The sequence below is a fragment of the Adhaeribacter arboris genome, from assembly GCF_003023845.1.
GTDB classification, from domain to species: Bacteria; Bacteroidota; Bacteroidia; order Cytophagales; family Hymenobacteraceae; genus Adhaeribacter; species Adhaeribacter arboris.
Map to the genome: position 1 here is coordinate 57,672 of NZ_PYFT01000001.1, position 57,671 is coordinate 115,342.

At 39.5% G+C, this 57,671-nt stretch carries 49 protein-coding genes (2 of these 49 cut by a window edge); 38 read left to right on the top strand and 11 right to left on the bottom strand.

Annotated features, from left to right (window positions below; genetic code table 11):
* The 20 genes from AHMF7605_RS00210 to AHMF7605_RS00305 all read left to right on the top strand — a co-directional run.
* On the top strand, window positions 1-599 hold the 3' portion of the coding sequence (locus tag AHMF7605_RS00210) for an ABC transporter permease (protein WP_106925297.1). 259 nt of this gene lie to the left of the window's left edge; the window shows 599 of its 858 coding nt (coding positions 260-858); the start codon falls outside the window, past its left edge; the stop codon is at window positions 597-599.
* 3 nt (window positions 600-602) lie between these two features.
* Window positions 603-1,916 carry an ABC transporter ATP-binding protein gene (locus AHMF7605_RS00215; protein ID WP_106925299.1) on the top strand — a complete coding sequence of 438 codons (1,314 nt, stop codon included), beginning with the start codon at window positions 603-605 and terminating at the stop codon, window positions 1,914-1,916.
* The gene (locus tag AHMF7605_RS00220; RefSeq protein ID WP_106925301.1) at window positions 1,909-2,952 is read left to right on the top strand and encodes a class I SAM-dependent methyltransferase; all 1,044 of its coding nucleotides are present in this window, start codon (window positions 1,909-1,911) and stop codon (window positions 2,950-2,952) included. The genes AHMF7605_RS00215 and AHMF7605_RS00220 overlap by 8 nt, the downstream gene beginning before the upstream one ends.
* A gap of 102 nt (window positions 2,953-3,054) precedes the next feature.
* The gene (locus AHMF7605_RS00225) at window positions 3,055-3,903 is read left to right on the top strand and encodes a class I SAM-dependent methyltransferase (RefSeq protein WP_106925303.1); all 849 of its coding nucleotides are present in this window, start codon (window positions 3,055-3,057) and stop codon (window positions 3,901-3,903) included.
* A gap of 13 nt (window positions 3,904-3,916) precedes the next feature.
* A complete protein-coding gene (locus tag AHMF7605_RS00230; protein ID WP_199200168.1) occupies window positions 3,917-4,930 on the top strand; it encodes a KpsF/GutQ family sugar-phosphate isomerase in 1,014 nt (337 codons plus the stop codon).
* Window positions 4,931-4,966: 36 nt separating this feature from the next.
* On the top strand, window positions 4,967-6,490 hold the full coding sequence (locus tag AHMF7605_RS00235; RefSeq protein WP_106925305.1) for a glycosyltransferase family protein: 1,524 nt from the start codon (window positions 4,967-4,969) through the stop codon (window positions 6,488-6,490).
* A 17-nt stretch (window positions 6,491-6,507) separates the two neighbouring features.
* Window positions 6,508-7,488, top strand: a complete 981-nt coding sequence (locus AHMF7605_RS00240) for a glycosyltransferase family 2 protein (RefSeq protein ID WP_106925307.1) — start codon at window positions 6,508-6,510, stop codon at window positions 7,486-7,488.
* Window positions 7,489-7,498: 10 nt separating this feature from the next.
* Window positions 7,499-8,431 carry a glycosyltransferase family 2 protein gene (locus AHMF7605_RS00245; protein WP_106925309.1) on the top strand — a complete coding sequence of 311 codons (933 nt, stop codon included), beginning with the start codon at window positions 7,499-7,501 and terminating at the stop codon, window positions 8,429-8,431.
* 7 nt (window positions 8,432-8,438) lie between these two features.
* Window positions 8,439-9,407 carry a glycosyltransferase family 2 protein gene (locus AHMF7605_RS00250; RefSeq protein WP_106925311.1) on the top strand — a complete coding sequence of 323 codons (969 nt, stop codon included), beginning with the start codon at window positions 8,439-8,441 and terminating at the stop codon, window positions 9,405-9,407.
* A 5-nt stretch (window positions 9,408-9,412) separates the two neighbouring features.
* A complete protein-coding gene (locus AHMF7605_RS00255) occupies window positions 9,413-10,405 on the top strand; it encodes a hypothetical protein (RefSeq protein WP_106925313.1) in 993 nt (330 codons plus the stop codon).
* A 269-nt stretch (window positions 10,406-10,674) separates the two neighbouring features.
* The gene (locus AHMF7605_RS00260; RefSeq protein WP_146153475.1) at window positions 10,675-11,298 is read left to right on the top strand and encodes a hypothetical protein; all 624 of its coding nucleotides are present in this window, start codon (window positions 10,675-10,677) and stop codon (window positions 11,296-11,298) included.
* 40 nt (window positions 11,299-11,338) lie between these two features.
* Complete coding sequence (locus tag AHMF7605_RS00265) at window positions 11,339-12,277, top strand: glycosyltransferase (RefSeq protein WP_106925317.1); 939 nt, start codon at window positions 11,339-11,341, stop codon at window positions 12,275-12,277.
* Between the two features lie 2 nt (window positions 12,278-12,279).
* Window positions 12,280-12,918, top strand: a complete 639-nt coding sequence (locus AHMF7605_RS00270; RefSeq protein WP_106925319.1) for a CatB-related O-acetyltransferase — start codon at window positions 12,280-12,282, stop codon at window positions 12,916-12,918.
* Between the two features lie 13 nt (window positions 12,919-12,931).
* On the top strand, window positions 12,932-13,915 hold the full coding sequence (locus AHMF7605_RS00275) for a glycosyltransferase family 2 protein (RefSeq protein WP_106925321.1): 984 nt from the start codon (window positions 12,932-12,934) through the stop codon (window positions 13,913-13,915).
* Between the two features lie 132 nt (window positions 13,916-14,047).
* Window positions 14,048-15,166 (top strand): glycosyltransferase family 4 protein, encoded by a 1,119-nt coding sequence (locus AHMF7605_RS00280; protein WP_233218749.1) that lies wholly within the window; start codon window positions 14,048-14,050, stop codon window positions 15,164-15,166.
* Window positions 15,156-16,043, top strand: coding sequence for a glycosyltransferase family 2 protein (locus tag AHMF7605_RS00285; RefSeq protein WP_106925323.1), 888 nt, complete (start codon window positions 15,156-15,158; stop codon window positions 16,041-16,043). Before AHMF7605_RS00280 ends, AHMF7605_RS00285 begins: the two co-directional genes overlap by 11 nt.
* A 13-nt stretch (window positions 16,044-16,056) precedes the next feature.
* Window positions 16,057-16,992, top strand: a complete 936-nt coding sequence (locus tag AHMF7605_RS00290; protein ID WP_106925325.1) for a GDP-mannose 4,6-dehydratase — start codon at window positions 16,057-16,059, stop codon at window positions 16,990-16,992.
* A gap of 178 nt (window positions 16,993-17,170) precedes the next feature.
* Window positions 17,171-19,027 (top strand): asparagine synthase (glutamine-hydrolyzing), encoded by a 1,857-nt coding sequence (gene asnB / locus AHMF7605_RS00295; protein WP_106925327.1) that lies wholly within the window; start codon window positions 17,171-17,173, stop codon window positions 19,025-19,027.
* Between the two features lie 38 nt (window positions 19,028-19,065).
* The gene (locus AHMF7605_RS00300; RefSeq protein WP_106925329.1) at window positions 19,066-20,322 is read left to right on the top strand and encodes a glycosyltransferase; all 1,257 of its coding nucleotides are present in this window, start codon (window positions 19,066-19,068) and stop codon (window positions 20,320-20,322) included.
* Between the two features lie 11 nt (window positions 20,323-20,333).
* Window positions 20,334-21,398 carry a glycosyltransferase gene (locus tag AHMF7605_RS00305; protein WP_106925331.1) on the top strand — a complete coding sequence of 355 codons (1,065 nt, stop codon included), beginning with the start codon at window positions 20,334-20,336 and terminating at the stop codon, window positions 21,396-21,398.
* On the opposite strand, the gene AHMF7605_RS00310 is transcribed toward AHMF7605_RS00305, so the two are convergent.
* Complete coding sequence (locus AHMF7605_RS00310; RefSeq protein ID WP_106925333.1) at window positions 21,350-22,690, bottom strand: hypothetical protein; 1,341 nt, start codon at window positions 22,688-22,690, stop codon at window positions 21,350-21,352. The genes AHMF7605_RS00305 and AHMF7605_RS00310 overlap by 49 nt on opposite strands.
* Before the next feature lie 113 nt (window positions 22,691-22,803).
* Window positions 22,804-24,084, bottom strand: a complete 1,281-nt coding sequence (locus tag AHMF7605_RS00315; RefSeq protein ID WP_106925335.1) for a tetratricopeptide repeat protein — start codon at window positions 24,082-24,084, stop codon at window positions 22,804-22,806.
* A 589-nt stretch (window positions 24,085-24,673) separates the two neighbouring features.
* Here AHMF7605_RS00315 and AHMF7605_RS00320 point away from each other — a divergent pair.
* The 9 genes from AHMF7605_RS00320 to AHMF7605_RS00360 all read left to right on the top strand — a co-directional run bounded on the left by AHMF7605_RS00320 (window position 24,674) and on the right by AHMF7605_RS00360 (window position 35,479).
* On the top strand, window positions 24,674-25,588 hold the full coding sequence (locus AHMF7605_RS00320) for a M20/M25/M40 family metallo-hydrolase (protein ID WP_106925337.1): 915 nt from the start codon (window positions 24,674-24,676) through the stop codon (window positions 25,586-25,588).
* 132 nt (window positions 25,589-25,720) lie between these two features.
* On the top strand, window positions 25,721-27,934 hold the full coding sequence (locus tag AHMF7605_RS00325) for a sodium-translocating pyrophosphatase (RefSeq protein WP_106925339.1): 2,214 nt from the start codon (window positions 25,721-25,723) through the stop codon (window positions 27,932-27,934).
* Between the two features lie 299 nt (window positions 27,935-28,233).
* Complete coding sequence (gene hpt / locus AHMF7605_RS00330) at window positions 28,234-28,776, top strand: hypoxanthine phosphoribosyltransferase (protein ID WP_106925341.1); 543 nt, start codon at window positions 28,234-28,236, stop codon at window positions 28,774-28,776.
* Window positions 28,777-29,319: 543 nt separating this feature from the next.
* The gene (locus tag AHMF7605_RS00335; protein WP_106925343.1) at window positions 29,320-29,910 is read left to right on the top strand and encodes an adenylate kinase; all 591 of its coding nucleotides are present in this window, start codon (window positions 29,320-29,322) and stop codon (window positions 29,908-29,910) included.
* Window positions 29,911-30,187: 277 nt separating this feature from the next.
* Complete coding sequence (obgE, locus tag AHMF7605_RS00340) at window positions 30,188-31,183, top strand: GTPase ObgE (RefSeq protein WP_106925345.1); 996 nt, start codon at window positions 30,188-30,190, stop codon at window positions 31,181-31,183.
* A 147-nt stretch (window positions 31,184-31,330) separates the two neighbouring features.
* A complete protein-coding gene (locus AHMF7605_RS00345) occupies window positions 31,331-31,909 on the top strand; it encodes a nucleotide exchange factor GrpE (protein WP_106925346.1) in 579 nt (192 codons plus the stop codon).
* A gap of 3 nt (window positions 31,910-31,912) precedes the next feature.
* Complete coding sequence (dnaJ, locus tag AHMF7605_RS00350) at window positions 31,913-33,052, top strand: molecular chaperone DnaJ (RefSeq protein WP_106925348.1); 1,140 nt, start codon at window positions 31,913-31,915, stop codon at window positions 33,050-33,052.
* Window positions 33,053-33,279: 227 nt separating this feature from the next.
* Window positions 33,280-34,191: an ABC transporter ATP-binding protein gene (locus AHMF7605_RS00355; RefSeq protein ID WP_106933297.1), complete on the top strand. Its 912-nt coding sequence runs from the start codon at window positions 33,280-33,282 to the stop codon at window positions 34,189-34,191.
* Window positions 34,184-35,479 carry an ABC transporter permease gene (locus AHMF7605_RS00360; RefSeq protein ID WP_106925350.1) on the top strand — a complete coding sequence of 432 codons (1,296 nt, stop codon included), beginning with the start codon at window positions 34,184-34,186 and terminating at the stop codon, window positions 35,477-35,479. The genes AHMF7605_RS00355 and AHMF7605_RS00360 overlap by 8 nt, the downstream gene beginning before the upstream one ends.
* A 346-nt stretch (window positions 35,480-35,825) precedes the next feature.
* On the opposite strand, the gene AHMF7605_RS00365 is transcribed toward AHMF7605_RS00360, so the two are convergent.
* Window positions 35,826-36,179, bottom strand: coding sequence for a HesB/IscA family protein (locus AHMF7605_RS00365; protein WP_106925352.1), 354 nt, complete (start codon window positions 36,177-36,179; stop codon window positions 35,826-35,828).
* Between the two features lie 148 nt (window positions 36,180-36,327).
* Here AHMF7605_RS00365 and AHMF7605_RS00370 point away from each other — a divergent pair, with 148 nt between their 5' ends.
* Window positions 36,328-36,852, top strand: a complete 525-nt coding sequence (locus AHMF7605_RS00370) for a DUF7935 family protein (RefSeq protein ID WP_106925354.1) — start codon at window positions 36,328-36,330, stop codon at window positions 36,850-36,852.
* 205 nt (window positions 36,853-37,057) lie between these two features.
* Here the strand turns inward: AHMF7605_RS00370 and AHMF7605_RS00375 are convergent, their stop codons facing one another.
* The 5 genes from AHMF7605_RS00375 to AHMF7605_RS00395 all read right to left on the bottom strand — a co-directional run bounded on the left by AHMF7605_RS00375 (window position 37,058) and on the right by AHMF7605_RS00395 (window position 45,748).
* Entirely contained in the window at window positions 37,058-38,146 is a 1,089-nt protein-coding gene (locus tag AHMF7605_RS00375; RefSeq protein ID WP_106925356.1) for an aminotransferase class V-fold PLP-dependent enzyme, read from the bottom strand.
* A gap of 113 nt (window positions 38,147-38,259) precedes the next feature.
* On the bottom strand, window positions 38,260-40,152 hold the full coding sequence (gene serA, locus AHMF7605_RS00380) for a phosphoglycerate dehydrogenase (RefSeq protein ID WP_106925358.1): 1,893 nt from the start codon (window positions 40,150-40,152) through the stop codon (window positions 38,260-38,262).
* A gap of 254 nt (window positions 40,153-40,406) precedes the next feature.
* Window positions 40,407-40,928, bottom strand: a complete 522-nt coding sequence (locus AHMF7605_RS00385; protein ID WP_106925360.1) for a hypothetical protein — start codon at window positions 40,926-40,928, stop codon at window positions 40,407-40,409.
* 294 nt (window positions 40,929-41,222) lie between these two features.
* Entirely contained in the window at window positions 41,223-42,371 is a 1,149-nt protein-coding gene (bshA, locus tag AHMF7605_RS00390; RefSeq protein ID WP_106925362.1) for an N-acetyl-alpha-D-glucosaminyl L-malate synthase BshA, read from the bottom strand.
* 419 nt (window positions 42,372-42,790) lie between these two features.
* Window positions 42,791-45,748 (bottom strand): glycoside hydrolase family 3 N-terminal domain-containing protein, encoded by a 2,958-nt coding sequence (locus AHMF7605_RS00395; RefSeq protein WP_106925364.1) that lies wholly within the window; start codon window positions 45,746-45,748, stop codon window positions 42,791-42,793.
* Window positions 45,749-46,230: 482 nt separating this feature from the next.
* On the opposite strand from AHMF7605_RS00395, the gene mutL reads away from it, so the two are divergent.
* Genes mutL through AHMF7605_RS00410 form a run of 3 tightly spaced genes read left to right on the top strand, consistent with a single transcriptional unit; the run spans window position 46,231 to window position 49,800 of the window.
* Window positions 46,231-48,096: a DNA mismatch repair endonuclease MutL gene (gene mutL, locus AHMF7605_RS00400; RefSeq protein WP_106925366.1), complete on the top strand. Its 1,866-nt coding sequence runs from the start codon at window positions 46,231-46,233 to the stop codon at window positions 48,094-48,096.
* A gap of 12 nt (window positions 48,097-48,108) precedes the next feature.
* Entirely contained in the window at window positions 48,109-48,891 is a 783-nt protein-coding gene (locus AHMF7605_RS00405; RefSeq protein ID WP_106925368.1) for a rhomboid family intramembrane serine protease, read from the top strand.
* Between the two features lie 9 nt (window positions 48,892-48,900).
* Window positions 48,901-49,800, top strand: a complete 900-nt coding sequence (locus AHMF7605_RS00410; protein ID WP_106925370.1) for a rhomboid family protein — start codon at window positions 48,901-48,903, stop codon at window positions 49,798-49,800.
* 383 nt (window positions 49,801-50,183) lie between these two features.
* On the opposite strand, the gene cysN is transcribed toward AHMF7605_RS00410, so the two are convergent.
* From cysN to cysC, 3 genes are all read right to left on the bottom strand, one after another.
* Window positions 50,184-51,452, bottom strand: a complete 1,269-nt coding sequence (cysN, locus tag AHMF7605_RS00415) for a sulfate adenylyltransferase subunit CysN (RefSeq protein ID WP_199200169.1) — start codon at window positions 51,450-51,452, stop codon at window positions 50,184-50,186.
* Between the two features lie 203 nt (window positions 51,453-51,655).
* Complete coding sequence (cysD, locus tag AHMF7605_RS00420; RefSeq protein WP_106925372.1) at window positions 51,656-52,561, bottom strand: sulfate adenylyltransferase subunit CysD; 906 nt, start codon at window positions 52,559-52,561, stop codon at window positions 51,656-51,658.
* A 194-nt stretch (window positions 52,562-52,755) separates the two neighbouring features.
* Window positions 52,756-53,364 (bottom strand): adenylyl-sulfate kinase, encoded by a 609-nt coding sequence (gene cysC / locus AHMF7605_RS00425; RefSeq protein ID WP_106925374.1) that lies wholly within the window; start codon window positions 53,362-53,364, stop codon window positions 52,756-52,758.
* Window positions 53,365-53,608: 244 nt separating this feature from the next.
* Here cysC and cysQ point away from each other — a divergent pair, with 244 nt between their 5' ends.
* The 5 genes from cysQ to moeB form a co-directional block, all read left to right on the top strand.
* Window positions 53,609-54,388 carry a 3'(2'),5'-bisphosphate nucleotidase CysQ gene (cysQ, locus tag AHMF7605_RS00430; protein WP_106925376.1) on the top strand — a complete coding sequence of 260 codons (780 nt, stop codon included), beginning with the start codon at window positions 53,609-53,611 and terminating at the stop codon, window positions 54,386-54,388.
* 464 nt (window positions 54,389-54,852) lie between these two features.
* On the top strand, window positions 54,853-55,785 hold the full coding sequence (locus tag AHMF7605_RS00435) for a PLP-dependent cysteine synthase family protein (protein ID WP_106925378.1): 933 nt from the start codon (window positions 54,853-54,855) through the stop codon (window positions 55,783-55,785).
* A gap of 78 nt (window positions 55,786-55,863) precedes the next feature.
* Window positions 55,864-56,301 carry a Mov34/MPN/PAD-1 family protein gene (locus tag AHMF7605_RS00440; protein ID WP_106925380.1) on the top strand — a complete coding sequence of 146 codons (438 nt, stop codon included), beginning with the start codon at window positions 55,864-55,866 and terminating at the stop codon, window positions 56,299-56,301.
* Window positions 56,302-56,304: 3 nt separating this feature from the next.
* Window positions 56,305-56,580, top strand: coding sequence for a MoaD/ThiS family protein (locus AHMF7605_RS00445; protein WP_106925382.1), 276 nt, complete (start codon window positions 56,305-56,307; stop codon window positions 56,578-56,580).
* 99 nt (window positions 56,581-56,679) lie between these two features.
* Window positions 56,680-57,671: the 5' portion of a molybdopterin-synthase adenylyltransferase MoeB gene (gene moeB, locus AHMF7605_RS00450; protein ID WP_106925384.1), read on the top strand. The gene runs 151 nt beyond the window's last position; only the first 992 of its 1,143 coding nucleotides appear in the window; the start codon lies at window positions 56,680-56,682; the stop codon falls past the right edge of the window.

Below are 57,671 nucleotides of genomic sequence, written 5' to 3' on the forward strand. Positions count from 1 at the left end.
TTCCTTATCCTGCTTACATTATTTTTAGTACTGCTTTATGGCAAACTTTTACGGAGGCTGTACTTGGTCCTATAAATGGAGTAACTGCAGCAAAAGATATTCTCTCTAAAATTAAGTTTCCTCGAGAGGCTTTAATTTTAGCAAAACTGGGGGAAGTTATTTTCAATTTTGGAATTAAACTGATCTTAATAATTGGAGTATTTATTTGGTATGGTTTACCCGTAAACGTTTTAACAATTCTGGCACCTTTTGCTGTTTTAAATCTTATATTGTTTGGTTTTGGAATAGGAATGCTGTTAGCTCCCTTAAATGTACTTTACTCAGACATTAGTAAAGGCATAACTATTTTACTGGGTTTTGGACTTTTTCTTACCCCAGTAGTTTTTCCTATGCCTGAAGGTAATGGTGTTTTTGCACAAATAGTACGCATGAATCCTATTACTTATTTACTATTAGGTATACGTGAACTAACACTTAACGGAAATCTAGTGAACAGTTTTGTATATACAGGAATTACAGTATTTAATATTTTTTTGCTTTTGCTTTCCTGGCTTTTTTACCGTTTGTCTATGCCTTTTATTGTAGAAAGGGCTTCTTAATCAATGATCAAAGATATTATTACAACTACTTCTGCTGAAAGACTACCTAATCTTGAACAGGACAATATTATTTTATCGGTTGAAGCAGTTTCAAAAAAGTTTTGCCGAGATTTGAAACGTTCTCTTTATTACGGGCTTAAAGATATTGTAAAAGAAATTACTGGGGTAAATAGGGCAGCCTATTTAAGGAAAGAAGAATTTTGGGCCCTTAATGATATTAATTTCTCCCTGAAGAAAAAAGAAGCGGTTGCTCTTATTGGCGCTAATGGCGCTGGTAAAACCACTCTGCTTAAAATTATTAGTGGACTCATTAAACCTGATAAAGGACGGGTAACTATAAAAGGACGGCTTGCCCCTTTAATTGGACTCGGGGCGGGTTTTAATAATATCTTAACCGGAAGAGAAAATGTTTATGTAAATATGGCTATTCTGGGCTTAACACAAGAGCAAATAACTGAAAGATTTGAAGAGGTGGTTGCATTTTCAGAAATAGGCGATGCTATTGATGCTCCCGTTAAAACATACAGTTCCGGTATGGCGGCACGTTTAGGGTTTGCGTGTGCCATTCATACTGACCCAGACATTTTATTAATTGACGAGGTACTGGCAGTAGGAGATATAAAATTCAGATTAAAATGTTATAAACGCTTAGCACAACTTCGGGAGAAAGGGACTTCGTTTATTTTGGTTTCGCATAGTACGCAATCTATACTTTCCACTTGTAACACGGGAGTCTTTTTAAAAAAGGGGATGGTGATAACAAGTGGTAACGTTGCAGAGGTAATAAATCAATATGAAGATGAGCTTCTTTCGAGTCCGATTGAACGAGTACCAGGTAGATTGAAACAACCCGTAAAGTCAAAACAGGACAGTTTTGGACTAGATATAGAAGAAGTCTACTTCGAAAATGAGCAAGGTGAATTACTGGAAGAATTAATAAGTGGTACGTTTACGAATCTTTGTATTATTTGTAAAGCTTGGCAAAATATTGAAAGTTTTTCTGTACGAATCATTATCCGAGAACTTGCGCAGGAAAATAATTACACGCTGGTAATCAACTCAGAAGACGACGGAAAAATATTTAAAATGAAAGAGGGGAAAGCTATTATTAAAATCAGTCTTCCGGCAGTTGGTTTACGAAGAGGGCAATACTATGCTAAAATTAGTTTGACTTCCAGTTTAATTTACTTTTTTGATGTGGTGGAGTCATTTCCTTTCACCGTTCGATCTGTGAGTAAGGATATGATAGAATCTTCTTTTTTCCAAGTAAGAGAATGGCATAAAGTAAATTTAGAAAATCAATATTCTCATGAATAAACACATCATCTCACCTAGATTTCGGAGAGAAGGCTTTACCTTTTACTCGGATTCCATCTTACAAATGGAGCATATTACGAGTGTAAAGCAAAAGTTGGAAAATGGGGTTTATCATCTTAAGGCAAATACTTGTATTTGTGGTGAATCTAAAGGGGTAGTAATTGCAGAAGTAGAGCGTTACGGCTTACCTTTAAACTCTGAACTATGCCTTAATTGTGGAACTGTGCGAATTAACCCTTATCCTGATGAGGAAAGTATAACTGACTTTTATGCACACGAGTATCAGTATATGTATAATCGCTCCTCGGATAATGCTGTTTATTTTGAACGTCAGAAGCAATATGGCGTTAAATTTTTATCTCTTGCAGAACCCTTTTTGCAACAAAAAAATTGGGTTTTGGAAGTTGGGTGCGGTGCAGGTGGGGCTTTGGTTCCCTTTCTTAATTTTGGTTGTAAAGTAGCAGGCTGTGATTATGATGCCCGTTTATTGGAGTATGGAAAAAAAAACGGAATTTCTGATCTTTATTTTGGTTCTTTAAATAACTTGAATAAGCATTTGCCTTTAATAAAGGCTGAGCTTATTTTTATGAACCATGTATTTGAACATGTGGAAAACCCTCTCGAACTTCTTAAAAGTTGTAAGCAAAAACTAAGTTCTTCCGGAAAGATTATTATATCTGTGCCTGATCTAACAAGAGTGGACCAGTTTGACTTTTTTAAGGGTAATTTGCTCCCTATGTTTCATATTGCCCATAAATATAACTTTACAGTTGAGGGACTTACTATATTAGCGGGTAAAGCTGGGTTAAAACTTAAGATTTTACAGCCTGATTCTAATATTGTAACCCATACTTCCATTATGCCCGAAATATGGGTTGAATTTAAACCAGCTAACGAAGTGAAGTTTGATTTACAACCAAATATTGGTAATAAGGTCATCAATAAACTTCAGCAACTAGAGAAAATTTATCAGAAAAGGAGCGTTAAAAGAAATTTTAGATCAATTATTCAAAGAATGATATATCGCAATCGCTAAAAAAAGTTTTAACGTTATTCCTTTATAAGTAGAATTTAAAGGAATAATGAAATCCTAATGTTTCTTCTTAATTGCTCCCATACATAAAAATTCTATTATTTAATGAAGAAGTTTTTCCAAAAGCTATTCTCAGCAGAAAGAAATCCAGTTATGCAAGTAGCTGATCATTCAATAAAACCTCAATTACCTTTAAAAGGATTTGTGGAAGGTAAAACTATAATACCATTGCTGGATCATTTAACAGATGAAGAATTATCTGAACTAAATAGCTTATTGAATTGGAATAGTTTTATTGTTGATTCTCAAGGAAGAAGATTCGGAAACATTGCTTGGTCTGGAAAGCGTGAAACACCACAGCACATTCCTGATCCCCGTCATGCGTTGCTTTCGAAAAGAATAGATCTCAGTACCAAACATATTCTGGAGATAGGATGCTTTGAAGGTATCCATACTGTTAGCCTTTGTCAACTGGCTGCTAAAGTTACCGCTATTGATTCCAGAGTGGAGAATGTTGTTAAAACTATTGTACGTACTGCCTTCTTTAATTATCACCCGACTGTTTTTAAGTGTAATGTTGAGGCTTGGGAAAATCAATTCTCCTTGCTGAAAGCCGATGTGTGCCATCATATAGGGGTACTTTACCACTTAAAGAATCCAGTAAAGCATTTGCTAGATTTAGGAAAGCTAATAAATAAAGCTATTTTGCTAGACACCCATATTGCGCATTCGGAAGAAGCTTTAGAGCAGGATGAAGTAGATGGAAAGAAATACTTATACAAAAAATACATGGAGGGTAAAGATGTTTTCTCTGGTATGTATGAACATGCTAAATGGTTGCCGCTAGATACTATTCTGGAAGTTCTTAAAGATCAAGGATTTGTGCACAGTGAAATTTTGGAAAAGCGAAATGAGCGAAATGGACCTAGAGTATTAGTGTACCTAACTAAGTAATAAATCCATAATTATGGTTCAAACCAATTTTAAGGAAGATACAACAAGCGCAACTACCGGGTATATCGAATCTTTTCAGACTATGCTATTGCTAGAGGCAAAAGCAATTGAACGATGTGCCGGCCTGCTTAGTGGTAAGAAGATCGATAAAGCCATAGAATTAATACTTACCTCCAAAGGCAAGGTTGTTGTTATCGGTGTTGGAAAATCTGGAATTATAGCTAACAAAATAGCTGCCACGTTTACAAGCACGGGTACAACTGCAATCTATATGCATGCTTCTGATGCTATGCACGGAGATTTAGGCATTATTGGCTCCAAAGATGTATTAATAATGCTAAGCAATAGCGGAGAAACTTCTGAAATTCTTGCCCTTTTGCCTCACATTAAACAGAGAAATGTTCCCATTATTGCCATAGTGGGTAATGTACGGTCTACTTTGGCTAATCATGCCGATGTGGCTTTTGATGCTTCCATTACAAGAGAGGCTTGTCCCTTGAATTTGGCACCTACCTGTAGTACTACCGTAGCTCTAGCGATTGGAGATGCTTTAGCTATGACTCTCATGGAAGTAAAAGGTATAACTTCCGAAAATTTTGCCATAAATCATCCCGCCGGAGGTTTAGGTAAAAGATTATCTTTAAAAGTAAAGGATTTGATGCGTACAGATACCAGAAATTTTGTTGTCGCACCAGAGACTAGTTGGAATGATATTCTAAGTAAAATTAACGAGGGCAAAATAGGTGCGGTTAACATCGTGGATGGTAATAGCGCATTGCTAGGGATTATAACGGATGGAGATATAAGAAGAATAGTGCAAAATAAAACTACTGTTGAAATTGCTTCACTTACTGCTATCTCCGTAATGACTAAAAATCCGGTAGTGGTCAAGCCGGAAATGTTGGCTTATGATGCTTTACAATTAATGGAAAAAAGACCTTCCCAAATATCGGTTTTGCCCGTAATTAATGAAAATAATTATTGTATGGGATTAATTCGGTTACACGATATTGTTGGGAAAATATAATTTTTTACCAATTGAGGTAAATGTAAATATTCATCTATGCAGAATTTTTTTGAGTGGTTTGCGGAGAATAAAGAACATTATCACAAACCATGGCTTATCTTAGGGAAGGGTCCTTCTTATGCTTACATAAATCAATATAACTTAAAAGACTTTTTCACTGTTTCCTTAAACCATGTTATAAAAAAGATAAAAGTAACTGTGGCGCATGCCATTGATTTTGATGTGGTGGAAAGTTGCGCTCAGGAAATTGATGCTAATGCCCAATATTTAGTACTTCCTTGGCATCCTCATTTTGCTCATCGTCCTACTGATAAATGTCTTGTTGATATTGTAAAAGAAAACGAGTTTGTTCGCAAACTGGATAAAGAGGGTAGATTACTTTGGTATTATAAATCTACAAGATCAATCGAGGTTAATGATGTTCCCTATAGTCCTAAACCAAACTTTAAAAACTACCCGGAAGTACCAGTTCTATATTTCAGTGCGGAAGCAGTAGTTAATTTATTAGGTTTAGCGGGTGCCAAAAAAATTCGCTCATTAGGGGTTGATGGTGGCACTTCGTATAGCAAAGATTTTAAGGACTTAGCCGAAAAAACCTTATTGGCAAATGGTCAATCAAGTTTTGACCTTCAATTTAAATCCATATCAAAAACAATCATGAAATTAGATATAGACTATGCCCCACTTAATATAGAAAGTCCCATCAGAATCTTCGTTGGTAGTGCCGAACCACAGTTAATACCAGTAAAGGTGCTTGAGTATTCAATAAGAAAACATACTACCATGAGTGTTGAGGTTTTTCCTTTGTATCAGGCAAATATTCCTATTCCCTTACCGAAAGATCCAAAAAATAAGCCAAGAACCCCCTTTTCTTTTCAACGGTTTTTAATTCCTACACTAAAAGGTTTTAAAGGAAGGGCTATTTATCTTGATTCGGATATGCAAGTGTTTAGTAATATTGTTGACTTATGGAGTAAACCATTTGAAGGAGGAGATGTACTTTCGGCTTATGATATATCTGGATCGACCAGAAAACCCCAATTTGCTGTTATGCTCATGAATTGTGAAAAATTAAACTGGAATATACAATCTATAATTGCTAAACTGGATAGTGGAGAATTAAACTATGAACAACTGATGTATGAGTTCAAAATAGCTAAAAATATTAAACCCGTTATTGAAGGTGAATGGAATTCGTTAGAGCATTACGAAGAAGGTAAAACTCATTTACTACATTATACAGATATGACTCGCCAACCATGGATAACCAAAACAAATCCTCTGGGGCATTTATGGGTAAAAGAGTTGGTTGAATCCATTGACAATAAATTTATTTCATTAGACGAAGTAAAAGATCATATCAAAAAGGGGTACTTACGTCCTTCCCTTTTGTACCAGATAAGTAGCCGTAAATATGATGTTACGAAATTACCGCCAAAAGCTAGAGCATTAGATAAGTTTTTTACTCCTCCTCACGAATTAACTCAAAGTACTTCTCGTAATAAGATTTTTCTAAATAATATAGTTAGCAAATTCGTGACTTCTTATATTAAAGGTTAAATATAGTATTCAAGAGAATGGTAGACCTTGTAACAGTTTGTATTCCTGTCTATAATGGTGAAAAGTATTTAAGAGAGTGCCTGCTTACTGTTCTAAACCAAACTTATAAAGCAATTGAAATTGTTGTTGTAGATGATGGTTCGACTGATAATTCTGTGAATATCATAAATGAATTTCAAGAAATTGATACAAGAATAAAATTATTTATTAATGAACAAAATTTAGGTTTAGTAAAAAATTGGCAAAAATGCATTGAATTGGCTAAAGGGGAATGGATAAAGTTTATATTTCAAGATGACTTTTTAAGCTCTGATTGTATAGAAAAAATGCTTCATGCTTGTATAATCAATGAAGTACCTATTTGCATTTGTAGTAGAGATTTCATAATAGAAGACTCAGCAAGTGTTTTCTTGAAAGACTTTTTTGTCAGTAATGTTATAAAGCTAGAAACATATTATCCTACACCAAGAAAATTAATTCCATCTGATATATGTATAATAGCAAAACATAATTTGTTGGTTAATTTTATTGGTGAGCCAATAGTTCTTCTTTTTAAAAAATGCTGCATCGAACAATTTGGAAATTATAATTTGGATTTAGTTCAATTAGTAGATTATGAATTTGCTCTACGTATATGTTTGAATTCTGAGTCATTTTTTTTGCCTGAACATCTTGTTCATTTTCGTGTCCATTCTAATTCTGCTTCAGATAATCAATTTAGTAATAATCTAAAATTAGTAAAAAACCAGTTTGTAGAGCCATTGTTAATGTTGCATGAATATAATTTTAATAGATATTTTAGAATATTAAAGCGAAACTATGGTGCTTTAAATTTATTTAAAAGAATATTCTTTTTCTATTATAATAATAAGTCATCGTATAAACTGCCAAAAGAATTAGAAAATTATTTATTTGAAAGATATAAAGGACTTCAACTTATTAAATTTAGTATTCCTGCTTACAAAGTGTTTAATAGATTAAAAAGCAAATTGTTATAAAGTAGAAATAATGCAAGTTTCGGTAATCATACCAAATTATAATCATGCCACGTTTCTAGATAAACGAATAAATTCAATTTTGAATCAAACTTATCAGAATTTTGAGATTATAATTCTGGATGATTGTTCGACAGATAGTAGTAGCAAAATAATTGAACAATATAGAGAAAACCCTAAGATTTCTCATATTATTATTAATTCAAAGAATTCCGGTTCTACATACATTCAATGGAAGCGAGGTATTGAACTAGCAAGTGGTGATTGGGTTTGGATTGCGGAAAGTGACGATTGGTGTGAACCTACTTTTCTTGAAGAGATGTACTTCTTGGTAGTTAATTTTCCAAGTACAACTTTAGCTTATTGCCAATCTCTCATAGTGTCTGATGATAAAATATTAAGGTTAACAAGTAATCCAATGCTCTATTCTTTTGTTAATGGAAAGGAATGGATTGTACAAAATATGTTAGGTAAATGCGATTTAGAAAATGCTAGTATGGCCATCTTCAAAAGAAAAGCATTTTATCAGTTAAGTGAAGAGTTTATTATGTTCCGACAATGTGGGGATTGGCTTTTTTGGTGTGAGATTGCTCAACAAGGAAGTGTTGCAGTATCAGGTAAGTATTTAAATTATTTCCGAAAACATTCTTCTAATGTTACTTCTACTGGTTGGACGAGTGGTAGATATTATTTAGAAGGTAGTATAATATTTAAAAAGTTAATTGTAGACCTAAAGTTAACAGAAGAAGAAGTTAGCTATGGTTTAAAAAAGCTTTTGAACCAGCTATATAAAGATAAATCTATATTTAATCCAAAATTTTATAAAGAATTGCTTAATAGTGTTATTAGCATTTATCCATCGATTGCGCAAGGTATGATTAAACAATTTAGCAAACAGCAAAGAAGAGAACTTTTTAAGTATTATATAAAAAAGTTTCTTCCTTAGTATCATAATGGAAAGTTATAAAGCTACGATAGTACCGGTTAGTTCTGATAATCGGCCTTTTTGGTCTGTTATGATTCCTACTCATAATTGTTCTAATTATTTAAGAAAAACATTAGAGCAGGTGCTCCAGCAAGACCCCGGACCCGATCTGATGCAGATTGAAGTAATTGATGATTTTTCAAGCGATAATCCGGAAAAGGTGGTGAAAGAAGTGGGCAAGGGAAGAGTAGGTTTTTTTCGCCAACCAAAAAATGTAGGTCATACAAAAAATTTTGAAACCTGTTTGCAACGATCCAGAGGATTGTGGGTGCATCAATTGCACGGCGACGATTATGTGTTACCCGGATTTTACAATGAACTATATAATGTAATTCAGAATAATCCAACTATTGGGGCAGCCTTTTGTCAGAATTTTTCCGTTAACGAACAGGATCAGTTTATTGGTTTAAGTAGTCTAATTCAAACGCAAGCGGGTATTATTCCGGATTTCTTACGATCAATTGCCTATCGTCAACGAATATTTACCCCCAGTATTGTAGTTAAAAGAGCTGTTTACGAAGATTTAGGCGGCTTTGATGAGCGGTTGAAGTGGTGCGAGGATTGGGAAATGTGGGTGAGAATAAGCAAACATTATAACTTTGGCTACTTGCCCAAAGCTCTAGCTTGCTACCGGGTTCATAATACCTCCAATACTGCCAAATATGCTAAAAACGCCATTAAAATGCTTGATTTTGTAGAAGGCGTAAGAGTGGTAAACAATTATTTGCCCGAAAATGAAAAAGCAAGCCATTTAAAAGAGGTATTAAATTACTACGGCGAAACCTGGGTAATGTACGAAATTGAAAGTGCTCTGCGGGCGGGTGATAAGAAAACAGCGTGGTTTAATTGGAAGTTAGCGAATAAAATTACTTCCGCTATGTCCGTTAAAATAAGGTTGGCTAAATTGGCGTATCGTTTAGCAAAAGCAAAAAGCTAGTATTAATGATAAGTTTGGCTACTCAGTCTTTCGGAAAAGAAAGTGAGTATAAAAGAGCAATATTAACTATTTTAAGTTTTTATGCGCATTTGCCTAATGACTCAGCTACATCACAGGTAGTTCTTTTTACAGATTATCCCACTTATTTTGAGTTTTATTTGCAGGGAGTGCCGGTTAAATACGTTACGCTTACCACTGAGAAAATTAAGGTAATGCGCGGAACAATAGACTTTTTGCACCGGATGAAAATTGCTTTAATCGAAGAAGCTTTTCACTTAGTTCAAAGTAATTTAATATATGTCGACTCTGACACCTTTTTTATTGCGGATCCTACTCCACTGTTAGAGAAATTAAGCCCGGTAAATAGCTTTATGCACCTTAAGGAGTATGAATTTGAGAAGTTATGGAATCAACCATTGCCATTTGGGCAAGCGTCGCGGGCTTTTATACAATTGATTGAATCTAAACAATTCTTGTTAGCTGGCGGAAGTAAAATTAGTGTTACCCCAAAGCATTATTCCTGGAATGCGGGTGTCATGTTTTTCCATGCGACGCACGCCCGATTTATCCCGGATGTATACTCCTTAACGGATCAGTTTTATCTATCTACCCAAAGTCACGCTAGCGAACAGTACGCCTTTTCTGTGGTTCTGCAGGAAAATACAAAGCTGGAACCATGCAATTCGGTGATTTATCATTATTGGTACCGGGTAAAAAAACAAATAATTGACTTGTTTTTAGCGGAACAAATCAATATTAGTTTGGGTGAAAAAGCATTAGGTCAAAAACTGGAACAAGTAAGAGCGTGGTGTACGATGCTTCCCGGCTATTTTGAAGAAAATATTTTAATGGTGAAAGATAACGCCATACAATCATTTAACGAAAGAAAATATTGGCAAGGATATAAGTATGCTCTTAAAGTTTTTAGCAAAAAACCTTTCGATTTTGAGTTCTTTAAAGATGTTTTTTATCATACTAAAAAATGGCTAAAGCATTAAATAAGATCAAGGTTGGGTTTTGCGTAGCCTACGATTGGGAGCTGCTACGTTATTCTATTCCCCCGGTTTATGCAGATGCAGATATTATTTGTTTGTCAATGGATAGTAACCGTAAAAGCTGGTCCGGTGGATTATACGCCTGGGATGAGGAGCGTTTTAGGAAAATGGTGGCAGAATTGGACCCCTTAGGGAAAATTAAAATATACGAGGATCAGTTTTATATACCAACTTTACAACCCATAGAAAACGATACCCGCCAAAGAAACCGAATGGCGGAGTTTTTAGGTAAAGAAGACGGTTGGCACATTCAAATAGATTCTGACGAATACTTTATCGATTTTGAGAGCTTTGTTTCTTTTTTAAGAAAGTTTAAATCCGATAAAAAAGTAAATATCCGTTGTCCGTTAATCAATTTATATAAATTTTTACCCAACGGTATTTTATGGATAAAACCTAAAACCTTTAAAGAAATTGAATTTGCTAATATTGCCACCAATTATCCAAATTATGAGAGTGCCCGTATTAATGGGTATTTTAATGTACAAGCAAATTTTCCAATTTTACATCAATCCTGGGCAAGAAGCGAGCAGGAAATTTGGGGTAAATTAAATAGCTGGGGTCATTCTAATGAGTTTGAAGTTGCTAAATATTTCAAGCTTTGGCGGGATGCTAATAGCCAGAATTATAAAACTTATAAAAACATTCATTATTTAAGAGCAGAAGCCTGGCCCGCTTTAGAGATACAAGTAAAGGCAACCACCATTCAGGAAGCCTTGCATCTGAAAACATCTGATTTTCCGTTGCCAATTACAAGTTGGGACTTGAAAAAATCTAATTCTATTTGGCTGTCTAGGTTTAAAAAAGCCCTTAGCCTAATTACGGCAACAAAGTAACAGTTTTATCTTACAAGTAAACGACCCAATCTTAGGACGAATGAAAGTTTCAATTATAATACCTACATATAATGGGGCGCATAAAATACTTAAGGCATTGCATAGCTTGGAAAGGCAAGTTTATAAGCCTGAGGAAGTAATAGTGGTGGTGGATGGTTCTACCGATGGTACGGCTAGTATTATCCAAAATAACAAAATTCAGTTACCCGGTTTTAAGATAATAGAACAAGCCAACAGTGGCCGGGCTGCTGTAAGAAACCGGGGCGCAGCAGAATCTACGGGTGATTTACTGGTATTTATGGATGATGATATGATTGTGCCCAAAGAATGGTTATCAGCTCATGTCGAACATCATAATTCGGTTAAGAATAGTTTGTTGGTGGGAAAGCTTGAGCCACCTGGTATAGAACTAAAAGGAGAATTTATCATTTTTGAAAATTGGCAGAACAATAAATGGAACAAAAATTTAATTCAAGACAATAGAGAAGTCGCTTTACTGAAGAACCCATATATTTCTGCCAATAATTTTTCAATTCCTAAAGATTTATTTTTGAAGTTAGGCCAGTTTGATAGTAGACTTAATGATGCGGAAGATTATGATTTAGCAGTTAGAGCATTTCAGGAGAATTATCCTATATATATTAGTTCCAAAGCTTACGCCTATCATATTGATCTAGGATTAAAAAATTTTAGAAGTTATATCCGGAGAGTAAGGCAGTATAGAACTGCGCAAGAAAAGTTGGTGCTTCTTAATCCTGGATTATACATTGATAAAAATAAAAATGAGAGGTATCCAGACAATCCGGTAGGAATTAAATATAATATTTTTAAAATGTTTGCTCATGAGTATTGGATAGCAGCGGCTGAAAAAGAGTATTTAAAATGGTTACCATTGCCGATAAGATGTAAAATTTACGATATAATTGTAACCGCTAACGGAAAGTTTTTTCCGGATAAGGTAGATTTATCAAAAAATTAGAAATGCTAATCCTAATTACTAAAAAAATATTTGATTGGTTTAATGCTAAGTGGATTAACGGTAAAGTTCATGTTACCTCTATTGTCCAACAGTGCGATTTAGGTGAAAACGTGAGAGTCAGCAAACATTCATATTGCTATAATACCAAGGTTGGCGCTTATTCTTACTTTTCAGGTTATAATTTAATAGTAAATAGCAATATAGGTAAATTTTGTTCTGTGGGCTTGTATGTATCCATTTGTCCGGGTAAGCATCCAACTAGTACCTTTGTGTCAACGAGCCCGGTATTTTATTCGCTGAATAAGCCTACTTTTTCTTCCTATCAAGCTTTTAAAGAAGCTGGTAGCGTTGAAATAGGACATGATGTTTGGATAGGCTCTAATGCTGTAATATTAGACGATATTAAAATTGGTCATGGTGCTATTATTGCGGCCGGATCAATCGTTAGCCGTGATGTGGAACCTTATACCATTGTGGGTGGAGTTCCCGCTAAGTTTATTAAGAAAAGATTTTCCGATGAAGTCATCACTAAATTATTAAATAGTAAATGGTGGGACAAAAGCGATGATTGGTTAAAAGAAAATTATGAAAGTATGCAGAACATAGATAAGTTTTTAAAAATTATACAAAATAATAATTAGTATTTTATACTAAATGGACTTATCAATTATTATAGTTAATTTTCGAACCTTTACTATAACTGTTAATTGCATTAAATCCATTATAGCCAATTTGAGGTATTTAAAGTATGAAATAATACTTGTAGATAATGCGCCAATCGAGGATTTTAGTACTGCCTTTAAAGAAGTATCTCCAAATCTTACTTACATTAAATCTTTAGAAAATATTGGCTTTGGTAGAGCTAATAATTTAGGAATGACCTATGCTACTGGTAGGTATATTTTACTCATAAATTCTGATACGTTAGTTTTTGATGATAGCCTGCTAAAATGTTATCAGGCTATGGAAGCCGATACTACCAAAAAAATTGGTTTGTTGGGTTGTAAGCTTTTAAATGAAGATAAATCTTTTCAGCCTTCCTTCTATCCTTTTCGTAAAAACACCTTATTTAATCATCTTATTACCAATAATTGGTTGCTTAGCAAAATATTTGGTGTAAACAGATTGTTTCAGGAAACTAATGTAATAATGGAAGTTGGGGATGTTTCGGGGGCATTTATGTTGTTGCGTAAAATAGTAATTGATAAAGTGGGCGGTTTTGATCCAGATTTTTTTCTTTATTGTGAAGAGTCAGAATGGTGCCGCGAACGGATTGCTAAATATTTTAAAATTATTTACTTTCCTATGGCTGCTATCATTCATTTGGGTGGTAAAAGTGCCCCTCAAGGACCAATGAACGTACAGGCTAAGTTGTCGCAAGCTTTGTTATGGTATAAAAAGGGGTGGTTCAATTATATGTTGTATATAGTGGTTACATACCTGAGTATGCTAGTACATATTAGTTTACTTGTATTTATCAAGAAATCAAGTAAAAATATAATATTGGCGGATATAAAAACTTCTTTAAAAATATTCCCTTACTTATTTACGGATGTTATTAAATATAAAAAAACATGGGGAAATAGGAAAAAACCCCTTATATACGAAGGAGCAAAGGCTATTTTTTTTGATCAGTAAATTAAGATCAAAACAGTTATTAAGGTTAAGGTTTGACTACTTGTCTGTATTAAAAACTATAATTATTAAGAAAAATAAATGTCTAGGATAAAGAAACTTACAAAAATAAGTTTGCTCATAAATTAAATTCAATTGAATAGAATTAAGATAACGTATATTCTTTCTAATATAAATAAAGCATTAGCCTTTGAATGGATTGCGGCTAATCTTGATCAAAGTAAGTTTGAGTTGCAATTTATTCTTTTAAATCCGGGAATTTCCGAATTACAAAAATTTTTAGAAGAGAAAGGAATTAAAGTATACGCTTTCAATTATAAAAGCAAAAAAAATATTCCGGCGGCTTTTATAAATACATGGTGGATCTTAAAAAAAGAAAATCCAACTTTAATTCATGCGCATTTGTTTGAAGCTAGCTTGATTGGCTTAGCAGCAGGTAAATTGGCGGGTATTTCTAAGCGAATTATGACCCGGCATCATGGGAATCAGCATCATGCTTATTTTCCTAAAGCGGTTTATTATGACAAAGTCATTAATTCTCTAGCTACCCACATTATTGCTCCATCTGAATCTGTGAAAAATATACTTATAAACTTGGAGAAAGTAAGACCAACAAAGGTTAGCGTTGTTCATCATGGATTTGATCTGACTTATTTTGATAAAATAGATTCAGACAAAGTTGAGTTCTTAAAATCGAAGTACAATCCTGATAATAAATTTCCGGTTATAGGAGTAATTTCCAGGTACATGGAATTAAAAGGTATTCAATACATTATACCTGCATTTAAAAAGATTGTAGAGCTTTACCCTAATGCTTTATTAATATTGGCTAACGCTAATGGAAGTTATAAACCACAAGTGCACCAACTATTAAACCAATTAAATGTAAATAATTATATAGAAATATCTTTTGAACCTAATGTAGCAACATTGTATCGTTTATTCGATATATTTATTCATGTACCAATTGAACAAAGTTCGGAAGCATTTGGGCAAATTTATATTGAGGCGTTAGCTTCAAGCATTCCTTCTATCTTTACTTTATCTGGTGTAGCTTCTGAATTCGTCCAAGATCGGAAAAATGCTTTAGTGGTACCATATAAAAATTCTGAGGAGATATTCAACGCAATGAAGGAACTTTTAACCAATGTTCCTTTAAGATCTAATCTGGTTAAAGAAGGAAAGAAGAACGTTTTTGCTAGTTTTACATTAGATCAAATGATCTCTAAATTAGAAAATTTATATGAAAGTTGACCCTTTTTTTACTGTAGTAATACCAACGTACAACCGGGCAAGCTTTATAGAAAAAAGTATTCAATCTGTGTTAAAACAAAACTTTCAGGATTTTGAAATTATTGTAGTAGATGATGGAAGTACGGATAATACGGAAGAAGTAGTTAGTGCAATAAACAGCGATAAAGTTATTTACCATAAAAAGGTAAATGAGGAAAGAGCGGTAGCCCGTAATACAGGAGCTAAACTGGGAAGAGGTAAGTATGTTAATTACTTTGATTCGGATGATTTATTGTATCCTAACCATTTAGAAGAAGCTTATAAATTAATTCAGCAATACAAAGATCCGGAATTCTTCCATTTAGGTTACGACATAAAAGATCCAAAAGGAAAAATTCTTTCTGTAGTAAACTCTTTATCCGGAACACTTAATGATAAACTAATTAAAGGTAATTTCCTGAGCTGTAATGGGGTTTTTTTAAGGCGTGATGTAGCTTTACAGCACCCTTTCAATACCGATCGCGATTTATCGGCATCCGAAGATTATGAGTTGTGGTTACGATTAGCGGCTATTTATCCGCTCCGTTTTTCTAATGTAATTACTTCTACGGTGGTTAACCATGAGCTACGCAGTGTACTGGTAATTAACAAGGATAAACTTATAAGAAGAAAAAGCTTATTTATGAAATACCTTTGGGAAGATGAGGCAGTTAGGAATAAGTACAGTAAATATAAAGATTTAGTTTTAGCGGATGGTTATACTTATACAGCATTGCATTTAGCATTGACCAAAAAACATAGGTCTAGTGCGATGTGGTATTTAGTTAAATCAATTTTTGTTAGGCCAGCTACTTTAAGCACAAGAAGGTTTTGGGCAACATTAAAAAATATAATATAAAGATATTTAAAAAATGGCAAATATTTTAATAACGGGTGGCGCAGGTTTTATTGGTAGTTGTTTAGCTGACAAATTAGTAGAAGACTCTGATAATTTTGTTTTAATTGTTGATAATTTGCTGACAGGACACATGCAAAAACTCCCTTCTGCTGAGTATAAGAACTGGCGGTTTATTAAATGTGATGTAAATGATTATGCGGATATTTCATCCATTTTTTACGCGCATCATTTTGATTATGTATTTCATTATGCTGCCTTGGTAGGAGTTAAAAGAACCCTGGATAATCCTATATTAGTTTTGAGAGATATTAAAGGCATAGAAAATATTCTTAATTTAAGCAAAAATACGCACGTTAAAAGAGTATTTTATTCCTCTTCTTCCGAAGTATACGGCGAACCCGTAGAGTTTCCGCAGAGAGAGCTAACTACGCCGCTTAATTCTCGTTTGCCTTATGCGGTAGTGAAGAATATTGCGGAAGCTTATATGCGTTCGTACAAACAAGAGTATAATCTTGATTATACCATATTTAGGTTCTTTAATACCTATGGGCCTAAGCAAAGTCGGGATTTTGTGATGTCTAAATTTATTAGTGCGGCTCTAAATAACCAAGATATAACTATTTATGGCAATGGTTCCCAAACCAGAACTTTTTGTTATATAGATGATAATATAGATGCTACTGTAAATGCATTTAAAAATAATTTATGCGTGAATGATGTCGCCAACATTGGCAGTAATATTGAAACATCGGTTCTAGATTTAGCTAAAATTATAGTTGAAATTGTAGGATCATCTTCTAAAATTGTTCATTTGCCTCCTTTACAAGAAGGAGATATGACTAGAAGAAATCCAGATAATACTAAGATGAAAGAACTGCTAAATCGTGAAATGACTGTGCTGAAAGATGGTATATGGAAGGTTATTCAAAATGGAAATTTTGGTCATTGAAATTTAAAAAATTGCCAGGCTTACTCAATCAATTTTAGTAAAATACATGTTATAACAGATTTTAAATCATATATCAAATACATTCTAAACATTTAAACTGGGGTAATGTTATTTTGAGCATGCCTTATTGATTTAGCTTTTTATTAGTTTTTATTTACAAAATTCTGAGTAAAACTTTATGTGTGGAATTGCCGGATTTGTTGATTTTAGGCAACTTTCGAATCAAACCGATTTAGAATTATTAACGGAGTGTATTACGCATCGGGGACCAGACGCAGGCGGTTATTTTTATGATGGAACAACCGGCTTAGGCCATCGTCGCCTTAGCATCCTTGATTTATCAGCAGCAGCCAATCAACCCATGTATTCGGCTAATCAACAGTACATTATTGTTTTTAATGGTGAAGTCTATAATTTTCAGGAAATAGCGCCTGAATTAGGTATAAATCTTAAAACTACTTCGGATACGGAAGTTATATTAGAAGCTTTTGTAAAGTGGGGGCCTGACTTTGTTCATCGGCTGAATGGCATGTTTGCTTTGGCCATTTACAATAAGGTGCAAAAAGAGCTATTCCTATATCGGGACCGGATGGGAATAAAACCTATTTATTATTATCAGCAAGGGCCATACTTGGCATTCTCTTCTGAATTAAAATCTTTAGTAAAACTACCCCACATACAAAAAAAATTAACTCTAAATAAAGAGGCAATAAATCAATTTTTGTATTTAGGGTACATCCCGAGGCCCAATAGTATTTATTCTGAAATAAAAAAGATGGATTCGGGAACCTACATGCGGATAAATAAGCATGAATTTAAAACAATTCCTTATTGGCAGTTATCTGATCAGTTTAAACCAGTTTTGTTAAATAATGAAATTGAAGCAAAAACTAAATTAAAGGACCTGGTGCTAAGTTCGGTTAAGTACCGGATGATCAGTGATGTACCCTTTGGTACATTCTTAAGTGGTGGTATAGATTCCAGCTTAATTACGGCGGCGGCTCAACAAATTTCCAGTACGCCGGTGAAAACTTTTTCCATTGCTTTTCATACCAGCAAATACAACGAAGCTAAATATGCCGCAGCAGTGGCCAGTTATTTAGGTACGCATCATCATGAGTTTACCGTAACTGAAAAAGAAGCCTTGGAGTGGGTTGACCAATTAACCGGTATATTTGATGAACCATTTGCCGATTCCTCGGCTATTCCCACTTTAATAGTGTCGGAGTTAGCGCGCAAACACGTTACGATGACTTTATCTGGAGATGGGGGCGATGAGCTCTTTTTTGGTTATGGCATGTATCAATGGGCCGAAAGATTAGCTAATCCTTTGGTTACTACCTTCCGAAAACCTATTGCTAAAGTGTTACCTTTTTTAGGCAATCGACTTGAAAGGGCCGCTCAGGTGTTTTTATACGAAGATGCAAATCGCCGGAAAAGTCATATTTTTTCGCAGGAGCAATATTTATTTAGTGAAAAGGAAATTAATAAACTACTAAAGCCGGAATTTCAAGCTACTCCTTTAATAATTGAAGATTGGAACGTGCACGCTAGGAAATTAACGGCTATGGAGAAACAGGCTTTGTTTGATATGTACTATTATTTGCAAGACGATTTACTGGTTAAGGTGGACCGGACCACCATGCGCCATTCTTTAGAAACAAGGGTGCCGTTGCTGGATTACCGCATTGTTGAATTTGCCTTAAATTTAAGCCCGGATTTAAAATCTAAAAACGGAATAAATAAATATTTATTAAAGCAGGTACTATACGATTTTGTTCCAAAAGAAATTTTTGATCGACCCAAATGGGGTTTTTCAATACCGTTGGCTTTATGGTTAAAAACTAGTTTAAAGTATCTGATTGAAGATTATTTAAATGAAACAATTGTAAATAAGTATGGAGTTCTGAATTATTCTGAAGTAAAGCGTTTAAAAGAAAGCTTTTTACAAGGGAAAGAGTATTTATATAATCGTGTTTGGCTGCTTATTGTATTACAAAAATGGTTTGTTCAAAACAGCTTAATCATGAAATAGTTAATCTTTTTTTCATTGTAAATTTTTATAAAACTTAAGTGGATACAATACCTGTTTTATTTATATCCTACGATGGAATGACAGATCCCTTGGGGCAATCGCAGGTATTACCGTACCTGGTCGGTTTAAGCAAACTGGGCTACGACATTACCTTATTATCCTGCGAAAAACCGGAGCGATTTAAAAAAAATAAATCAGTAATTGAAGCTATTATCCAATCAAATAACATTAACTGGCAGCCTATTTCATTTACTTCTAGTCCTCCGGTATTAGCTAAATACTACGATTTGTACCAACTTCGGAAAACGGCCGAACGGCTGCATTTAAAGAAAAAGTTTCAATTGGTGCATTGCCGCAGCTACGTAAGTGCAGCCGTAGGCGTGCATTTAAAAAATAAGTTTGGCGTAAAGTTTTTATTTGATATGCGGGGCTTTTGGGTAGATGAGCGGGTAGATGGAGGAGCCTGGAACTTAAATAATCCTTTTTATAATCAAGCATACAAAAACTATAAAAAAAAGGAAGCTACCTATATTGCCCAAGCAGATGCCATTATTAGTCTAACGGAGGCGGGGAAGCAAGAAATGCAAACCTGGCAAAGTTACCAACAAGCGTCTATTCAGGTTATTCCGTGCAGTGCTGATTTTAATTTATTTAGTCTTACCTCTCTGGATAAAAAACTTGCCTCTCGGAGACTTTTAGAGATTAAAGAAGATGCATTGGTTATCAGTTATTTAGGTTCGGTTGGCGCCTGGTATCTTTTAGACGAAATGCTGGCCGCCTTTGCCGTTATAAAAGAAAAGTATACGAACGCTGTATTCTTGTTTATTACCACTGAACCGGCCGAAATGATTCTGAATACGGCTAAAAATTTTAAGCTTCAAGCATCAGATTTTGTTATTCGGGCGGCTAGTCGCCAAGAAGTACCCGTTTTTACGGCAGCTTCGGACATTAATTTATTTTTTATTAAACAGAGTTATTCTAAAATTGCCAGCTCGCCAACCAAGCTAGGCGAAATTCTAGCCATGGGTATACCCGTTATCTGTAACTCCAAAGTAGGAGATGTGGAAAGTATTGTTCGGGAGATGGATGCCGGAATCATTATTTCTGATTTTACGGCCGAAAACTATGCAAAAATTGTTGCCGGAATACCAGAGTTGTTAGCTAAAAATCCTGCCATTATCCGTGACCGAGCCAGAGAATACTATACTCTAGACAATGCGATAAAAAAATACGCTCAAGTTTATCGTTCTTTACTTCCTGAGTTGAATTACGTAAGCAGCACCTCCGCGGAGTAATTGGTTGATTAATGAAAATATTATTTGTAGCACCCTATCCTCACGGTAAAGCACCCTCTCAAAGATTTAGGTTTGAACAATATTTCGGCTTTATAAAGGAAGAAAGCGGGCAATATACATTTGCATCCTTTTTAGATGAAAAAACCTGGAATATTCTTTACAAACCCGGCCATAGTGTGCAAAAAGTTTGGGGTATTTTAAAAGGTTTTTTTAAAAGGTTTGTTCTTCTTTTTTTAGTGCCAAAGTTTGATTTCATCTTTATTCACCGGGAAGCAACGCCAATTGGACCGCCCTGGTTTGAGTGGATTGTAGCAAAAGTTTTACAAAAAAAAATTATCTACGATTTTGATGATGCTATCTGGTTACCTAATACATCTGAAAACAATAAAATAGTAGCTGGTATTAAATGGCATCATAAAGTTAAAGCTATTTGCGGATGGGCATATAAGGTTAGTTGTGGCAATTCTTTTTTGTGTGAATTTGCTAAACAGTTTAATCCAAATGCTTTTGTTAATCCAACCACCATTGATACTATTCACCTCCATAATCAGGTAAAGAACCAAAACACCAACCCGGTAGTTATTGGCTGGACCGGAACGCATTCTACCATGAAATACTTGGATCAAATAGTACCGGTTTTACAAGAATTGGAAAAAGAATTTAGCTTTGAATTTAGGGTAATTTCTGATAGAGAACCTGATTGGAGTTTGCGTTCGTTGGTGTATAAACCTTGGCAGAAAGAAACAGAAATTGCGGATTTACTACATTTTCATGTAGGTTTAATGCCTTTAGAAGATGACATTTGGGCAAAAGGTAAATGTGCTTTTAAAGCTTTGCAGTATATGGCTTTAGGTATTCCGGCGCTGGTTTCGCCAGTAGGAATGAATACCGAGGTAGTAGAGCATGGAATTAATGGATTTATCTGTAATAATGATGATCAGTGGTACGCCAATTTAGAAGAAATAATCAGTAAGCCAAAATTGAGAGAAGACTTAGGTGTAGCTGCTCGCCAAAAAATAGAGCAATATTATGCTGTAACCGGTAACCGACTTAACTTTTTAGGATTTTTTGTGTAAACCTGAATGATATATAAGGCGGAAAGATAAAAAGGCATAATTGGAATTTTATAACGTACTAAAGTGCCAAAATTACCACTACTGGTACCTACGCCAAATGCTAGCGCCAAACAAAAAATCATACAAAATGTAAGCATGGGTTTAATACTTATCAGCTTTATCGTTCGAAATAATCCAGGTTTAAGCATAAAATAAATTGTTAAATAAAAAAAGATGGTTGCTTCTAATGCCGATAAAAGCATAACTGCGTTACGCACTTCCCATATAAAAGGACGGTATAAAGCCACAATAATGGCCTGAGGTCCAACAGTTAATATACTTTTTAAGCTTCCATCATAAACGCCAATTTCGTAAGCTGAACCCGTATAAACCTGCTTCGAAAGGTATAAAGAATTAATCTGAGTACGCTCGCTTAATTTAGTTACATCGTATTTTGTATCTCCTTCGGTTATCTTTGTGGCGCCTAGATAAGAAACCAATAAACCTAACATCAAAAAGATTGGCTTAGCTATCATCCGCAGATACTGGTTTTGAATTCTGTCACTATTTTCCATTACAATCCAGAATAAAGCGGGCGGTAAAAAGGATAATAAGATATACACTTTAACAATGTATATAACGTAGGCGCTACAAAAAACAATTATTAAAGATTTTAATAATTGTTTTTTCTCTACCGCAAAACTGTAAAATCCAAAAAATAACCAACCCAATGCCCCGATAGCTAAAGAATCTTTTAGAAGCCCTGAGCCCCAAAACACAACGGAAGGTAGAAAAAAGATGGCAGTAGCAAACTGTTTATGTAGAATGGGGTAAATTTTCAGGAAAGTAATATACATGGCCCACATGCCGCTAAAGCTTAAACATGCAAACCACAAAGCTATTACCGAATAAGTACCAAAACTGAAAATACCGAAAAAGCCGGCAAATTTAATTACCATGTATTCAGCTGGTGCCCGGTACCAAATCATTTGGGCAGCATACAATCTGGTAGCTGGATCGTACTCTCCATTTGCCAGTATAAGTTTAATAGCTAAAAAAGGCGAGTCTTGAAAGGCCGCGTAGATGATTTTAGCCTGATTAAAATAATTGGAGGTATCGCCTCCTAATATACCATTTGAGTAATAAAACTGATAGATAAAACCAAGGGCAATTGCCCCAAATAATTTCAAGGATAATGCTAGAGTAAAGTATTTTTGATTTACCTTGTTGGTAACCAGCGGCTTTACGGCATACACCAAAGTGTAAATTAAAAGCAGGTAAATAGGAGTTAAGATTAGATCTTTTAATTCCACTTATGGGTAAATGATAAGTAATCAGTAATAACTTTACGTTTAAAATCTAGTAGGTTGCTGATAATTAACGAACAAAAAGAAATTTATAACTTATATTATACCCTAAAACCATCTCACACCTTCCGGTTTTTACGGAGGAAATCGCGGGCTTCGCGGAAAGCGTCTGTTTTGCGTTCGGCTTTGTCTTTTACTTCTTCGTAGTGTTCTTTAGCGCGGACCAAATCTTTTTCCTGAACAAAAATGCGGGCCAGGTTTAAGTGCGAAGACACGTAGTAGCCGGATTCAACTTCGCCGGTTTGCCGGGCGAACCGAATGCACTGGTCGTAGAGTTGTTTGGCTTTCGGAAAATCTTTGCGGTTTTGGCAAATGTAGGCCAGGTAATACGACGCGTAACGGCCGCCGATAGCTTCGTAGCCGGGCATGTGTTTGTTGTACTTGGTTAAGATTTCGTTCGATAAGCGCTCCGTTTCCCGGAAATTACCTTCCCGGAAGTTCATCATGGCGTAAAAACGTTGAAAATACGCGTTATCGGGGTAGGTATTCGCCAGATTACGGGCAATGGGCATGGCTTCGAAGTGGTCGTTTTCTTCGTTGGCCAAAATTTTCATTAAAAAGAATTTGGCTTCGGTGCCGGTGTAAAAGCCATTGCGGGCTACCATTTTGAGCTGCTGCAGCCCTAATTCTTTATTACCGCGCGGGAAAAACAAAATAACCGGCTTTAACAAAGGATAGTTCTGCGCAATCCAAACGGCATAATAATTATAAAGGGCCTCACCAAATAAAAATTCGGGGCTTAAACCATTGGCTACCCGACTTTTCTGGAGAAACTCTAAGGAATGCCGGCTGCAAATAGTGGCTTTGCGCCAATTACTACGTTCGGAATGCAGCCGGGCCTGAAACCCATAAGCTGCCGACAGGAAAAATGCTGCTTCCAGATTTTTGGCGTCTTTCTCGTATAGCTGTTCCGCAAAGTAAATAGTAGAATCCATGTAGGCGAAGAAAGGCGCATCAAACTGTTTGGTTTGCACGTTAGTAGGCACAATTTTCCACCAGTAGCTCAATCCCATCAAAAAATAAGGCATGGGATGTTTTTTATACCGCCGACGGAGCGAACGAAATTGTTTCTCGGCCCGCTCGAATTTAAAATTGTACATGTTATCGACGGCGCCGCTTAACTCATTTTTAATATCCTCGTTCATCAGCAGCCAACCATCCGTTTCAATGGCTTGCGGGGTAATGTCGATGGAATCTATGTATAAGTCCCGCATAATAAAGGTATCGGGCGGAATAGCATAGGGGATGGTGTCTTTTCTCGGGGCTTCCTGACCTTGGTCCTGAGCCAGGCATAGCAGAGGGAGTAAGCCTATCCAAAAGAAAAAAAACAATTTCTTCATGCGCAAATAAAAGCTTTTTACGTTAAAATTAACTATTGTTTCCCGTATAAAGGTTCCGGTATTAGAATAATTGTTTTGTCATATAATTTCCGGTAGTAAACGACCTTCGCCTAAATTAAATCCAACCCGCCAAAAGTAAAAAATAACCCGGTTTAATTGCAAAAAATTGATTTAATCGGTCAAGTTACTGCTTTCTACGTGCTATTTGCAATTAGGAAATTCTTTATTTTACGCGCCCTTTGTTAAATGCAGCTTTTTTAACAAAATGATTATACTATTACTAGCTTTTACAGGCAGTTTGTATGTACGGGAATAATTCGCTTTGATTTATAGCAGTAAAAAAGATTTAATACATCAACTTTACTATCGGTTTAGCTTATGTAAAGAACAGTTAAGTGGCCATTGCTATATAAGTAGCGAAGGTGGCGGAGTGTACTAGTCGTGAATAGATAATATGGTGTTATTTTTAAATATTTGCTTCCGATGGAATAAAGATACTTTCTTAATTTATATGGTACGCAATTTTTACATCGGAATAGTTACTTCTTAATCTTAAAACGTATAGACTCTACTATTGCATATAGTTGCTATGGAATTATTAAAACAACTTTGCCGGATTCATGCTCCTTCGGGTAACGAAGGAAAACTTACTCAATTTTTACTCGATTATATTGATTCCAATAAAGCGAGTTGGCGGGTTATGCCGCAGGTATTAGCCGGTGAAGGTTTTCAGGATTGTATTATTCTGGTTTTTGGACAGCCTCGCACTGCTATTTTTGCCCATATTGATTCGATTGGTTTTACGGTGCGCTATGGCCGGGAATTAATTAAAGTCGGGGGACCAGATACTGAAACCGGGTACCGGCTGGTTGGGGAAGACCGCCAGGGACCCATTGCCTGTACTTTGCAGGTATCCGATGAATATAATGGATTGAGTTACGAGTTCGAGCGGGATATTGATCGGGGAACGGAATTAGTTTTTGCCTGCAATTTCCGGGAAACAGAAACTACCGTGCAATCCTGCTATCTGGATAACCGATTGGGCGTTTGGAGTGCTTTGCAAGTGGCGAAAACCTTGGAAAACGGAGCTATTGTATTTTCGTGCTGGGAAGAACACCGGGGCGGCTCGGTAGCCTACCTGGCCAAGTATTTACACGAAAAATACGGCGTAAAACAGGCGCTTATTTCCGATATTACCTGGGTAACCGAAGGGGTGCATCCCGGCAAAGGCGTGGTTATTTCCTTGCGTGATTCATTAATTCCCCGGCGCAGCTTCGTCAATAAACTAATTGATTTGGCGCAACAAACAAATATTCCGTTTCAACTGGAGGTAGAAGGAGTTGGGGGGAGCGATGCCAAAGAATTGCAGCAAAGCGCTATTCCCTGGGATTGGTGTTTTGTGGGAGCACCCGAAGATAATGTGCATTCTCCCGACGAAATCGTACATAAAGCCGATATCCAAAGTATGGTAGCTTTGTACGAAGTGCTCATGCGGGAGCTATAATCTGTGAAATCCGTTTAATCCGCAATTCATTATTATTTAATCTTGTGGCTTGCAGATCTGGAATTAATAGATTTAATTTACCAGATACGCATATTGTATAAAAAGCATTCTTAACACCTTAAACCCGTTTACATGGAGAACATTGTTTACTTAATTCCGGCTTTCGGAGTAATTGCCTTATTGTATACTTTTGTAAAATCGGCTTGGGTCAGTCGCCAGGATGCGGGTGATGCCAAGATGACGACCATTGCTAAATACATTGCCGAAGGAGCTATGGCTTTCTTGCAGGCCGAGTACAAGGTATTAGGTTATTTTGTTGTTATTGCGAGTATTTTTTTAGGATACCTGGGTACAGTAGGCGAGAAGTCTTCGCCGGTAATTGTAGTTGCTTTTATTATTGGCGCTTTTTTCTCGGCTTTGGCCGGTTTTATCGGGATGCGAATTGCCACCAAAGCCAATGTGCGCACCGCGCAGGCAGCCCGTACCAGTTTATCTAAAGCCTTGGATGTTTCCTTTGGCGGCGGAGCGGTAATGGGAATGGGCGTAGCTGGTTTAGCCGTGTTGGGTTTAGGTACCTTGTTTATTATTTTTAAAGCCATGTTTGTGGGAGATACCTACAACGCCGAAGAAATGGAACGTGCCCTGGAAGTATTAACCGGGTTTTCGCTGGGTGCCGAAAGTATTGCTTTATTCGCCCGGGTAGGAGGGGGAATTTACACCAAAGCCGCCGACGTAGGGGCTGATTTAGTAGGTAAAGTAGAAGCCGGTATTCCGGAAGATGATCCCCGGAATCCGGCTACCATTGCCGATAACGTGGGTGACAACGTAGGGGACGTAGCCGGAATGGGCGCCGATTTATTTGGTTCTTATGTAGCTACTATTCTAGCTACCATGGTGCTGGGCCGCGAAATTACGGTAACCGATAACTTTGGTGGTATCTCGCCGATTCTGTTGCCCATGGTCATTGCCGGTTTAGGAATTATTTTTTCGATAATCGGGACATTTTTTGTAAAAGTAAGCGAAGGTGGCGATGTGCAGCGGGCTTTAAATTTAGGCAACTGGTCGTCGGTGATTTTAACGGCTATTGCCTCTTATTTTGTGATTAACTTTATTCTGCCCGATACCGCTTTAAACCTGCGCGGATTTGAATTTAACCGAATAGATGTATTTTATGCGGTTTTAGTAGGCCTTGTGGTAGGAACTTTAATGAGTATTATAACCGAATATTATACCGCCATGGGCAAACGCCCGGTAATGAGTATTGTGCGGCAGAGCAGCACGGGGCACGCTACTACCGTTATTGGTGGTTTAGCGGTAGGTATGGAATCCACAGTATTACCAATTCTGGTATTAGCCGGCGGTATTATTTTATCCTACGAAGCAGCCGGTTTATACGGCGTAGCTATTGCCGCTGCCGGTATGATGGCTACCACTGCCATGCAGCTGGCCATTGACGCTTTCGGACCTATTGCCGATAACGCCGGTGGTATTGCCGAAATGAGTGAGTTACCTAAAGAAGTGCGGGAAAAAACCGATATCTTGGATGCGGTTGGTAATACTACGGCTGCTACTGGTAAAGGCTTTGCCATTGCCTCCGCAGCGCTTACCTCGCTGGCCTTATTTGCGGCTTTTATGGGTACGGCTAATATTACCGTAATTGATATTTCGAACGCGCGGGTATTGGCCGGTTTGTTTGTGGGTGGCATGATTCCGTTTATTTTCTCAGCGTTGGCTATTTCGGCGGTAGGCCGGGCAGCTATGGCCATGGTAGAAGAAGTACGCCGCCAGTTCCGCGAAATACCGGGTATTATGGAAGGTACCGGTAAACCGGAGTACGACAAATGCGTGGCTATTTCTACGAAGGCCGCAATCCGGGAAATGATGTTGCCGGGTGCTATTGCTTTAATTGTGCCCATAATTATTGGTTTTACCTTTGGTCCGGAAGTATTAGGCGGCTTGCTGGCCGGTGTTACCGTGTCAGGAGTTTTAATGGCCATGTTTCAATCAAATGCCGGTGGTGCCTGGGATAATGCGAAAAAATCGTTCGAAAAAGGCGTAATGATTAACGGTAAGATGGAATATAAAGGTTCGGATGCCCACAAAGCTTCAGTAACCGGCGATACCGTGGGTGATCCGTTTAAAGATACTTCCGGCCCGTCCATGAATATTCTTATCAAACTTATGTCGATTGTTTCGTTGGTTATTGCCCCGCATATTGCGGCGCCCGATGCCGAACCAACCGCAGTACCGACTTTAGATAAGGAAAAATTGCACGAACAAAAACTTAATGCCGTAACTTCCGGAAATATGCCTCCATCAAAAGTGTTGTTTATTGCCGGACGATAATTGTTTCATATTTTTAATTTATTGGAAGCCCTTAAAGTCCTTTAAGGGCTTCCTTTTTGTAAAACGATTTCTGCAATTTTTTCGATTTTAGGAACTCTCTTTAATCGATAAAAACATAATGGGAACGCTCCGTTTATAAATCTCGTACCGATTTATGGAAATGAGATATTGCCGTAATTTTAATATCGGGTTATAATAAAAGTTTAATGGCTTTAGAAAATGATTTGCAGAAGATCTAGCCAGCCGAATACTTTACATTTTTAGCCGGAAATGTATCACTCCTAAATTAGCGACCAACTATGAGCTCCTCTACGGTTAAACTGCACGATAAAGAATTTGCTGTTTATTTACAGGAAGAAGAAATTAGGCAAGCCATTTTAAGCTTAGCTTTCCGGATTAATCAGGAGTATGCCGGTAAAACGCCACTTTTCTTAGCTGTTTTAAATGGTTCTTTTATGTTTGCTGGCGATTTATTAAAAGAAATTACTGTTCCTTGCGAGATCTCTTTTATCAAGCTGGCTTCTTACCAAAATACGCAAAGTACCGGCAACGTAAAAGAATTGGTGGGCTTAAATGAAGACGTTACAAACCGGCACGTAATTATTTTAGAAGATATCGTGGACACGGGTCATACCGTAAGTGTATTGCTGAAAAAGTTACAAACGCTGGCCACCACCTCCGTCGAAATAGCTTGTATGCTTTTAAAACCAGCTTGCCTGCAACACCCCCTGGAAATAAAGTACGCCGCACTCTCTATTCCCAATGATTTTGTAGTAGGTTACGGCCTTGATTATAACGGTTTAGGCCGGAATCTTCGGCATATTTACAAACTGAAAAGCTAAGCTGTTATTAATCCAGTCTATCTATTTAAAAGAAAATCAATCCAGGAGAATTAGTAAAACTTTGCTAATGATAAATTTTAATTCTGGTAGAAATTAGCCATAAGTATTCATTGATTCCATTACCTCTATTTGTTAGAACCAAGTAGCTACTCGCAACAGACACTCGTTTGGCCGTGGATGGTCTTCTAAGCTTCCGGCGCCGATGAATGAGGCATCTCACACAGGATAGAAGGAAGCTTAGTTCCGCCTTTATATGAAGTAAATAGAAAGAGTAATTAGTCCTCACTTCTACTTCATCATTTCTAATCTTTCATTTCGACAAACGCTTGGTATTTAATTCTTACTTCATTCTATAGAAAAGAAGTACTTCAGCCATTACCATAATTTAAAAATTATAAGCGATATACCTAAATTATTATAAAAAGCATTCCGCAAAAGGATAGTATCAAGATAAAATTTAAGTAAATCTGTATAGTTCGTTAATCTGTTTAATCTACGATTCAATTTTATTTGTACTTTTGAATTTAATAACGTAAAAACGGCATGTTAAATATTGTTTTATTTGGCCCTCCGGGCGCGGGAAAAGGAACGCAAAGTCAGAAATTAATTGATACCTATAGATTAATTCACCTTTCTACCGGTGATTTGCTGCGTTCAGAAATTGCGGCTGGTACCGAACTCGGATTAAGAGCCAAAGAACTTATGGATAAGGGTTTATTGGTGCCCGACGAAGTGGTAATTGGTATGATTGATTCAAAACTGAAGGAAAATAAAAGTGCGGCTGGTTTTATATTCGATGGGTTTCCGCGCACCGTACCCCAAGCCAAAAGCCTAGATACTTTACTGGAACAAAACAATACAGCCATTAGTGGTATGATTGCCTTAGAAGTAAACGAAGAAGAACTAACCAAGCGCCTTTTACTTCGGGGACAAACCTCTGGCCGTCCCGACGATCAAAACGAAGAATTAGTTCGGAAACGCGTTCAGGAATATAACACTAAAACAGCTCCGGTTGCGGGCTATTATGCCAACCAAGGTAAGTACAACGCCATTAATGGCATAGGGGAAATTGAAGAGATCTTCACTGAAATTTGCGAGATTATAAATTCATACGCGGTCCAGCCGAAAGCGTAAACAGTGGATAGTTCATGGTCGATAATCCACAGACCACGGCGAAAAATTTTAGCTACGTAGCTGATTAGTTGTCCTTCCGCGAGTCTTAAAGATTCTTGGAAGGACAACTAATTTAACTGCTTTTTATCGCCAAATATCAATCTAAACTCTTAACTAAAGTAGTTGGAGCGCTCAGCAGTCATTCGTATCCAATTTAATGAAATACGTATTATTATAAATTTATAATTAACACCTCCCGTGGACTATCGGCCATGGATCGTGGACTAAATACTAATAAGTGGCAACATCTAACTTTATTGATTACGTAAAAATTTGCTGCCGTTCCGGTCACGGTGGGGCCGGGTCGGCGCATTTATTCCGGGATAAAAAGAACGCTAAAGGAGGACCAGATGGAGGCGATGGTGGTCGGGGAGGGCATATTATTTTGAGGGGCAATGCCCAACTCTGGACCTTGCTGCACTTACAATATCAAAAACACGTTATCGCCAAGCACGGTGAAGGCGGCGGTAAAGATACTTCTACCGGCGCCAACGGGGAAGATGTCATCTTGGAAGTACCCATTGGTACCATTGCCCGCGATGCAGAAACCGGCGAAGTAAAAACGGAAATAACCGAAGACGGCCAAACGGTGATTTTAACGCCTGGTGGCCGGGGTGGGTTAGGCAACGCGCACTTTAAATCACCCACGAACCAAACTCCCCGCTACGCGCAACCCGGCGAACCCGGCCTGGAAGAATGGGTAATTCTGGAGTTAAAATTATTAGCTGATGTAGGCTTGGTGGGCTTCCCGAATGCGGGAAAATCGACGCTGTTGTCGGTAGTGTCGGCGGCTAAACCTAAAATTGCCAATTATCCTTTCACTACCCTTGTACCTAATTTAGGTGTGGTGGCTTACCGCGATTATAAGTCGTTTGTAATGGCGGATATTCCCGGTATTATTGAAGGTGCATCGGAAGGGAAAGGCTTAGGTTTACGTTTTCTCCGCCATATTGAGCGTAATTCCATTTTGTTGTTTATGATATCTGCCGAAAGCGCTAATATTGCCAATGAATACACTATTCTTTTAAACGAACTCGGTACCTATAATCCGGAGTTACTCGAGAAAAAGCGCTTATTGGCGGTTACCAAATCAGACTTACTCGACGAAGAACTGGAAAATGAAATTCGGGCTACTTTGCCGCCGCAGGTGCCGGCCGTGTTTATTTCCAGCATTACGCAAAAAAACATTCCGGTTTTAAAAGATATGGTTTGGCAGGCTTTAACCAACTCGTAAATTTTTTAAGCCCACGGAATTAAAAATAATAAATTTTCATTTACCAGAAGAGAAACCAAGGCCTAAAATGTGTCAGATTGTCACTTTAAGGCTTTGGCAAATAAATTGATACGCACCATACAAACCAATTGGAAGAATAAATAAGCTATGTCAGCGGAGAATAATACAAAACACGAAGCCGAAGATTTTGAAAATGTAACCGAGGCAAGTTTACCCGAAGATACTGGCTCCGAGCAGTCCGATACTCCTGCGGAAAACGAGCAACCATCGGGTAATGGTCAGGCTACTAAATCGGAAGCAGAAATAAACGAATTGAAAGATAAATATTTACGCTTATATTCAGAATTCGACAACTACAAACGTCGTACTTCTAAGGAGCGTCTGGATTTATTGAAAACAGCTAACCAGGAAATGGTAGTGGCTTTGCTGCCCGTGCTGGATGATTTTGAGCGGGCCCGTCAATCGATGGAAACTGCCCAGGAAGTAGAAGCGGTAAAAGCCGGCGTGGATTTAATTTATAATAAACTTCAGTCTATCATGCAGCAGAAAGGTCTGAAACCAATGGAAGCTGTGGGGCAATCATTTGACGCCGAGCTGCACGAAGCCATTACCCAGATACCGGCTCCGGATGAAACGCAAAAAGGTAAAGTTATAGACCAGGTTGAAAAAGGATATTACCTGAACGATAAAGTAATTCGCTTCGCGAAAGTTATAATAGGAGCATAGGCCATGGCTAAGAGAGATTATTACGAGGTATTGGGGGTGAGCAAAAGCGCCAGTGCTGACGAAATTAAAAAAGCATACCGGAAAATTGCCATTAAATTCCACCCGGACAAAAATCCGGATGACCCAACCGCCGAAGACAAATTTAAGGAAGCCGCCGAAGCGTACGAAGTTCTGAGCGATCAGGAAAAACGGGGCCGTTACGACCAATTTGGCCACCAGGGGGTAAATGGCGGCGGTTATGGCCACATGAACATGGAAGACATTTTCTCCCAGTTCGGCGATATATTTGGCGGTGGTAGTCCGTTTGGCGATATATTTGGCGGTGGCCGCTCGAGCGGTGGCCGCCGGGTACGGAAAGGCACTAACTTACGCATTAAATTAAAGCTCGACCTGGAAGAAATTGCCAATGGGGTGGAGAAAAAAATAAAAGTAAAACGGTACGTAGCTTGTAATACTTGCGGGGGTAACGGTGCTAAAAATGGTACAGCGCTGCAAACCTGTAGCGGTTGCCAGGGAACCGGCCAGGTAAAAAAAGTAGTAAATACCATGTTAGGCCAAATGGTTTCCACGTCTACTTGCCCGGTTTGCGATGGGGAAGGTAAAAAAGTAAGCCAAAACTGTGATGTTTGCCAGGGAGAAGGCCGGGAATTAAGAGAAGAAGTAATTGCTATTAACGTTCCGGCTGGGGTAGGTGATGGCATGCAACTTTCGATGAGTGGCAAAGGTAATGTACCCCAACGAGGTGGTATTGCCGGCGATTTGCTCATTCAAATTGAAGAAGAAGTTCACCCACTGCTGAAGCGCGAAGGCAACAACATTGTATTTGAGCAGTATATCAGTTTTGTGGATGCCGTTCTGGGTGCTAATATTGAGGTTCCGACAATTGAAGGTAAAGTTAAAATTAAAATTGATCCTGGTACCCAAGGTGGAAAAATTTTACGCTTACGCGGTAAAGGCATTAAAGATATTAACGGCTACGGTAAAGGCGACCAACTGATTCATATCAACGTCTGGACACCGAAGCACGTATCCAACGACGAACGCCAGATTCTGGAGAAGCTACGCAACTCCGATAATTTTGTACCCAACCCAGGAAAAAATGAAAAAGGCTTCTTCGAGAAAATGAAAGAATATTTTCAATAGAATGACGGAAATTCGCGGATTAATAGGATTAAGCAGATTTCCTAGATTATAATTCAATGCCTCTTCTGATAAAGGAGAGGCATTTTTATTTTTTAAGTTCGGTAATGTTTAGGTTTGTAAAGGAAATTGAACCTTGACATTGTCTCCAAAGAATTTAGCTTATCAATTTAGAATACAGCTTGTGTATCCAAGCCGAAAGACTAAATTTGAAAATAAAAGCTATCGCCTTGAGCATACTCAGAATTGTAGGAGTAAGTAAAAAATATGCCACCCACCTGGCCCTGCAAGACATAACCTTCGAAATACCCACCGGATGTATTTTTGGCTTATTGGGCCCAAACGGAGCCGGTAAAACTTCTCTTATCCGAATTATTACCCAAATTACAGGGGCTGATACCGGTCAGGTTTTTTTTAAGGAAGAACCACTCCACCCCAATCATATCCGATCGATGGGGTATTTACCGGAGGAACGGGGTTTGTACAAGAAAATGAAAGTAGGGGAGCAATTGCTTTACCTAGCCCAACTAAAAGGCTTATCCAAAGCTGAAGCAAGCGATAAAATAAAAAAATGGGTAGACAAACTGGAGATCCGTTCCTGGCTAGATAAAACTATTGAAGATTTATCGAAAGGGATGCAGCAAAAAGTGCAATTCATTGCTACTGTCATGCATCAGCCAGAACTGATCATTCTCGACGAACCATTTTCTGGGTTTGACCCGATTAATGCTACTATTATCAAAGATGAAATTCTGGCGCTTCGCGAGGCGGGTTCTACTATTATTTTCTCTACCCACCGCATGGAATCGGTAGAAGAGCTTTGTGATAATATTGCTTTAATTAACCGGTCGCGCATGATTTTAAATGGGCCGGTACGGGAAATCAAAAATACCTATAAAACCAGCTCTTACCTGGTAGAAGGTACAGGTCGTTTATTGATTTTATCTCCGGACTTTAAGGTAGTGGAACAACAACAAAATGGCAATTATTTTCGGGCAGTCATACAATTGCTGCATGGAGTATCGCCAAATGATTTGCTGCGGTATTTAATTGAGCGCGTAGAAGTACACGCTCTGCGGGAGCAAATACCTAGTATTAACGACATATTTATCAAACAGGTAAAAGAATATCAGGATGCATAAAATCTGGCTTATAATTCAGCGCGAATACCTGGTACGGGTACGCAAAAAAAGTTTTATTATCATGACCTTGCTAGGACCCTTGCTGCTGGCTTCTATTATGGTAGTGCCTATTTGGTTGGCTAGTGTTTCGGATGCTACGGATACCATTGAAGTGCTCGACGAAAGTGGCCTTTTTGTAAATGCCTTTAAAGATAACGGCGAGACTAAGTATATACCGGTAAGCGGATCCTTAGAAACGCAAAAAGCGGCTTTCCTGCAAACTGAATATACGGCCCTGCTTTATATCCCTAAGTTAGATTTAAGTAAACCGGAAGGCATCCGGCTATATTCTAAAACTAATTTGGGTATTACCAAGCAATTGCAACTGGAGAATATTCTGAAAAAAGAAATCGAAACGATTAAGTTCAAGCAATCCGGGATCGATCGGGAGGTGCTGGATAAAATGAAAACCAATGTTAGCATTAATACTACTAACCTTACGGATAGCGGCGAGCAAAATAATAATGCTATGGTTACTACGGCGGCCGGTTACGTAGGCGCCTTTTTAATTTATATGTTTATTTTTATTTACGGCGTGCAGATTATGCGGGGAGTAATAGAAGAGAAAACCAACCGCATTGTGGAAGTAATCATTTCGTCGGTGAAGCCTTTTCAACTAATGGCCGGTAAAATTATTGGTATTGCAGCGGTAGGCCTTACCCAGTTTCTGCTTTGGATAATTTTATCTTCGGTGGTTACAACAGTGGTCTCCTCCCGGTTTGAAATCGACCGGTTTTCCGATGCCCGTATTACCGAAACTTTAAAAGCAAGCAAAGATCCTGGTAAGGCAAAAGAAATGCACAACGTAGTAAGTGCCTTAGATAATCTGAATTTGCCCTTATTGTTGAGTTGCTTTATCTTTTACTTTTTAGGTGGCTATTTACTGTACGGAGCCTTATTTGGGGCAGTAGGTTCGGCGGTAGATAACGAAACCGATACCCAGCAATTCATGCTGCCCATAACTATCCCGCTGGTTTTATCTTTTATTGTGGCGCAAACGGTTATTATCAAAAACCCGGATGGCCCGGTAGCTTTCTGGATGTCCATGATTCCGTTTACCTCGCCCATTGCCATGATGCTCCGGTTACCTTTTGGCGTACCCACCTGGCAAATTTTATTATCTATGTTATTCTTGGTGCTGGGCTTTATTTTTACTACCTGGATAGCCAGCCGCATTTACCGGGTGGGAATTTTATTATACGGTAAAAAACCTACTTACCGGGAATTATCGAAGTGGCTGTTTTATTAAATCTGAATCGCAGATTTTCACGGATAACGCGGATTCATTAATACAATTTATATCCAATTGCTTTAAATAGCGGCCATAACGTAGGATATGAAACCCGGCGGGTTGGCGCAATTTTTTAAATCAACCTGATGGAAGGTAACTAATGTTATTGGGTATTACACATAAACCATAAACAAAGAGCCAAGGTAATTTTATCACCATGGCTCTTTGTTTGAATACTATATTGAATTGGAATGTTCTTCTTTAACGCATATTTAAAATTCGTTAAAACTACCTGATCTATTTCATGCGTGGTTTAGGCAAGTACACTTTGCGGTGTCTGGGTTAGCCGCAAAAAACGACAATGTTAAGAAGAAAAAGAACTGCCGCAGCCGCAGGTACTCTGGGCTTGGGGATTGTTAAAAGTAAAACCCCGGGCATTTAGTCCGTCCTGAAAATCAATTTCCATCCCCATCACGTACATGCCGTGTTTTTTATCCATCAACACCATTACCCCATCTATTTCGTAAGCTTCATCGCTATCTTTCTTTTTATCGAAACCCAGCAAATAAGACATGCCGGAACAACCGCCGCCTTGCACGCCTACCCGTAACCCATATTCGGTTGGTACGTTTTTATTCTGCATAATTAGTTTTACCTCGTTTAAAGCCCGGGGTGTAATTGAGATAGGAGCTATTTTATTTAGTGTGGTAGTCGCCATATTAGTAGAGAAATAAATTTTTCACAAAAATAACTAATATTCAGTATAATTGTTTTGCCCAACAAATATAAAAGAATAACAGGCCAGTTACCGAAATGATTCCGGTATAAAGGGTAATTCGGCCGCCGAACTATTTACCAATAAAACTATGCATGAATACCTTTTTGATTTATTAAAAATTTTATTGCCCGCTGCTTTGGTTCTAGTAGGCATGTACCTGGTAATTAAATCTTACCTCGACAAAGAAACCCAACGCCGGGTTTTAGAATTAAGAATGAAAAACACCGAAATAGTTTTACCTATTCGTTTGCAAGCTTACGAACGGATTTGTTTATTGTTAGAACGGATTGCGCCCAGCAATTTATTGATTCGGGTAAGTCCGGCTGGCCAAAATGCAGTAGAGTTTCAATACACGCTTCTGGCCGAAATCCGGAACGAATTTAGCCATAATGTGTCGCAACAAGTGTACATGAGCGAAGTTGCTTGGCAGCACGTAAAACAAGCCAAAGAAGACGTCGTAACCATGGTGAACAAAGCTTTCCACGAACTACCCGAAAATGCCAAAGGTACCGATTTAGCGAAACGCATTCTGGAATCTGTTATAGCCGATAATTATGATCCTACTACTGCGACTTTAAGCTTTATTAAGCAGGAAATAAATCAGGTATTTTAAGTAAATAGACCCAAGTATCAAGATATTAGATGTTAGACTTTTTTGGAATTGAGGAATTGAAGTTTAATGCTTTATTACAGCAATCCCGACATCAAGTATATTGAGTTAATTTTGTCACTTTACTTAGTTTAGATCGTGCATAAAAACCAACCCGCCAGCTTTAAAGCTGGCGGGTTTTATTGTTGAGGATAAAAGTTGTAATTTTTTACCCGAATAGCTCCCGTAATTTATACACTAATGCCTGAATCTGAGCCAGGGAATGCGCTGGGAAGTTAGCAATCCGGATTTGAGTATCTTTATAATTTCCGTAGCCGCTGCCAATTACCATATCAAAAGGTGCCAATTTTTTGATTACTTCCGCTGATGAAACCTTAGTGTTGGCAATTACCGTAGTTTGCGACCGGTGCGCTGGTTCCGCTACGGCAATATCAAAGTTCTGGCTTTCTGCTAAGTAACCGTAAATAACTTTGGCTTTAGCTTCCGTTTCCTGCCGGATAGTAGCTACTCCGTGATGATTCATTTCTTCCACTACTTTACCCAGCAGATAAATTGCCAGCACATTCGGGGTTTCCGGGTTTTGGTAGGCCCGCGCTTTACTCAGCAAAGCCGGAATGCTATGATACGAACCAATCGAATTTCCTTTAGATTTTAATTTTTCCGCTTTCGCTACGCAACGATCGTTTACCAGCCAAATACCTAAACCGGCGGGCAAGCCAAAGCCTTTCTGCACTGAAAAATAGGTAGAGTCAATCTGATTAAAATCAAACTCCGGATAAGGCGCCGAAGAAACCGCATCTACATAAATTAAGGCTTCGGAATCTACTTTTTCCCGGAATTGATTTATATCCGCTGCTGGCATACTGGCACCGGAACTGGTTTCATTTTGTACTAAGGCTACCAACTCCGTTTTTTCAGGAACTTCTACTTCAGCAAGAGTAAAGCCTTGCCCAAAAGGTATTTCCCACTTGGTAGCTTTTCTACCAAGTTCCTGAGAAATTTCGTAAAACCGCTTCGAGAAAGACCCATTTACCAGATGAAAGCTTTCGCGTTCCACATTATTCTGAATGGCTCGTTCCCAAACTTCATTGGCTGAGGCAACAAACAAAATATCCCAGTTTGCGGGCAATTGTAACAACTGCAGCAAACCATTTACCGCATGCGCATAAATATCTTTAAACTGCTGACTCCGGTGCGAAATAGAGCCAATTTTGTTCGCCATAGCAGTAGCCAAATGGGCGGGAACAGTGGGGTACAATTCCGAAGGCCCCGGCGTAAAGTATATTTTGTTGTTCATTTAGTTACAAGTTACAGGTTGCAAGTTGCAGGTTGAAAATTTTAATAAATATAAAAGATACAAGTTACAGGTTTAGAAAAACAACTTGCAACCTGTAGCTTGTAACCTGCAACCTAATAAAGCACCCGGAATTTAATGGTGTTTTGGATATTGCGTAGGTCGCCGATCAGGTTTTTGTCGTAGGCCTTATCAATATCGGTGATGACGTAGCCAATGTTTTCGTTCGTTTTTAAATACTGACCCAAAATATTCACATGGTGGTTGGCCAGCACATTATTAATATGGGCTAGTACTCCCGGAACATTGTCGTGGACGTGAATTAAACGATGCGCATTCTTCAGCTCTGGTAACTGAATATTCGGGAAATTAACGCTTTGGTAGGTATTACCCGAGTTTATGTACTCCATTATGCGGTTCGGAACGAAGTTGGCAATATTGGCCTGGGCTTCGGAAGTACTGCCGCCAATGTGCGGGGTTAAAATAACATTAGGTAAACCGCGCAACTCGTTCACAAATTCTTCGGCATTGTTCGCCGGCTCGTACGGAAATACGTCTACCGCGGCGCCTATAATTTTACCGGATTTAATATTTTTAACTAAACTCGGAATATCTACCAAATGGCCCCGGCTCAAATTCAAGAAAATAACTCCGTCTTTCATGGCTTCAAACTCGGCAGAACCAAATAAGTCTTTGTTGCTGGCTCGACCATCTACGTGCAAGGTTATGATATCGGCGATACTCAGCAGTTGCTTTAAAGAGGTGCATTTTTTGGCATTTCCAAGTTGTAGCTTTTCTACCATATCGTAGTAATACACTTCCATGCCCATCGCTTCGGCGAGAACCGACAACTGAGAGCCAATGTTGCCGTAACCTACAATACCTAATTTTTTACCCCGCACCTCAAAACTATTATGCGCCGATTTATCCCATTTGCCCTGGTGCATTTTTTCGCTCTTATTGGGTATGTTTCGGGAAAGCATGATAATCTCGCCGATAGCTAATTCTACCACGCTGCGGGTGTTGCTGTAGGGCGCATTAAAGGCCGCAATTCCGGCTTTGGCACAAGCTTTCAGGTCAATTTGATTCGTGCCGATGCAGAATGCCCCAACCGCCATTAGTTTATTCGCACTTTGAATTACTTTTTGGGTAACCTGAGTTTTCGACCGGATGCCTAAGATGGATACATTTTTTACCTTTTCACTTAGTTCCTCTTCGTTCAGAGCCGTGCTCATGATTTCCACCTGGTATCCTTCCTGCTTAAACAAACGTACCGCTTCCGGGTGGATATTTTCCAGGAGCAACACGCTTATCCGGTTTTTAGGATAAGAAATAGCCATGGGTAGTTTATTCTGGTACAAAAACTCATCGAAGCTGGGCGCAATGTGTTCGGCTTTGGCAACAACCGCATCGCGGACTACGTTTTCGGTGAAAGCGTAGAATTTATTCGCTAAGCCAGCTTCTTTGATTTCGTAATCCGTGTAGCCATCGCCTAGCACGTACACATCGCCTTGTAAAGCCAGATTTTCCAATAATTTAATTTTGCCTTTGTCGCGGCACAGTACATTCTCCTGGTCAAATCCTATAATGTTGCCGTTTTCATCAAACCGGAAGGTATTGGCATAAATATTTTCTTCTTTAATGCCGTACTCGGTAACAATAGGAGTAATAAATTCTTTGAATCCGCTCGAAACAATTAAAATCTGATCGGCAAAGGCGGTAAAAAAGTCTTTATTGCGACGGATAGAATCCGATACTTTGGTTTTTAGCGTGGCAATTAGCGGGGTTAAGTGCTTTTTGTTGGCTTTCAATAATATCAAACGCTGGGTTAATCCTTCGGTAAATGAGCTTTTACCGTCCATGGCGCTATTGGTCAGGTTCTTGATTTCGGCCAGAATCTGATCTTTATTCTCATCGTCTTTCAGCGAAATTTCTCCTAACTCATCCAGAGCTTCTACCTGAGTAAACGTACTATCAAAATCTATTATGAAAAATTTGTCTTTAATCATGGCAATAAAAACTTAAAAAAGGAAAACCAAAGTTGAAAATTTTTTACTGTTTATCGAAGTGATTCCTAGTTTTATTCTAAAAATTAGAAAAGAAGATTATTTTGTAGCAATGCAGGTTAGTTTTTTGAATATTTTGAAAAAAATAGGTTGGAAAACAGCTTTTTGTTAAATACTTAATCAGCAACGCAATGCAACCCTAAGTTTATTTTTGAGTTCAGATCAGGGCTTAGATAAAGAATAAGTAGTCAGCTGGCTCAGAGGAATGAGGTTAAAAGTAATGTGAGTGCTACTTTTATAACTTTGTTGCCGGGTGGTTTTTCGATGCATTTTTTGTATGCTTCGGCAATTTGCTTAAATTTTTCGGAGTGCAGGTGCAGCTCATCAAACCAATCATCGAAAGTCATGGCCGTGCCCCGACAATCAATATGGTACACGTTAGCGAAGGTTTGGGCTAAATCAGCGAATAGAAAATTTACTTCAAAAATAATAGCTTTCAGTATTTTCCGGCTAATCTCTTCATCGGTAATTCCTTTAATCATGAGCGGCCTTATGAGCCATTTGCCGGAATTAATCATCTGGTTAAGTATGGGTTGTAGGGCATACCATTTTTTCCAGCGGGTTTTGTAAGTGGGTAAAGCATAATCGTAGCCTTGCGTAATTATTTGCAGGTTGGTAAACTTGCCGGAATCGCGGAATCGTTGAAAGAGTTGATAATACTGGGCTTTAATCGTCCAGATAAAAGAGTAAAGATCCTTGGTGAGGTACTGGTAACCCATTCGAATATCTGCTTTATCCGGCTCAGTTTCCTAGGTCAGCATTTTTTCTATTTCGTACCAAGGGCGAAGCGGGTGGGTGTTTTTTGCGTTCACCATAATAGCCAAGCGATTAAAGCTTAACAAATCATTGCCGCCCCGCTAATCATCTTCTATTTTTGAAATTCTCCTTTCATTCCGGCAGCCTATTTTAAACTTACAAGTTTAATCGTCTTGCCAGCATTTCCTTAGCCTGATTTGGAAATAAAAAAGCCCCGCATTTATAATGGCGAGGCTTTTCTAATATAAGCTAAACTCTTAAACCGAGGCACTCACCTCTTGTAACTGAGCGTCAATTACATTTTGGTATACTTCTTCGTAGCGGGGCACAATCTTATCCACTTCAAATTCGCGGGCGCGGGCCAAAGCATTTACCCGGAATTGCGGTAACTGGGCGTCATCCAGAATATACAAAGCATTTTTTACCATATCCTCCACATCGCCCACTTTGCTCACAAATCCGGTTACCCCGTCTACGTTCAGCTCCGGAATACCGCCGGCGTTAGACGAGATTACCGGCACTTCGCAAGCCATCGCTTCCAGAGCGGCTAGGCCAAAGCTTTCTTTTTCCGAGGGCATCAAAAATAAATCGCACACCGAAAGTACTTCTTCCACAGCATCTAACTTGCCCAAAAAGCGCACGTCGCCACAAATTTTAAGCTGACGGCATAATTTTTCCATTTTCTGCCGGTCGGGGCCATCGCCCACCAATAATAATTTACTCGGAATTTTGCGCCGTACTTTATCAAATATCTTTAACACGTCCTGTACCCTTTTCACGCTCCGGAAGTTAGACGTATGCACCAGCAACTTTTCGCCGAAAGGAGCAATAGCGGCCCGGAAATGTTCTTTGTGCTGTTTCCGGAACCGTTGTAAATTGATAAAATTAGGGATAACCACAATTTCCTTTTCGATGGCGAAATGCTCGTAGGTTTCCCGGCGCAGGTCGTTCGAAACGGCGGTAACGCCATCCGACTGATTGATGCTGAAAGTTACTACCGGTTCGTACGATGAGTCTTTTCCGACCAAGGTAATATCGGTGCCGTGCAATGTGGTAACAAAGGGAATATTAATCCCTTTGGTTTTTAAGATTTGTTTTGCCATGTAAGCAGCGGAAGCGTGCGGAATGGCATAATGGACATGCAGAATATCCAACTTTTCAAACTGCACAATATCTACCATCTTACTGGCCAAGGCCAACTCGTAAGGTGCGTGCTGAAATAAAGGATACGACGGAATATTTACTTCGTGGTAAAAAACGTTGGCACTAAAAAAATCAAGCCGCACCGGCTGACTATAAGTTATAAAATGCACTTTGTGGCCTCTTACAGCCAAAGCGTTACCTAGTTCGGTGGCTACTACACCGCTGCCGCCAAAAGTAGGATAACAAACAACTCCGATATTCATGGTAATAAAAAATGAGTTTTACGCAATGTACGTACAACAACCATCAAATGAAACAATTGTTCGGCTTCAGAAATTAAGTTATCGAGAACTTTAAGACCAGATAATTCATATTGGGTAAATAGAAAGTTAAAATTAGTCCGTTTGATAATGTATTATCTTACAAACTGCTCTGCTATATTAATTAAAAACCATGTAGCAAGAATAATAGCAGAACGGGCATTTAGTCGTTAACAGAAATTAACATTTAAGTTGTAAGACGGTACTTATTTTCCGAATAAGATATTCTTTCAAATACAAAAGACTGCTTGAAACATCTACTTTTGTCTACTGAATTTTGCGGAATGTAGATACGCAATTCTGGTTTTATTTAACCAATTAAGCTAAAATTAAGAATTGGCAGGTTTTGTTAGTGATAGCTACTAAGATTTTACTAAAATAGCCTTATAAATTACATCGTGGATGCGGGTCCGGAAGTTTTCGGTGAGTAATTTTTGGTTAGCGGCATTCGGATACACGCGATTCGATAAAAAGATATACACTAGTTTTTGATCCGGGTCTACCCAGGCGCAAGTGCCGGTAAAACCGGTATGCCCAAACGAATTTATGGAAGCTTTAAGGGAAGTAGGCCCGAAACCATTAGGATTAGGTTTGTCCCAGCCTAAACCGCGGCGGTTCGTAGGGTCTTGTTGTTGGGCGAATTCAGTTACCACCGGAGATTTAAAAAATTGAACGCCACCGTAATTACCGTTTAAGCGGTTCATCTCCATTAAAATAGCCAAGTCGGTGGCATTACTAAACAAGCCTGCGTGGCCGGCTACCCCGCCCAGCATGGCTGCCGTCTGGTCGTGTACGGTTCCCCAAACCAAAGTCCGGCGGAAATAATTATCGTACTCGGTAGGAGCAATTTGGTCTTTAGTAAATTTATTTAAGGGATTATAAGTTAGCGTGCGCAAGCCTAGCCGTTTGTAAAAATATTGATCGGTAAATTCGGCAAGCGGTTGTTGCAGCAAGCGTTCGGCTACCCGCTTTAAAATATAAAAGCTAAGGTCACTGTATTTCATTTCGTAACGCGCTACGCCTCTTTTCTTGAGTAGCAGGCGCGAGTGTACCGTCCAGGACCAAAGCGAATCTTCCATGGTTTTCACGGAGTAAACGCCCGGTACCACTTCGTTTGGGTAAATAGTGGTTTGGGCACTCGCGTAATACGTAGGGCTCAATTGCAGCGAAGCCAGCGTTTTTTGCCAGTTCGGAATGCCCGGTTGCAAACCTGCCTGGTGCAGCAAGATGTCTTTAATTACCAGATTTTGCTTGTTCGTGCCTTTTACTTCGGGTAGATAATAAGCTAGTTTTTGGTTCAGGTCTAATTTACCCTGATCCTTCAGGTACATAATAGCTTGCAGGGTGCTGGTTACTTTGGTAATGGAGGCTATATCGTAAAGAGTATTGTTGGTAACAGGCTGGTTGCTCTCATAAGTATACTTGCCGTAAGATTTGTTAAAGACAATAGCGCCATCACGGGCTACCAGCACCTGACAGCCAGGAGTAGCTTTGGTATTAATAGCTTCGGTGGCTAAATCATCAATCTCACTTAAAACGTTTGAGTCCAGGCCTACGCTTTCCGGAACATCGTAGCGAAGGCGATTTAAGCTGGCGGTTTCCAGACCAAATCCCGCCGGAAAAGCTTCGGAAGCGGTAACAGGTAATTTACCCTGGGCGGGTAAGGAGCCAAACAATACCTGAGGCGTTACACTCTGCGAAATTGGGTTATCTTCGTAGCTGCATACGAGCCATTTACTGCCTTCGAAATATTTTAAACTGTAGGCATTGCCTAATACACATACTACTACTTTTTGCCGCGGATTTTCTTTTTGCAATTTTTGAATAAAAGTGCGCGAATATTCGCCGATACCGTAATTACTAACCGAAGTACTGTTTAAACTATGCAAACTGACTACTACTACATCAAAGCCGCTTAATTTTTTTCGCAGATTAATAAAAACGGAATCGGGTACGTAGCGTTCCCGCACGTTAAAAGTAGTAAAAGGAGCGTAACGTTGCAGGGTTTCGGTAAAAGGATTATCGGGCCGGATGCCAATGCTTACGTGGGCGTACCGGGTAGTATCTACTTCCCGGAAAGGTAATAAATTACCGTGGTTAGCGGTTATGGTTACCGATTGTTCGTAAAGTTTGTGCTGCACGGCCCGGCTGCGGGGGCGATTGAGTTCTTCTTTCAGGTGGTGCAAGTTTACGGGGCGGTATTGGCTTAGGCCCGCCCAGTACTTGGCGTGCAGTATTTTCCGAACCCGGGCATCAATATCCTCGGTAGTAATTTCCCCGCGGCTAATGGCATTTTTAATTTCGGTAACGGCCGTTGGCACATCTTCGGAAAACAGCAACACATCGTTACCAGCTAGTAAGGCCAAGGCATCCAATTGACCTGGTTTGTACGCCCGGGTAACACTTTTCATGTTCAAAGCATCGGTAAATACCAGGCCCTGGTAGTTCATTTTTTGCTTTAGTAAGCCGGTTACCAGTTTATAAGACAGGGTAGTAGCTTTTACTTCGGTAGAATCGAATTGCGGCATGTACAGGTGCCCCACCATTACGCCTTTTACCCCCGCTTGAAACGATTGCATAAACGGATACAAATCTACTTCCGTTAGGCGCTTTAAATCAGAATTAATAACGGGTAATGCCCGGTGGGAATCCGTATCGGTATCGCCGTGACCGGGAAAATGTTTCGCTACGGCAATAATGCCATTATCTTGTAAACCTTTAATGTAAGCAATGCCGCGGCGGCTTACCTGTTCTTTCGATTCACCAAAAGAACGGTTACCAATAACCGGGTTTTTAGGATTGCTGTTTACATCCAGTACCGGGGAGAAACTCACTTGTACGCCCAGCCGATGCAGGTTTAAAGCAATTTCCTGAGCCATTAGGTATACGTAATGTTCATCGGCCATAGCGCCTAAGGTCATTTGTTTGGCAAAGTGCATGCTGCTGTCCAGGCGCATGTTTAAACCCCATTCGGCGTCCATGGCAATGAGCAAAGGTACCTTCGCGCGGGATTGGTACTGATTGGTAAGAGAGGCCTGGCGGTAAGGGCTACCGTACAAAAACATTAAACCGCCAATGTTGTACTGAGTAATTAACTTTTCAATCTGTTGTACGTGTTCTGCACCCCGGTTCGAAAGAGCAGTTACCATAAATAACTGGCCCAGTCGCTGATCGAAAGTGAGCGAGGAAAAAACACTATCTACCCAGGCTTGTTCGGTTTTACTTACAACAGGCTGATCCGTGGAACTATACGACGATAAAAGTAAGCTTAAGCCCAAAAAAGAACTCACCAAAAAAAGTAATAAAAAATTCTTCCACATGGGTACTGATACTATATAATTTGAATAGGTCAGAATAAAATCTAACTTTGCCGGACTAGATTTTAAACCAAAGCTTAAAGTTCGCGCCCTATAAATATTGCTACATTTTACGGCAGTTTTTGGCCAAAAAACCAATCTTTTACAATTTCGGTTCCTACTGGTTTCGTTTTTAGCCCCAGGCCGGCAACTTTATTCTGTAAACAAACAACTATCGCGGTAAAAACCAAAAATCAAAACGCAGAATCAAACAAATCGTTTGTAATATTACTAATAAATTTTCGATTGAATAAATAGAGGGCCATTTAAAACCAGCTGGTTTAAACTTGCTAAACCTTTTTATCGTTCTTTTTCCGCGCAGCTTTACTGCTGGAGAAGACATGTAATAAACGAAGCCGCGTAGTTCGAAAGTGTTGTGAATGGCGCCTGATTCCTTTAAATTATTTTTTTAAGTTTGCCCTGTTTTTAAATTAAGATATTGCCGCATGCCCGATATTATCCGTTTGTTACCCGAGTATTTAGCCAACCAAATTGCCGCCGGCGAAGTGGTGCAACGGCCAGCTTCGGTGGTGAAAGAACTGCTCGAAAATGCGGTCGATGCCCAGAGTGCCAGCATCCAGTTAATTGTGAAAGAAGCCGGGAAACAATTAATTCAGGTAGTTGATAATGGTTTGGGAATGAGCGAAACGGATGCGCGGATGTGCTTTGAGCGTCATGCCACTTCTAAGATTAAATCTACCGAAGATTTATTCCGGATTCGGACCATGGGGTTTCGGGGCGAAGCATTGGCTTCTATTGCGGCGGTGGCGCAGGTAGAACTTAAAACGAAAACCCGCACCAGCGACATAGGAACAAAAATAGTAATCGAAGGGTCTGAGCTTATTAGCCAAGAGCCGGTAGCCGTGCCGGATGGAACCTCGGTGTGCGTGAAAAACTTATTCTATAATGTACCCGCGCGCCGGAATTTCCTTAAATCTAACCCGGTGGAAATGCGGCATATTCTGGATGAATTCATGCACCTGGCTTTAGCGCATCCGGAAATTGCTTTTTCTCTCTACCAAAACGAAATCGAAATTTTTCAGCTGCCCGCCGGTAAATTAAGCCAGCGGATTGTGAATTTATTTGGGAATAATTACCGGGAGCAATTAGCCACCTGCGAGGAAGTAACGTCTTTTATTAAAGTAAAAGGCTACATCGGGAAACCAGAATTTGCTAAAAAATCGCGCGGAGAGCAATTCTTTTTCGTGAACGAACGGTACATTCGCAGTTCGTATTTGAACCACGCCGTATTAACGGCCTACGAAGGTTTACTCCCGAAAGATAGTCATCCGTTTTACGTTTTATTCATTGAGATTGCTCCCGAAAGTATTGATATTAACGTGCATCCTACCAAAACCGAAATTAAATTTGAGGATGAAAAAACCGTTTACGCGATTGTTCGGGCAGCGGTAAAGCAATCGTTAGGCGTGCATAATATTGCGCCTTCGCTGGATTTTGAAGGGGATGTAAATTTTTCGGCCATCCGGCCAGTAGCTGCCCCGGCCAATGACAGCAGCTTTGCCAAAGCGGCCAATTTTGAAAGTTTTATTCAAAAAAACACTTCTCCCGGTGCTTCCGTAACTCCGGCGCCTACACCCAAAAATGGGGGGCACCCGGATTGGCAAAAAGTGTTTGAACCGCTGCAGCAAGTGTCGCAGGATTTTCCCCGCGAAATAAATGAAAGTAAATTAACGGAGTTCGATTTTCTTAGTGGGCTAGGTAAAACAAGCGCCAGCGATCAATCGGGTAAAAAGGCTTTGCAGGTCCACCAGAAATACATTATGGTACAGGTAAAGTCGGGCATTATGCTCGTCGATCAGCAAGCGGCTCAGGAACGGATTTTGTACGAACAATTTTCGGCGTCGCTGCAGAAAAATACCGGCAGTTCGCAAGCTTTACTCTTTCCGCAAGTGGTGCAACTTTCGCCGTCGGATTACGATTTATTGCAGCAACTTACCAAAGAATTTAATGCTCTGGGTTTTGTTTTTAATGAATTTGGGAAACATACCATTGTTTTAAACGGAATTCCGGCGGATGTGCCCGCCCGCGATGAAAAAGCCTTGCTCGAAGAACTGCTCGAACAGTACAAAAACAATCAACAGGAAATAACCTTATCTAACAAAGAAAACCTGGCCCGGGCCATGGCTAAACGCGTGGCCTCGCGTTATACCAGCCGCCTCACCGATTGGGAAATGAATGCCCTGGTAGATAAATTATTTGCCTGCCAAACCCCGAGCTATACGCCTGCGGGTCAGAAAACGTTAGTGATGATGGAATTAGGCCAGCTGCAAAACTTTTTTCTTAAAAATTGATATTACATAAGTATGATGAGTATAACCCCCATGGTGCGAAACCTACTAATTATAAATGTGGTAGCGTATATTGCTTTTACTTATTTTGGTAGTTCAGCACCTTTTGCCTTGTACGATTTTCGCTCCGAATTATTCCGACCTTATCAGTTTATTACGTATATGTTTATGCACGATAGTCGGTCATGGGGTCATATTTTTAGCAATATGCTCAGCTTGTTTATTTTCGGACCGATGCTAGAACACCGCTGGGGCCCGCAACGTTTTTTAATTTTTTATTTAGTTTGTGGCGTGGGGGCAGGGATATTATATTCCGGCATCCGATCTTACGAGTTTGGGCAAATGCAACAAGCAGAACAAGAGTTTTTAATTAATCCTACGCCTGAAAATTATCACTCTTTTCTAGAAGAGAGTTTAAAAGGTGATTATGATACTCAGATGCTTTTAGACTTTAAACGCAATCAAACTAATACGCAATTTATAGCAGCTGCAAAACAGGATGTAAAGAATTTTTACGAAAAAATCATCAATATTCCCATGGTGGGTGCTTCCGGCGCCGTATTTGGCTTGTTAATGGCTTTCGGTTTGTTATTCCCCAATACGGAATTATTCCTGCTCTTTTTTCCGTTTCCCATAAAAGCGAAGTATTTTGTGTTATTCTACGGTGCTTACGAACTTTATGCGGGCGTACAACGCTTGCCCGGCGATAACGTAGCGCATTATGCCCACTTAGGCGGAATGCTTTTTGCGTTTATTTTGCTTAAAGTCTGGGAACGCGACCGCTCTAACTTTTACTAACCAACTTGTATGACGAGTATTTTTGACGATATCCGGAATGCTTTCCGCCTGCGCAATGCCCTCAATCAATTAATTCTAATTAATGTGATTGTGTTTGTGGTATTGTTGCTGTTGCGGGTCATTCTGCGCATTTCTACCCATTCCGATGCTTTATTTGAAACCATTCTGGAATATATTGCCATGCCGGCTAATCCCGGAGTTTTACTTACCCGGCCCTGGACTATATTTACGTATTTTTTTACGCACCGTGAGTTCTTCCATATTATATTTAATATGCTGAATCTTTATTGGTTTGGCATGATTATCCGCGAATATTTAGGTGATAAGAAATTGGTAAGTTTGTATATTTTAGGTGGTTTGGCCGGCGGGTTGTTTTTTTTATTATTCTATAATTTAATTCCGTATTACCAGCCCCGGGCTGTCTACGCTACCATGATTGGTGCTTCGGCAAGTACCTTGGCAGTTACAGTAGCGGCAGCCACCTTATTACCTAATTTTCAATTTAATCTGTTATTTATCGGGCCGGTTAAAATTAAATACATTGCGGCTTTCTTCGTGCTCTTGTCAATATCCGGGGCTATAGGCGATAACGCGGGCGGTAACTTAGCTCACTTAGGCGGCGCTTTTATCGGATTTTTATTTATCAAACAACTGCAGCGGGGTACCGATTTAGGGCGACCCATTCATGCCGTAGGTAATTTTTTCCGGAATATATTTAAGCCCCGCACCCCTTTAAAAGTAACCTACAAGAACCAAAGCCGGACCAGTACTTATACCACTTCCGGCAGCGGCGAGCCTTCCCAAACCGAAATTGATCTTATTTTGGATAAAATTTCTAAGTCTGGTTACGAGAGTTTATCGAAAGAAGAAAAACAAAAACTTTTCCGCGCCAGCCAGAAAAAAGATTAAAGAAAATTTAATACCAAATAGAAATAAACAAGACGTATTAACTGGTTATAATTAGAATCAGATAGCCAAGAAGAAACGACAGCAGTTTGGCTAGGAAGGGCCTTCTAAGGTTCCGGTGCCGCAGGCATTCCGACGTGAGGAGGAAAGGAAGCTTAAACCCGCCCAGAAGAGTCAAACGAGGCCACCGGCCATGAGGCAATCAGGTTACTTCTCAAACTGCATCAGCTCCAATGCCTGGAGCTGGGAACCGGCTCCTAAAATAAATTGTCCAAATACGACTTTTATAGTGAAATCTAGTATTATTTATTAAATTTTCTTTACGCAAAAAGCGCCTGCTCTTAGAAAGTGCAGGCGCTTTTTGTATGCATTCTGTTAATATCAGCTTATAAGATTATAGCAGCCGCTACGGTTTCGTTGGTAAACTCATCTACTAAAATCAGACTACCCGTACCGCTATTTTTGCGGTAATCGTCATAAAAAAGCGGGAGAGTGGTGCGTAAGGTAATGCGGCCAATATCGTTTAAGCCAATATTCAGGTCTTCTTCAATCTTGTGCAAAGTATTAATATTCATTTTGTACCGGATATCTTTTACTAAACACTTGGCTTCTTTGGTCGTGTGGCGCACAATGTATTTTTTGCCTTTTGCCAGCGGCTTTTCGCTCATCCAGCACACCATTATTTCTAAATCCTGGCTTACTTCCGGCTGATTGTTAGGTTTAACCAGCATATCGCCCCGGCTAATATCAATTTCGTCCGTCAGCGTTATTACCACCGACATAGGGGCAAAAGCTTCTGCTACGGGGCCGTCAAACGTTTCAATGGTTTTTACCGTACTGGTGAATCCGGAAGGCAGCACCAATACCTCGTCACCGGGTTTAAATACGCCCCCTTCCACGCGGCCGGCATAGCCCCGGAAATCGTGGTACTCGGTGCTTTGGGGTCGCAGCACGTATTGCACCGGAAAACGGGCATCTACGTGATTTAAATCGCTGCCTAAGTGTACGTTTTCGAGCATGTACAGCAAGGTAGAGCCTTCGTACCATGGCATTTTCGTAGATTTATTCACGATATTATCCCCTTGTAAGGCACTTACCGGCACGTAACGCACATCGGCAATATCTAACCTGGAAATAAAATCTTGAAAATCCGTTTTAATTTTTTCGTAAACTTCCTGACTGTAATCCACCAAATCCATTTTATTCACGCACAAAATAATATGGTCAATCTTCAGCAATGAAGTGATAAATGTATGGCGACAGGTTTGCTCAATAACCCCTTTGCGGGCATCCACTAAAACCACTGCCAGGTTAGCGGTAGATGCACCGGTAACCATGTTGCGGGTGTATTGAATATGCCCCGGAGTATCGGCCATAATAAACTTGCGTTTAGGCGTGGCAAAATACCGGTAAGCCACATCAATGGTAATGCCTTGCTCGCGTTCGGCCCGCAAGCCATCCGTGAGCAGTGCCAGGTTAACGTACTCTTCGCCGCGCATTTGGCTGGTGCGCTCAATGTTTTGGAGCTGATCTTCAAAAATTGTTTTGGTATCGTAAAGCAATCGACCAATGAGGGTACTTTTACCATCATCCACGCTGCCGCAAGTAATAAACCGCAGCAAGTCGGCATCGCGTTTTTGTTCTTTTATTTCCATTTTAATGAGTTGCAAGTTGCAGGTTACAAGTTGCAAGTTTAAAGGTTAGAAAGTTGGAAGGTTATTTTAAGTTTCAGGTTGCAAGTTACAGGCTTAAATGTTATTTGGTTAGAAGTTTATAACCATCCATCATTTCACAAATTAACCATTCCGCAACTCAACAATTAAATCCGTGGACTGCGGACTATGGTCCATCGACTAATCTAAAAATACCCTTGCTTTTTGCGGTCTTCCATAGCGGCTTCAGACCGCTGGTCGTCGGCGCGGGCAGCACGTTCTGTAACGCGGGCAGCAGCTACTTCAGCAATAATATCTTCAATGGTGTTGGCCGGCGAGAAAACGGCTCCGGTACAAGTCATATCACCCACCGTCCGGAAGCGAACGGTTTGTTCTTGGTACTGTTCATCTTTCAGCAAGGAAATGTATTCGGATTTCGCCAGTAAAACGCCTTTCCGGTTCACAATTTCGCGCTGGTGCGAAAAGTAAATACTCGGAATTTCGAGATTTTCGGAAGCAATATATTGCCAAATATCCAATTCGGTCCAGTTACTCAACGGAAATACCCGGAAATGTTCGCCCACATTTTTGCGGCCATTGTACAAGTGCCACAACTCCGGGCGTTGATTTTTGGGGTCCCATTGGCCAAACTCATCCCGGTGCGAAAAGAAACGTTCTTTGGCGCGGGCTTTTTCTTCGTCGCGCCGCGCGCCGCCAAAAGCCGCATCAAATTTAAATTCTTCAATGGCGCTTAGTAAAGTTACGGTTTGCAAACCGTTGCGGCTTGGGTTCGGGCCTTTTTCTTCCTGGGCTAAACCTTGGTCAATAGAATCTTGAACGGTGCGCACAATTAGGCGAGCCCCAATTTTATCTACCAGGTAATCGCGGAATTCAATGGTTTCCGGAAAGTTATGGCCGGTATCTACGTGCAGCATCGGGAAAGGTAGTTTGCTGGGCCAAAAAGCTTTGCGCGCCAGGTGCGCCATTACAATAGAATCTTTGCCGCCCGAAAACAATAGCACCGGATTTTCAAATTGAGCTACCGCTTCGCGAATCACAAAAATGGATTCGGCTTCGAGCTGTTTGAGATAACTAAGTTTATACGAATACATTTTTTAGTCCATAGTCCATGGCCGATAGACCACAGTGATAATTGTTTAATTGTTATGTTGCTGAATTGTTTTTAGTCCACGGATTTAATTGTTGAGCTGCTGAATGATTGAATTGTGGAATGATGCAGGGCTATAACCTTTCAATCTTTTAACTTTTCAACTTTCTAACTTTTCAACTTTCTAACTTTTCAACTTCAATTCAAGCCGCCAAAGGTAAGGCGAGGTAAAATAGCATCCAATAGCTTTTGCAGGCTTTCTTCGTAGGTTTGCTGGTCGGTTCTAATTTCCAGAGCTGGATTAGTAGGCGCTTCGAAAGGGGCATCCAAACCGGTAAAGTTTTTAATTTCCCCGTTTAAAGCTTTTTTATACAAACCTTTTACATCCCGTTGCGCGCATACTTCAAAGGGAGCATTAATGTACACTTCATAATAATCCGGTTCGCCGATAATACTTTTTGCCAGATTCCGGATTTCGGCGGTGGGACTAATGAGCGAACAAATGGTTATTAAGCCGGCGTTTAAAAACAATTTAGCCGTTTCAGCAGACCGACGAATATTTTCCAATCGATCGGCCTCGGAAAAACCAAGATTGTTATTAATGCCACTGCGTAAATTATCGCCATCGAGCAATTGGGTAAGATGGCCGCGCTGGTGCAGGGCAAATTCCAGACCTTTCGCTAAAGTACTTTTACCCGATCCAGATAATCCTACCATCCAGATAACAAGTGCCCGCTGCCGGAGCAATTCTTCTTTACTGGTACGGGTAAGCGTTTGGTCGAAAATCGGGTGAATGTTTTCTGCCATGTTTCGTTTTGAAAAATTCGCGGCTAAATTAAGTCGTATTTAAATAAAATAACAGTTATTCCTTTTTAAGTTGGAAAATAAGGAAATTAGTTGCTGCCAGGTAAAAGAATCAGCAAACAAAATAGAAGGTATGTAGGCAGGAGGAATGGAGTGGATGCAATAGCTGTAGACTTTTATGTTTATCTAATTTTCTATATTGCCTCCGGAAATAATAATTTTTGTCTAAGTCCTTTACTAAAAATTTATGTTACCTATCCCGTTACCTACTTTATTACCCGGACTTCTGCAATTAGCCAAAGAAGCTGGTCGGGCTATTATGCAGGTTTATAATCAGCCAGCCAGTTTTACGCAGGTAACTTTAAAAAGCGATCAATCACCCTTAACGCAAGCCGACCAAGCCGCCCATGATATAATTGCTGCGGGTTTGGCGGCCCTAACTCCTGGCGTGCCCGTATTATCGGAAGAGGGTAAATTAGTGCCCTACGAAGAACGCAGAACCTGGGAATTTTACTGGTGCGTTGATCCGCTGGATGGTACCAAAGAATTTATTGGCCGGAATGGAGAATTTACGGTCAACATTGCCTTAATAGTCAACAATGTACCAATCGCTGGTATTATTTACGCTCCGGTAACCGACGAACTTTATTACACCGATGGGCAAAATGGAGCCTACAAACAAGCAGGTACTAAAGCAGAAGAAAAGCTTCAGGTAAGCGGTAAAACAGAAAAATTGGTGGTGGTAAAAAGCCGGTCGCACAGCACTCCGGAAGAAATTACTTTTTTAGAGCAATTTCCGGTAGCCACCGAAATCCGGATTGGCTCCTCCTTAAAATTCTGTTTAATTGCCGAAGGAAAAGCGCAGCTTTACTTCCGGCATGGCCCAACCATGGAGTGGGACACGGCCGCCGGACAAGCCATTCTGGCACAAGCGGGCGGTCAGTTAACCAGTCCTACAGGTGAGCCGTTCCAATATAATAAGCCATCGCTGGTAAATGGCAGTTTTTTGTGTACGAGTTGGCAGTAAAAGTTTCGTTTACTACTTTCAGGATAACGCGGCATTAAATTTGTTCGAAAATATTTTGTGCTATGATATAGTTTTTTACCTTTGCCACAATTAATTAAAAAATGAAAATAAAAAACAACCTTTTTACTGGTATTTATGCCGCTGCTTGTTGCTGTTGCGCTAGGTTAGTGCCTGCGGAAAGGTTTGCTGTTTAAGGATTAATTAAAATAGCAATAATATTTAAAGCCTTTCCGAAACCAGGAAAGGTTTTTTTTGTTTATAGGTAAAAGAATTAAAAAATGAACAAACAACTAATTTTCAATTTTGCGGCGTGTTGCTGTTGCTGTGCTTGCCCCTGGGAAGGCCTTGATGCGCCTGCGTGTTGATTTTAGGATACGTATATTATCAAGCCTTTCCCGCAACCGGAAAGGCTTTTTTTATTTCTTTTTACTAAAAATTTATTTCAGACTTAAAATTATATAAATATGCTTCTCACCGCCGAAACGCTTGATTTGCAAGAGCAACTAACTAATTTAAGTTCATTTATCGGCAATACGCCCTTGTTCCCGATTACCCGCGCCTTTGCCAAACCGGGAGTAAAAATTTACGCCAAACTGGAATGGCAGCAATTAGGCGGCAGCGTAAAGGCTCGGCCGGCTTTCCGGATTATCCAGGATGCGGTCAAAAGCGGTCGTTTACAACCGGGTCAATCTTTATTAGATGCTTCGAGCGGTAATACGGCCATAGCTTACGCCGCCATTGGAGCCGCTATTCAAATTCCGGTAACTATCTGCTTACCCGAAAATGCCTCCGACGAACGTAAAACTTTGCTTAAAGCTTTCGGGGCGAATATTGTTTATACATCGCGTTTCGGCTCCACGGACGAAGCTCAGGAAATAGCCAAACAATTGTTCTCGGATTATCCGGATCGTTATTTCTATGCCGACCAATACGGTAACCAAAGCAACTGGCAAGCCCATTACCATACCACCGCGAACGAAATTTTCCGGCAAACCAAAGGAGAAATTACGCACTTTGTGGCGGGTTTAGGAACTACCGGCACTTTTACCGGCACTAGCCGCAAGTTAAAAGAACTTAACCCGGAGATTGAATTAATTTCGTTGCAGCCTGATGCGGCCATGCACGGCCTGGAAGGTTGGAAACATTTGGAAACAGCTCGCGTGCCTAAAATTTACGATAGTACTCTGGCTAATCAAAATTTAGCCATCGACACGTACGAAGCATTTGATTTAATTCAAAAAGTGGCGCAAACCGAAGGTTTGTTAATTAGCCCATCGGCAGCCGCTAATTTAGCGGGGGCCATTAAAGTAGCCGAAAGTATTGACGAAGGAGTAATTGTTACGGTTTTCCCGGACAATGCCGAAAAGTACAGCGAAGTGTTGAAATCGCTTTTTTAAGATTTAAGACAATAGTAGCCACGTGCTGAACATAAGACTAAATACTTTTAAGGTAAATTAAGCTTAGCTAATAAATTAATGAGATTACAACTAACCGAAGCCGCGCAACGCATTATTCAAGAGCATGCTACCGAAATTTTTCCGGATGAATGCTGCGGTTTTCTGTACGGCGAGGAAAAGGAAGTGCGACTAATTCAGGAAGCGGTTCCGGTGATTAATAGCAAAGATGGTGATAAGCGTCGCCGGTTCGAGATATCGCCGGAAGACTACATGCGGGCCGAGAGGTACGCACTGGAAAATAATACCAGCTTATTAGGTGTGTATCATTCGCATCCTAATCATCCGGCCCGGCCATCTGAGCATGATTTAAAGCAAGCCGTTCCTTTTTTCTCTTACATTATTGTATCGGTTATGGAAGGTAAAATAGCCGATATTACTTCCTGGCAGTTAAACGAAGCCGACCAGTTTGAAGAAGAAAATATTTTACAACCTGAAAATTATACTAGCAATACCTAAAAAATGGCAAAAATAATTATTCCTACTCCGCTCCGGAAATTTACCGGCAACCAGGCTACCATTGAAACCAACGGTTCTACCGTGCTGGAAAGTCTGCAAAGCTTAGCGGAAACCCATCCGGACATAAAGAAACATTTATTCGATGATAGCGGACAGGTTCGTAAGTTTGTGCGGTTATACTTGGGTGATGAAGACATTAAAGCTCTTCAGAACGAACAAACTACGGTGCAGGCTAACTCGGTTATCAGCATAATTCCGGCTATTGCGGGTGGAGTTTAGAACCTAGTTTATGGTCAATAGTCCACGATAACTAAAAATATTTTAAATAGAATGCCAGATAGTAATGGCATAAAAAGATAAAAGTTAATACCTGCTAAAATGGTAACTTTCAGTAAACAAGAATTAGAGCGGTACAGCCGCCATTTAATTATACCCGAATTTAATATAGAAGGGCAACGTCGCCTCAAAGCTGCCAAAGTATTGGTGGTAGGAACCGGTGGGTTAGGCAGCCCCTTATTGTTGTATTTAACCGCCGCCGGTGTGGGCACCATTGGCATCCTAGATTTTGATATTGTCGACGATAGTAATCTGCAGCGCCAGGTATTATTTAGTGTGGCCGATGTAGGCAAACCTAAAGTAGAAGCGGCGAAAGCTCGTTTAGAAGCCTTAAATCCGCACGTAAATTTTGTGGTGCACAACGAACGCCTCACTTCCGAAAATGCCCTTGAGATTATCAAAGATTATGATTTAGTAGCTGATGGTACCGATAATTTCCCGACCCGTTATTTAGTGAACGATGCCTGCGTTATTTTAAATAAACCAAATGTTTATGGCTCCATTTTCCGTTTTGAAGGCCAGGTATCGGTGTTTAACTACACCGATGCCGAAGGTAAAACCGGTCCTAACTACCGCGATTTATTTCCTACCCCGCCGCCTCCCGGTTTAGTACCAAGCTGCGCCGAAGGTGGCGTATTAGGGGTGCTGCCTGGTATTATTGGTTCATTGCAAGCCAACGAAGTAATCAAAGTATTAACGGGAGTAGGGGATCCTTTGTCCGGCCGGTTATTTTTATTTGATGCGGCTACTTTCGAAACCCGGGTACTTAAGGTACACAAAGACCCCAGTAACGCACCCATAACCGAGCTGATTGATTATGAGTTTTTCTGCGGCATCGGCGCTGAAGACGAAGAGGATAAAGAAAAAGTAAAAGAGATTACGGTGAGCGATTTACAAGCCTGGCAAGACAACCATACCGATTTCCAGTTGATAGATGTACGCGAACCTTACGAATACGAAATTGCTAATTTACACGGCGAATTAATTCCACTGGGCGAAGTAGAAACCGCTATTGATAAAATTGCCTCCGATAA

Coding starts and splice junctions, on each gene's coding strand:
- AHMF7605_RS00440 (WP_106925380.1), top strand. CDS start 55,864: ATGAGATTACAACTAACCGAAGCCGCGCAACGCATTATTCAAGAGCAT.
- AHMF7605_RS00285 (WP_106925323.1), top strand. CDS start 15,156: ATGAAAGTTGACCCTTTTTTTACTGTAGTAATACCAACGTACAACCGG.
- AHMF7605_RS00370 (WP_106925354.1), top strand. CDS start 36,328: ATGCATGAATACCTTTTTGATTTATTAAAAATTTTATTGCCCGCTGCT.
- cysD (WP_106925372.1), bottom strand. CDS start 52,561: ATGTATTCGTATAAACTTAGTTATCTCAAACAGCTCGAAGCCGAATCC.
- AHMF7605_RS00315 (WP_106925335.1), bottom strand. CDS start 24,084: ATGAAGAAATTGTTTTTTTTCTTTTGGATAGGCTTACTCCCTCTGCTA.
- AHMF7605_RS00445 (WP_106925382.1), top strand. CDS start 56,305: ATGGCAAAAATAATTATTCCTACTCCGCTCCGGAAATTTACCGGCAAC.
- AHMF7605_RS00405 (WP_106925368.1), top strand. CDS start 48,109: ATGATGAGTATAACCCCCATGGTGCGAAACCTACTAATTATAAATGTG.
- AHMF7605_RS00275 (WP_106925321.1), top strand. CDS start 12,932: ATGGACTTATCAATTATTATAGTTAATTTTCGAACCTTTACTATAACT.
- AHMF7605_RS00410 (WP_106925370.1), top strand. CDS start 48,901: ATGACGAGTATTTTTGACGATATCCGGAATGCTTTCCGCCTGCGCAAT.
- AHMF7605_RS00365 (WP_106925352.1), bottom strand. CDS start 36,179: ATGGCGACTACCACACTAAATAAAATAGCTCCTATCTCAATTACACCC.
- AHMF7605_RS00220 (WP_106925301.1), top strand. CDS start 1,909: ATGAATAAACACATCATCTCACCTAGATTTCGGAGAGAAGGCTTTACC.
- AHMF7605_RS00235 (WP_106925305.1), top strand. CDS start 4,967: ATGCAGAATTTTTTTGAGTGGTTTGCGGAGAATAAAGAACATTATCAC.
- AHMF7605_RS00230 (WP_199200168.1), top strand. CDS start 3,917: ATGGTTCAAACCAATTTTAAGGAAGATACAACAAGCGCAACTACCGGG.
- AHMF7605_RS00260 (WP_146153475.1), top strand. CDS start 10,675: ATGGCGGAGTTTTTAGGTAAAGAAGACGGTTGGCACATTCAAATAGAT.
- AHMF7605_RS00320 (WP_106925337.1), top strand. CDS start 24,674: ATGGAATTATTAAAACAACTTTGCCGGATTCATGCTCCTTCGGGTAAC.
- AHMF7605_RS00215 (WP_106925299.1), top strand. CDS start 603: ATGATCAAAGATATTATTACAACTACTTCTGCTGAAAGACTACCTAAT.
- bshA (WP_106925362.1), bottom strand. CDS start 42,371: ATGAATATCGGAGTTGTTTGTTATCCTACTTTTGGCGGCAGCGGTGTA.
- AHMF7605_RS00290 (WP_106925325.1), top strand. CDS start 16,057: ATGGCAAATATTTTAATAACGGGTGGCGCAGGTTTTATTGGTAGTTGT.
- AHMF7605_RS00225 (WP_106925303.1), top strand. CDS start 3,055: ATGAAGAAGTTTTTCCAAAAGCTATTCTCAGCAGAAAGAAATCCAGTT.
- cysC (WP_106925374.1), bottom strand. CDS start 53,364: ATGGCAGAAAACATTCACCCGATTTTCGACCAAACGCTTACCCGTACC.
- serA (WP_106925358.1), bottom strand. CDS start 40,152: ATGATTAAAGACAAATTTTTCATAATAGATTTTGATAGTACGTTTACT.
- AHMF7605_RS00325 (WP_106925339.1), top strand. CDS start 25,721: ATGGAGAACATTGTTTACTTAATTCCGGCTTTCGGAGTAATTGCCTTA.
- dnaJ (WP_106925348.1), top strand. CDS start 31,913: ATGGCTAAGAGAGATTATTACGAGGTATTGGGGGTGAGCAAAAGCGCC.
- AHMF7605_RS00265 (WP_106925317.1), top strand. CDS start 11,339: ATGAAAGTTTCAATTATAATACCTACATATAATGGGGCGCATAAAATA.
- AHMF7605_RS00435 (WP_106925378.1), top strand. CDS start 54,853: ATGCTTCTCACCGCCGAAACGCTTGATTTGCAAGAGCAACTAACTAAT.
- AHMF7605_RS00305 (WP_106925331.1), top strand. CDS start 20,334: ATGAAAATATTATTTGTAGCACCCTATCCTCACGGTAAAGCACCCTCT.
- AHMF7605_RS00250 (WP_106925311.1), top strand. CDS start 8,439: ATGGAAAGTTATAAAGCTACGATAGTACCGGTTAGTTCTGATAATCGG.
- asnB (WP_106925327.1), top strand. CDS start 17,171: ATGTGTGGAATTGCCGGATTTGTTGATTTTAGGCAACTTTCGAATCAA.
- AHMF7605_RS00375 (WP_106925356.1), bottom strand. CDS start 38,146: ATGAACAACAAAATATACTTTACGCCGGGGCCTTCGGAATTGTACCCC.
- AHMF7605_RS00255 (WP_106925313.1), top strand. CDS start 9,413: ATGATAAGTTTGGCTACTCAGTCTTTCGGAAAAGAAAGTGAGTATAAA.
- cysN (WP_199200169.1), bottom strand. CDS start 51,452: ATGGAAATAAAAGAACAAAAACGCGATGCCGACTTGCTGCGGTTTATT.
- AHMF7605_RS00345 (WP_106925346.1), top strand. CDS start 31,331: ATGTCAGCGGAGAATAATACAAAACACGAAGCCGAAGATTTTGAAAAT.
- AHMF7605_RS00270 (WP_106925319.1), top strand. CDS start 12,280: ATGCTAATCCTAATTACTAAAAAAATATTTGATTGGTTTAATGCTAAG.
- cysQ (WP_106925376.1), top strand. CDS start 53,609: ATGTTACCTATCCCGTTACCTACTTTATTACCCGGACTTCTGCAATTA.
- hpt (WP_106925341.1), top strand. CDS start 28,234: ATGAGCTCCTCTACGGTTAAACTGCACGATAAAGAATTTGCTGTTTAT.
- AHMF7605_RS00395 (WP_106925364.1), bottom strand. CDS start 45,748: ATGTGGAAGAATTTTTTATTACTTTTTTTGGTGAGTTCTTTTTTGGGC.
- AHMF7605_RS00385 (WP_106925360.1), bottom strand. CDS start 40,928: ATGGGTTACCAGTACCTCACCAAGGATCTTTACTCTTTTATCTGGACG.
- AHMF7605_RS00335 (WP_106925343.1), top strand. CDS start 29,320: ATGTTAAATATTGTTTTATTTGGCCCTCCGGGCGCGGGAAAAGGAACG.
- AHMF7605_RS00245 (WP_106925309.1), top strand. CDS start 7,499: ATGCAAGTTTCGGTAATCATACCAAATTATAATCATGCCACGTTTCTA.
- AHMF7605_RS00360 (WP_106925350.1), top strand. CDS start 34,184: ATGCATAAAATCTGGCTTATAATTCAGCGCGAATACCTGGTACGGGTA.
- AHMF7605_RS00240 (WP_106925307.1), top strand. CDS start 6,508: ATGGTAGACCTTGTAACAGTTTGTATTCCTGTCTATAATGGTGAAAAG.
- mutL (WP_106925366.1), top strand. CDS start 46,231: ATGCCCGATATTATCCGTTTGTTACCCGAGTATTTAGCCAACCAAATT.